The organism is Acinetobacter sp. YH12094 (assembly GCF_013419295.1).
Classification (GTDB): domain Bacteria; phylum Pseudomonadota; class Gammaproteobacteria; order Pseudomonadales; family Moraxellaceae; genus Acinetobacter; species Acinetobacter amyesii.
Map to the genome: position 1 here is coordinate 115,344 of NZ_VPAK01000004.1, position 57,671 is coordinate 173,014.

Here is a 57,671-nt window from a genome sequence, read left to right on the forward strand (position 1 = left end):
AATCTTGACCATTTGCCAAAGCAGGATCATCTTTCAACGCTTTCTGTTTGGCTTTCTCTTCTTCTTTGCTGATGGTTAAATTGATCAGCTGAGAGACCAACATTTTATTCCAATGCGCACGCTGCTCTTCTGTCGATTTAAAGAATGGCGCTTTTTCACGATCAGTTTCGATGTAGTTATTCGGTTGATTTAAATTCTGTGGCTTTTTCAGCTCTTCCAACATATAGGTGTAGAACTGTTTTAAGCGCTCACGATATTGCGCATGAATCGCATACGGCCCTGTTAAATTGCCCGCTTTGAGATTTGCACCAAAAGTTGAACCATAACGTTTTTTATAATTTTCAATATCCGATGCCAAGAACAACGTATGTTCAGCGTCTAAACTATCAATATAAAAATCTAAAATACGGTTAGATGTATTGGCATCTAAACGCTGATTTAAATAGTGTTGACGGTCTACCAATGTTGCAAGCTGACGTGAGACCAAGGCTTGTTCTTGAGTGGGTTGAATAGCACCCGCGCTCACTGCTTCTGTATTATTGGCAGCAATTGCGTCATTCACCACATGAGTGAAAAAGAATCCACCTGTCGCAATCGCAACGGCACAAGCTAATGTTTGAAGTTTCATAAATAATTTGTACTTCCTTGGTATTAAGACCAATATTACCGTGTTGGTTTTCGACCTGAATTGAATAGATTCAAAATCTTAAACAACTTAATATGTTTATGTCGTGTAGTTTTATCATATTCTCTGCTGACAAAGTGTAGCAAATCATTGCAGAATTCAGGTATTGTTTTTCCTTAAAAATTCCAACACGGACACCGAATATGATTGGCGCATTAATGCTCGACATTGCTGGCACAGAACTCACCCAAGAAGATATTGAACTATTACAGGCACCACAAGTTGGCGGCATGATTTTATTTGGTCGTAACATTGAATCTCCTGAACAAGTTCGTGCCCTGACCGACCATATGCGTCAAATTCGTCCTGATATTTTAATTGCCGTCGATCAGGAAGGTGGTCGTGTACAACGCTTAAAACAAGGCTTCACACTCCTACCAGCTATGGGTAAGTTTGGAGAACTTTACTTAACTGAACCTGAAAAAGCTGTTGAACTGGCTGAACAATGTGGCTGGTTGATGGCAGCTGAAGTCCTTGCGGTCGGCATCGATTTTAGTTTTGCACCAGTGCTGGACCTAAATGATGTCAGTGATGTGATTGGTGACCGTGGTTTTGCCAAAAATATGCAAGACATCATTCCACTGGCAAGTGCTTTCTTAAAAGGTATGAAACGTGCGGGGATGGCATCTACAGGTAAGCATTTCCCAGGCCACGGTTCAGTGAAAGCAGACTCACACGTCGCTGCTGCTATTGACCATCGTAGTTATGAAGAGATCTACCAAAAAGACATGCAAAGCTTTATTCAACTGCAACCACAGCTTGATGCCTTAATGCCTGCGCATGTGATTTATGAAAATATTGATCCTAATCCTGCTGGATTTTCACCGTATTGGATTCAGAAAGTCTTACGTCAAGAGCTCCAATTTGATGGCGTTTTATTCTCCGATGATTTAAGCATGCAAGCCGCTTGTGTCGCTGGCGGCGCAGATGCTCGTATCCAAGCAGCATTAAATGCAGGTTGTGATATGGGCCTTGTATGTAATAACCGTGAATCTGCATGCATTGCGCTGGATGGCATTCAAAACTTGGCTCTCCCAAATCAAGAACGCCTAGAACGTATGCGCGGTAAAATCCCACAAATTGAGATTGGACAAAGCATTGAACTCGGGGCGGACTGGCAAAACGTGCGTAACCGTATTGTGGATTTTAAAAATCAATATTGCTAATCCAAGACTTTCAAAATTCTAGAAAATGGAGCACGACAAGGTGCTCCTTTTTGATTTATGATGAAGACAAAATAAGTGCTTCGGCGCTATACAAAAATTGCCAATAAAAACAACATTAGGTCAGGACGACATGACACAAAGTTTATCGGAACATCAACACATTTCCTTTACAGCACATTACACCGGCTATATTTGGTACAGCATGGGGATTTCACATCCCGTTTTTGCCACACGTAAAGGCAAATTTTTAGCACGTTTAGTCCATCCTTTAGAAAGCTGGGCAGAAAAGAATGTGGGCGGTAGCATGCGTTCGACGCTTAAACAGCGCCATACCATGATTGATCAGCATTTAGATCAACTCATTGCCCAACACCCTCAGCTACAAGTCCTTGAAATTGCCTGTGGCCTCTCCCCGCGCGGTTGGAATTTTCGCACCAAGCATCCTGAAATTGACTATCGTGAACTCGACTTGCCGGATATGGCAAAAATCAAAACACAAGCACTCAAACAAATTGACCCGCATGCCCCTGAGGTCTTAACTGGTGACATTTTCACTCAAGATTTTGAACGTATTTTTCAGAGTTTTGACCCTGAACGTCCTTTGGTGGTGATTAGCGAAGGTCTGATTAATTATTTTGATCAAACCCTACTGAATAAGTTATTGCAAGGGATCACCGAATATGGCGCCTCGTTTCAGGAATTGCATTATCTGACCGACATCTATCCAGAACCCGTCAAGAACCGTTTAGCACGCTTTATTTGGGCCAGTAGTAAATTACTCAAAGTTATGTCACGCAGCGCTTTTACTTTTCATTTTCAATCCCCTGCTGAATTACAGCAGTTTTTCACCCATACAGGATTTGAAGAAGTAAAAGTCGTTCAGCCGGCCTTATACTTTCCGCAACATCATCAAGAACAAGTGATCCCTTTTCACGATGCAGATCAGCATTGTGGGGATTTGGTTTGGATGGTCCATGCCAAAACAAAAAAACAGCGCTAAAGCGCTGTTTTTTCAATTTTTCATGTTTTAACTAACGGCTTCTAATAACAACACATCTTCTTTTTGGCGTTGTACAAAGCGCAATAAGCGTTCTGCCAACTCAAAACTACCATGCTTAAACAAAGCGCGAACCTGTGTATCCACAACGTCAAAGATGAGACATTCAATTTTAAACTCACCTTCTTCGTCTTCTAGATGTAATGCCAAATCCCGTGGATATGCGTGCATGCAGTCCAACATTTCAGCCTGTACATTCAACAACACCCCAAAATAATTTAAATCTATAATTTGAGTGTCAACCACAAGGTCTGAATGGCGATGAGATAAATGCGTGAATGGCTGTTGTACACTCACCCGCGCTTCGCCACGGCGTTCGATATTTTGCATTTGCTCTCGGCTCATTGGAATGATCCCGTCCAACTGCTGAATAGACTCACCGCGTAGATAAGTTGCAAACAAATTCATAGTTTCCTTACGACGCTGCAACTGAGGTAAATGATCCGCATTGGCAATCATGGCAAATTGCATATTCGGACATTGCAAGGCAAAACCTGCATTTTCATGTGGCAAAGTAAAACTGTCGTACTGCCCGCATGACACCAATACATCACACTGTGGAATCGGCACGTCTTGCAAACGCAGCAAACGATTACAGTTAATGTCATAACGCTCTTGTTCGGTATTGGTGAATTCAGCCATTTGTCTAAAGAACAAACGCTTCGCTGTCGGTGACATCCGCGTCACATCCAGTTTGGCATGATTAACCAAATACAAAATCACCGCTTGACCAAATTCATCCATGCGCTGTTCTTTCATCAAATGCAAGGATTCTTCAAGCAACATGCGCCAGCTCTTGCGCGTTTTTTGCATTACGCCCATCAATATCATGCGGTCAATCAATTCAGGACGTTGATCCGCCAGTCCTGCAGCCACCACTGAACCTAGTGACATCCCCATCACGGATACTTTTTCTAGCCCGACGATATCCAACCAAACGCCTAACATCTGTGCCAGATCACCCAACTCTAAAGTCCCTGCCGACACCGAAGTATCGACATTGGTAATTTGCTGATTTGAGCCCATAGAGGGTAAATCAATTAAAATAATAGGTCCTGCCGCAAATAGTTGTTCGACACAATATTTGTAGGAATTAAAGTTTTGAAATGCCCCACCAATAATAACAATCGGGGTGCGATGAATGGTTTCAGGTTGTGCAATGGCCATATATTCGACCTTCCAGCCATCAATCCATGTCGTTCTGGCAGGCTGTTTAAAGCTTTGCTTGTCATATAGATCGAAAAAACTGTAATGCGTACTTTCCTGTACGGTGGGATCCATTTGGATAATGGAATTCATATTCCTTTCCTCCATTCCTGCCTTATTTTTATTGTCAGGAATTCATTTAGAGACTCTGCTCGACTTAGCGTCCTGCTCTTTAATCGTTATTTGTACGACTTCAATGTCGCTATTGTTTCATTCTATACAGAGGTTCATTTTACAAGCAACTGATATCCCCGCCGCTTATCTACTTTTGCTCTAAAAACAATTTCAAAATGTTAATACTGGTCAGTAAGTGCAATCGAATGTGCACTTAAGTGCTTCATTGTTCAGTCACAGGCTGTTAATATCGAGTTGAAATTTCTAAGTGATCAAACCGCTATGCAAGAGTCTATTGAACAATACATGCAAACGGTAGGACAGCAAGCACGCACAGCATCACGTGTGCTCGCAGGGGCTTCTACCCAGACTAAAAATAATGCCTTATCAGCAATTTATACTGCTTTACAAAACAGTAAAACTGCAATTTTGGCAGCTAACCAAGTGGATATGACCAAAGCGCATAACAACAACTTGGATAGTGCTCTACTTGATCGCTTAGAACTTACCCCCACACGCTTTAAAGGCATGCTTCAAGGTCTAAAAGATGTAATCGCACTCACTGACCCGATTGGTGAAATTACCGATATGGCCTTTCGTCCGACAGGTATTCAGCTGGGCAAAATGCGCGTGCCGCTAGGTGTTGTCGGCATGATTTATGAATCTCGCCCGAATGTAACGCTTGAAGCCGCATCTTTAGCGCTTAAATCAGGTAACGCGATTATTTTACGTGGTGGTTCTGAAGCGTTGGAATCTAACCAAGCAATTGCAGCAGCGATTCAACATGGCTTAAGTGCCGCAGGTGTGCCTGAACATGCCGTCCAAGTGCTTAATACCCCAGACCGTGCTGCGGTTGGTCAATTAATTACTATGCCTGAATATGTCGATGTGATCGTACCTCGTGGTGGCAAAGGCTTAATTGAACGTATCACCAATGAAGCACGTGTGCCTGTTATCAAACATCTTGATGGTAACTGCCATGTTTTTGTGGAAGCTCAGGCTGATTTGCAAAAAGCATTACCTATTGCGCTTAATGCCAAAACTCACCGTTATGGCGTATGTAATGCCATGGAAACCTTACTTGTCGATGAAAATGTCGCTGAAGAGTTTTTACCACGCATTGCTGAACTCTATGCGGAGAAAAAAGTTGAACTGCGTGGCTGTGCTGAAACGCAGCGCATTTTGGGTGAATCGATTGTTCCTGCAACTGAGGAAGATTGGTACACCGAATACTTAGGCCCGATTTTGGCGGTGAAAGTCGTTACAGGCTTAGATGAAGCGATTGAGCACATCAACAAATATGGTTCACACCATACCGACTCAATCATTACCGAAAACTTCAGTTTGGCTCGTCAGTTCTTGGCGCGTGTAGATTCGAGTTCAGTGATGATCAATGCCTCAACTCGCTTTGCGGATGGTTTTGAATATGGTCTTGGTGCTGAGATCGGTATTTCAACCGATAAAATCCATGCACGCGGACCAGTCGGTCTAGAAGGTCTGACTTCTCAAAAATGGATTGTATTTGGTGATGGTCAAATTCGCCAATAACACCCAATAAGACAACGAAAGCTGTGCTTTTATGATTAAAGGCACAGCTTTTTTTATGGCGATTTAAAAAATTAGACCCAGGGTTCACATATTGAAATATAAGCCTGCAAACACACAGGATATAGAATCGAAAACAGATTTTTTGACAATTAAATACTTAAGAAGAATGAGAAAAGTTAAATTTACCTGCTTTTTTGCAACAATTTGAGGATTACAGCGCAGCGAACGCATGTTATGTTCTATGTATATCCCTTAAATCGTATAAATTTTGAGGACTATTTTATTAATAAATGAAAACTATGAACTGATAAATTTTAATTATTATTGTGCTCAGGGTCGATAGTGCTTAAGTCTAATCTCCTAAAGTCTATCTAGGACGATAAAAAAACCCATGATAAAACATCATCACAGATCTAAATTGTATCAATCAATACAACTGCAATCAGATCAATATTATGGATAAGTATTTCAATTAGAATTCGGGTATTTAAACGTGTCTACATCAGTATTAGTAATTAACTGCGGATCTTCTTCTATCAAATATGCGTTAGTTTCTGAGCGCCGTGAAGATCGTATTTTTGGTCTAGCCGAGAACCTAGGTTCTGCTGATGCACGTATTAAAGGGGTCACTACAGGTGGTGATGCGCTTGAGCTGTCTATTCCACATGCTGACCATGAAAAAGCCCTTGAAACTATTTTAGAGCGTTTGGCTCACCATAATCCTCAAGCGATTGGTCACCGTGTTGTTCACGGCGGTACATTAACCAAAGCTGAGCTATTAACACCAGAAATTATTGAACGTATTCGTGAAGCTACACCGCTTGCTCCATTGCATAACCCGGCTCACTTGGTAGGGATCGAAGCAACCATGCGCTTGTTCCCTGAACTTCCGCAAGTAGCCGTATTTGATACAGCATTCCACCAAACCATGCCGTCTCATGCATACCGTTATGCATTACCAAAATTCTTGTACACACAACATAACGTACGTCGTTATGGATTCCATGGTACTAGCCATGCCTACGTATCTGAGCGTGGCTCAATGTTGGCAGGCAGCTTTAAACAAGGTGGCTGGTTAACTGCTCACTTAGGCAATGGTAGCTCGACTTGTGCGATTTGGAATGGTCAATCTGTAGATACGTCAATGGGTCTGACTCCACTTGAAGGTGTGGTCATGGGCACACGTAGTGGTGATGTTGACCCAAGTATTCACAGCTTCCTTGCGAGCAACTTAGGTTGGGATATCTACAAAATCGATAAGATGCTGAACAGCCAATCAGGCCTACTCGGTTTGTCTGATCTTTCAAATGACATGCGTACGTTGATCGAAGCATCGGAACAAGGCAACGAAGATGCCGCACTTGCCATTGAAGTTTTCTGCTACCGTTTAGCTAAATCTTTAGCAGGTTTAAGCTGTGGTCTGCCACGTATTGATGGTCTATTCTTTACCGGTGGTATTGGTGAAAATTCTGCCTACATTCGTGAAAAAACGGTTTCATACTTACCGCACTTTGGTTTCAACCTGAGTAAAGAATTAAATGACAACTTAAAACGCGGTACTGAAGGTCGTATTGACCACGGTACTGGCCCACAAATTTGGGTTGTTCCAACCGATGAAGAAGGCCGTATTGCCAAAGAAACTGAGCATGTTGTAGACGAGGTGACAGCGTCGGCTACAAAAAAGTCTGATGCTGAAGCTGCGATTGCATAAGCAATCGCATCAGCCCCTTCGCCTTCAATATTAATTTTTAGCTTTAATTTAGACACCGTATGAAAACAATTTTACTCGTGCCAACTGGGGAAGGTGTAGGTTTAACATCTGCATGCTTAGGTTTAATTTATGCTTTGGAATGCCAAGGGGTCAAAGCAGGTTTTCTGAAACCATTTTCACAGGAAAATGTCGCAGATACTGTAGACCGTACAACGGCTCTTTATCGTCATTTATTTAATAATGAAACGGTAGAACCCATTCATCATGCCACCATCGTGAAACAACTGAGTCATGATGAAAGTGATGAATTGCTCGAAGAAGCAGTTCGTTTGCACCGTGAAATTGCAAAAAAGCATGATCTGATTATTGTTGAAGGCTTGGTTCCAAACAGCCGAGATAACTTTGCCTCAGAACTGAACGCGACATTAGCAAAAGCTCTTGATGCTAAAGTAATTATTGTCAGCACAGCAGATATTCAAAATGCCACGAAAACGGCTGAGAAAATTGACAGTTCTCTACGCCAATTCGGTGGTGCAGCATCTGAACGTACTGCGGGCGTTTTGTTTATGCGCACACGTGGTTTGCCAGAAGAATCTGCGCAAATTCCTGTCACGCTTGATCCAAATCTGCGTTTAATCAGTGATACCAATAAATTTGTACTCGAATTACAACAAAGTAATCCGCAAATGGGTTCTACACAGCTACCTGTCATTGGCCTCGTTCCATTTAGTAATACGCTCAGCGTACCGCGCATGTCTGACTTGGCGACGCATATCCAAGCAGAATGGATCAACCAAGGCGATGCTGCTCATCGCCGCGTACTGCATAGCAGCTTAGTTGCATCTAATATTGAACATGAACTTCACAAATTTGTGGCAGGCGAACTGATTATCAGCGCCTCTGACCGTATTGATGTGTTGTTGGCTTCTAGCCTTGCAAGTAGCAATGGTATTCCACTTGCCGGTTTGGTTTTGACTGAACATCATCAACCGAACCCACAAGTTTTAGATTTCTGCCAAACCGCGATTAAGCAAGGCTTACCGATTTTACATACGCCTTTAAGCACGTTTGAAACGGCACAACAACTTTCAAATTTAGGCAATGAAATTCCTGTCGATGACGTCGAACGTGCAGAGCAAGTGACCCGCTTTGTTTCAAGCCACATCAATGCTGAGTGGATTACTGAAGTATTAAATGGTTCGTATCAACCCCGTTTGTCCCCTTCTGCATTCCGTCATGAATTGGTACAAAAATCGATTGCTGCGAAAAAACGAATTGTTCTACCTGAAGGTGATGAACCACGCACCATTCAGGCGGCTGCCATTTGTCAATCACGTGGCATTGCACACTGTATTTTATTGGCAAAACCTGAAGCCGTGATTGAAGTTGCAAAAGCACGTAATATCGAACTTCCACATGATTTGGAAATTATTGATCCAGATCTGATTCGTGAAAACTATGTGCCTAAAATGGTTGAGCTGCGTAAAGGCAAACTCAATGATCTACAAGCACGCGAACAGCTACAAGATACTGTTGTTTTAGGCACCATGATGCTTGCACTCGATCAGGTGGATGGCTTAGTCTCAGGCGCAGTACATACTACGGCAAATACTGTACGTCCTGCATTCCAATTGATTAAGACCGCACCTGAATATTCATTGGTTTCATCTGTGTTCTTTATGCTGTTACCAGATGAAGTTTATGTATATGGTGATTGTGCAATTAATCCAGATCCAAATGCAGAACAGCTTGCAGAGATTGCGATTCAATCTGCAGATTCAGCGAAAGCTTTTGGTATTGACCCACGTATCGCAATGATTTCGTATTCAACAGGTACTTCTGGTGCAGGTGCAGATGTCGAGAAAGTGGCTGAAGCAACACGTATTGCCAAAGAACGCCGCCCAGACTTACTTATTGATGGCCCGCTTCAATACGATGCTGCATCGGTGGAAAGTGTGGGACGCTCTAAAGCACCTGACTCGAAAGTGGCTGGTCGTGCCAATGTGTTTATCTTCCCTGATTTAAATACAGGTAATACAACCTATAAAGCAGTTCAACGTTCTGCAAATGTAGTCAGTGTTGGCCCAATGCTGCAAGGTTTAAACAAGCCTGTAAATGACTTGTCACGTGGGGCTTTGGTCGATGACATCGTATTTACCATTGCATTAACGGCAATCCAATCCGAACAGCAAGAAGCTTAATTTTAGTTTCGAGTTCTAAACCACCCTTTCGAAAGATTGGGTGGTTTTTTTATTCATTCCGATTTTCCCGCATTTCAATCTTATTTATATTGCGATAATTTTCATCTTATTAATTCTTGTCATCTTAGAGTCAATATTATTGCTTATGGTATGAGCGCTTTTTTAATTATTCAAAACTTAGCTATATCATGACAAACTTAAAATTTTATACTCCATGTGCCATCTCTACATTAATATGGGTTTGCTTAAGCGCACACTCCATGGCCGCAGATTCATATCTAACACCTGACTCAGCTCCAAATAGTCTTGAAATATTATCTACTCCTCCACAAGCCTATAGTGGAGATTTTATTCGTGATCAAAGTATTTTTAAACAATCTCAATATTTGAAAAATACGGCTCGCTGGCAGCAAGCACAAATTGATGCTGATGTTTCAGATGCACACTTAGGGCGACCTTTTTCACCTGCATTTGGCGTAGAAATTAATGAGAAAAATACACCTATTTTATTTGAAATTTTAAGAAAGATTAAACTTGATAGTAGATACTCTACTCAAACTGCAAAAAAGAAATATAGCCGTGAACGTCCATATGGCTATTTTAATGTCAGCACTTGTACTCCTGAAGAAGAAAATGAAAAAAATCAATATGTTTCCTATCCTTCTGGACATACAACTATCGGTTGGACATATGCATTAGTCTTAGCAGAGTTACGTCCTGAGCGTCAAAGTCAAATTCTTAAACGTGGCATTGAATTTGGGCAAAGCCGAGTCGTGTGCAATATGCATTGGCAAAGTGATGTCGATGCTGGCCGTATTATGGGAGCAGCGCAATTTTCACGCCTACAGGCAGATCCACAATTTAAAGCCGATATGATCAAAGCCAAAACTGAAATTAACCATCTCATTTCTGCCACACACAAAAAATCTGATTAAAAAAATCAGCATCTTGTCCCATTGCATGGATAGTAGATCACATGCATGGACAGTGGTTTTTAATAGATGTGCATGTCCAATATAAAAATAAAGCGCTTAGAACCATCTAAGCGCTTTATTTGATTTAGCAGGAGTAGTGACCCCTTTTTATTTTGATTTAATCTGCTTCAGTTCTGGCTTGCCATAAGCCACTTCAAAACTTGCAACGGTCGTCATTTTTCCACCTGGTTTTTCAACAAAGTCTAGAACCTTCAAGTCTGTACGCATATAGTCTTTAAAAAAGTCTAAAGTCTGATAACCGCGTTGATCATTGATAAATTTGATGTGTGGATTTAACTTCAGCACATCTTCCTGCCCTGGACGGATTGGTTGACCATTGCCGGTAGAGGTTATCGATGTAGTTAAAAATTCGGTTGCAATCGATGGACTCTTAAAATCATTCAAATCACTTGGAATATTCGCTGCAAAATATTGATGCAAATCTCCTGATAAAATTACTGTATTACCATGAGGTGCATTTTTTTTGATAGATTCAATCAAGCGCTCGCGTGCGTATGGATAGCCATTCCACGTATCTTTCCCAAAATAAGCTTTGCCTGATTTGTTATAACGTACCCAAGGCATAACCTGAATTTGCTGTGCCAAGACATTCCAACGCTTATCATGGCGCATTTGCTTCGCCAACCATTGCTCTTGTGCTTTACCAAGAACCTGCTCATTTCGGCTATTCTCAGTACGGCAGTAATCTATTTTATCAAACCCATCTTCTAACTGAGCTTTGGTGCATAAAATTGGAGAACGGTACTGGCGTGTATCCAAAATATTCATCCGTAGCATTTTGCCATAATCTAAAGTGCGGTAAGCAAGGATATCTGGGCCGTTCGGCTTCTGTTTTAAACGCACAGGCATATATTCATACCATGATTGAAACGCTGCTGCGCGACGCAGTAAAAATATGTCTTTCTTCTCACCTTTTTCTTCAATATCTGCAGCCCAGTTGTTATCCACTTCATGATCATCAAAAGTCATCGCAAAAGGTGCAGATGCATGTGCAGCTTGTAAATCGGGATCCGCACGGTACTGTGCATAACGAATACGATATTGCAGTAAAGTTTGAATTTCAGGACCAATATGTTGACGTGCAGGAATTGAAACTCTTAGATCTCCAATTGCACGTCCCCCGCCTTTACCCTCTGGCCCTTCATAAATGTAATCACCATAGTGAAAGACAATATCGATATCTTTTTCTTGGCTCAAATAATCATAAGCGGTGTAATAGCCAGTCTCATAATGCTGACATCCCACTACAGCGACTCGAACTCGCTCTGGCATTTGGTGCGCGGCAGGTGCTGATTTTGCCGTGCCTACTGGGCTTTCATAACCAGCCAATCTAAATCGATAATAATAGCGTGTCATCGGTGCTAAACCACTTATCTCTACATGTACTGTGTGATGTAAGTCAGGATGTGCCTGCGCCTTCCCAGTTTGCACAATTTTCTTAAATTCAATATCTGTAGCAATATCCCAATCCACTTCAACAGCTTCCTTAGGCATCCCACCATCCACAGAAAGTGGATATGGTGCAACACGTGTCCAAATCACAAAGCCATCTGGCCAAGGTTCACCTGAGGCAACACCTAATTGAAACGGACTAATCGGAAATTTGGCATTTGCCCACGTGCTTACTGGACTCAGTCCAGAAAATAACGCTAAAGACCCGACTCCCATCAAACCCTTTAAGAATTGACGACGATTCGAATTAATATGATTCATTTTTATTTCTCTATAAACTTATTAATAAATTAATCTGATCAGTTTTGGATTAGAAAATTGGCATGGTGTAGGTCAAGTAGATACGGCTTTGTTCCTGCTTTGTTCCTGTACTTTTTTTGAATTTTCCGTATTGAGCGGTAAAACCTAAATTTTTGAATTTGCCTTCCGGCACTTTATAACGCAAGGTATAGTCAATTTCAGACTCAGTTGCACAACCACATTTACCAAAGTCACGACCTTGGACTTTCAGGAACGATACATTTAAGCCTTTTAAGTATTGATTATTGAAGTCATATCGATAGCCATACCATGTGGACTTTTCGCCTGCATTAGTAAAGTTCTGCAACAGACGATTTGTTGGCAAATAAATGAACGTACCATCCGCACCATTATCTAAACTGCCCTGATTCATATGCAGAAAATCGCCATCATCACCAATTTTTTGCGCGCCAAATTGCAGCTGATGATTTTTAAATTTGTATTTGAAGTCTACACTGGCTGTCTGATTATCTACTTTGGCACCATAGCCTTTTTCACCACGCTCATTAGCTCCAGTCGCTTGAGTATCAAATAAACGTAAGTCCGTATTAAAACTCTGGTTTTCACTGAATGGAAATTTGTGTTTCACGCCGATAAATTGCTGTACATAAAAATCATCCAGCTCACCGGCATAGTACTGTAGCGTTAAATTTTTATTGGGCTTCCAGTCCGCACCGCCAAACATAAACCCATCACTGGTTTCGGTTGCGCCTTTAATAGAAAGCTTTGACGCATCTCGTGATGCACGTGGAATTGCTTTAGTGACGTAACCACCCGTTAAAGTCAATCCCTTTACATCTTTAGAAGTGACTTGACCACCTAAATAGGCAGATTCGAGCAAGCGAGCAAAGCTTCGACTTAAAATGGGTAAATTAGGGCGTAACTCCCCGACTTTTACATCAGTTTTCTGATAGCGCGCTTTTAAAGTGGGATATGCACGTGTCCAATAATTTGTTGGACTACCATCACCCTCTAAAGGAAACATCAACGAATTTTTGGCTTTATCTTTACTGCCGTCTAAACGTATACCTGCTGCCGCAGTAGCATCTAAACCAAAACCGACTTGACCTTCGGTAAAGCCAGATTGATAACTCAATTCAATACCTTGTCCCCAAACTGTCGAATCTTTATCGTTAGGCTCTTGATCTTGATCAAAATAATAATTTTTAAAATCTATTTCTGCCTTACTATCTTTAATAAATTCTGCTTGTGCTGCCTGCATTGTCAGCATGGGGGTGAAAACCATACAGCAGATGAGTGCTTTGTAATTCAACGTCTAACCTCTTTGGTCCTTGAGAAATACTGCAATAACCTAAAGACTCTGTATGACAATACACTTGCAATCCCATGACAATTACATGAAAAATAAAACAAATGTTTAATATAAATATTTGATAATATAAAATTAGAGTTATTTTTTTTAAGCACTTATATACGAAAAAAGTTGACCATTAAAAGAACTGCAAGCACTCCATTTTTTGACTGCTAAGCTCTAAGCCTGATTTTAAAGAAGATTGCTCAAGAACTTTTATAAAACCTTGTTTAGAATAAAATTGAGTAGCTCGTAAATTACTTAATTCAACACGAAGTACAATTTTTGTATAACCTTGGTTTGCTGCATATTTTGTAGACTAGATATTAAAAGATCAGCAACACCCTTTGCTCGATAATTCTCATGTACCCACATTGCAACCACATTAAATTCATGCTGTTCATCAATAATACCTCCAGCCATGCCTACAGCTCTCATTCCGTCAAATGCCAATAGAAACTGGCATGGTCTTTTTTGCGCAACTCTATCACGCTATTCAGAATCACTATGAGTTTTAGTTTTTTCAAAAGTTGCTGTAAATGCATCGGGACTGTCTTGTAATGCTTCTAGCCGTACATTTTTCAGTATCTCCCAATCTGATTCAACAGTTGGTCGTACAGTAACAGAGCTCATTTTTATTTTATCTCTCAAGTGATTACTTCAAAATTTAGCGTTTATAATTAAAGTTTAGTAAAAATTGAAAGCTCTAGCGATCAACGATGATTATCACTCTGAGGCAAACTAATGCCAAGACTAAAAATTAGCTATTACTCATGATTAGATTTGAAGATTTGAAGATTTGAAGATTTGAAGATTTGAAGATTTGAAGATTTGAAGATTTGAAGATTTGAAGAAGAATATTATTTTTATAAAATTTAAAGCAAAAAAAAGAAGATAAAGCTTTAGGCTTGATCTTCTTGTTGACCGTAGAACCAAGTTGCTGCGATAAACAGAGAAAAACCAATAACTGACAACACTGGAGTAACCATATATTTCACACTCTAACTTTGATGACGTCATTATGTAAAAGTTTTATGACAGTTATATGACAAATATGAAATATTCAAAAATAATAAATATTATTTATTTTTCAGCAATTTAACAATCAATATAAATTTTAAGCTCTAGTTTTGTGACAAATATTTCATGAAATATGACAGTTAAAACGTCATTTTCAGGCCATTTATGACAGCGAAACATGGTGCTGTTTAAGCCTATTAAACTTTCGGCCAAAGATTAAGCGAAATACCCACACAACTGTGTTTTTGTCTTATAATTTAGCCCGCTAGCTATCAGCCCGCTCAAGAGATATTTGTATGACAACTATTATCAAGCAAGATGACTTGATCACATCGGTAAAAGATGCGCTTCAGTTCATTTCTTACTATCACCCACAGGACTTCATCCAAGCGATGAGCCGTGCGTATGACCGTGAAGAAAACAAAGCCGCAAAAGACGCGATTGCACAAATTTTAATTAACTCTCGTATGTGTGCAGAAGGCCATCGTCCTATCTGTCAAGATACGGGTATTGTGAACGTATTTCTTGAAGTGGGCTTAGACGTTAAATTTGATTTAACCATGAGCCTAGACGATGCAATCAACGAAGGTGTACGTCAAGGTTATCTTGAAAACTCAAACATTCTTCGTGCATCAGTATTAGCTGATCCTGCTTTTGGTCGTAAAAATACCAAAGACAACACCCCTGCTGTAATTCACTACAAACTCGTTCCGGGTAATAAAGTTGATATTACTGTTGCTGCTAAAGGTGGTGGTTCAGAAAACAAATCTAAACTTGCAATGCTTAACCCTTCTGACTCTATCGTGGATTGGGTACTTAAAACTGTTCCAACAATGGGTGCAGGTTGGTGTCCTCCTGGTATGCTCGGTATCGGTATTGGTGGTACTGCTGAAAAAGCCATGATGCTTGCAAAAGAAGCATTGATGGAAGAAATCAACATGGACGAATTACTTCGTCGTGGCCCACAAAACCAAATCGAAGAACTTCGTATCGAAATCTTCGAAAAAGTAAATGCTTTAGGTATTGGTGCTCAAGGTCTTGGCGGTTTAACGACTGTTCTTGATATCAAAATCAAAGACTACCCATGTCACGCTGCGGGTAAACCAGTAGGTATGATTCCAAACTGTGCTGCAACTCGTCATGCGCATTTCCAATTAGACGGTTCAGGTGTAGCGCATATTCAAGCGCCTAGCCTTGAAGACTATCCTGCAGTAACTTGGGATTCATCAACGTCTAAACGTGTTGACTTAGATAACATCACTCAAGAAGAAATGAACTCTTGGCAACCAGGTGACACACTACTTCTTAACGGTACAATCTATACAGGTCGTGACGCTGCGCACAAACGTATGGTTGACATGTTAAACAAAGGTGAAGAACTTCCAGTTGATCTAAAAGGTAAATTTATTTACTACGTTGGCCCTGTTGATCCAGTCGGTGACGAAGTCGTTGGTCCTGCTGGCCCAACAACTGCAACACGTATGGATAAGTTCACACGTCAAGTGCTTGAAGCAACTGGCATGTTCGGTATGATTGGTAAAGCTGATCGTGGTCCTGCTGCTGTTGAAGCAATCAAAGACAACAAAGCAACTTACCTCATGGCTGTCGGTGGTGCTGCGTACTTAGTATCGAAAGCGATTCGTGAAGCTGAAGTGGTTGCTTTCGCTGACTTAGGTATGGAAGCGATCTACAAATTTGTTGTAAAAGACATGCCTGTATCTGTAGCTGTTGACGTAAATGGTACTTCTGTTCACGCAACTGCACCAAAAATCTGGCAAGCAAAAATTGGTAAAATCCCAGTAGTTGATGCTGCTGCGAACTGATTTCGCCACATTCAAGATCTAAAAAAGCACCCCATCGGGTGCTTTTTTTAATGTCAATATTTAGGCTGTTTGTCGAATGACATTCGCTATTTAATATTTTCACACACTCAAAAACACGAGCTAATTACATTACCAAGTTAATGGATTCCACAGTTTAAAAGGCTTGGTCAACTGCACATCTTCCGCAGGATCATAATGAGGTGCTTTCAACTTCTGCGCACTTTTCCGCACTTTTCCAGTGTTTTGATCTTCTGCCACAAAGTTAAAACTGTTGGATTTCAACTCTGTAAATGCGATTTCATTTCGACCAATTTTTTCAGGCATGAGCAGCAATGGCCCTGAAACCGTTCTTTTACTGGATAAATTCTCTTCATCATATTTAATGAAGTAAGTTTGACCTGCTTCAACATCAAAGTCTAAATATTTAGGTTTTTGAAAATGATTCACCCCCAAAGGGCGACTCGATGATAAGCGGTAATTCCCCGCAGGTAACTCCACCCAGTAATAATGATTATTCAATAAACTTGGAATACGCTCACTGTTCAGAAATAAGCTGCTGGCCACAATTTCTTGACGATTCCATTTACTGTCTGGACGATATAAATACACAATCGCTGCTTGATCATGCTGAGCTTTCACTTCTTGAAAATTTCGGCCTTGTTTCTGATTGACCCAACCACCAATGGTAAACATACCCAATCGATATTGCTCAATATGACCCGGTGTACTTTCAGGATCCACGGGCTTTAATGTTGAAGCCAATGACGTTTGCTCAACGGCTGATTTTCCATGACAACCCAGCAGCGCTACACTGCTTAAAAGTAGAATTGCAACTCCACGCATGATTATCCCTCACTGCGTCTTTTTTTTATTTTTACACTTTTGTTTTCAGTTTTTTACATTCAGGCATCCACGCCATCCTGCTGAGATTAACATTCTGCTTTTATTTTTGGAAATAAAAAACGTGTGCAAATCTTGGATTTACACACGTTTCAGACGAATAGCGCTTAAGCAGATTTAGAGTTCACAACTTTTAAATCTGACTTCGGTGCAGCTTCTTCAGTTTTCTTTGGTTGACGTTCTGATTTAAATTCAGGTTCCGCTTCACCATTAATCACCGCTTCATTGACGACAACCGTACCCACATCTGAACGACTTGGTAGGTCATACATCGTTTCAAGCAATGAATTTTCTAAAATCGAACGTAGACCACGTGCACCCGTATTACGGTCAAGGGCTTTTTTAGCCACGGCACGCAATGCTGAGTCTTCAAATACGAGGTCAACATTTTCCATTTCAAATAAATATTGGTACTGACGTGTCAATGCATTTTTTGGTTCTGTCAGAATCTGCATCAATGCTTCTTCGTCGAGTTCTTCCAAGGTTGCAATGACTGGCAAACGACCAATAAATTCAGGAATCAGACCGAATTTAACCAAATCTGTCGCTTCAACTTGGCGGAATAAGTCAGATAATTTTTTAGTTTCATCTTTCTTACGCACTTCAGCTGTAAAGCCAATACCTCCTTTTTCCTGACGCTGCTGTACGATTTTCTCTAGACCAGAGAATGCGCCACCACAGATAAACAGGATATTTGAAGTATCAATTTGAATAAATTCTTGCTGCGGATGCTTACGACCACCTTGAGGCGGAATCGACGCAACAGTACCTTCAATCATTTTCAATAACGCTTGCTGAACACCCTCACCCGATACATCACGAGTAATCGATGGGTTTTCAGACTTGCGGGTAATTTTGTCGATTTCATCGATATAGATAATGCCTTTTTGTGCTTTTTCTACATCGTAATCGGCTTTTTGAAGGAGTTTTTGAACAATGTTCTCAACGTCTTCACCCACATAACCAGCTTCAGTTAAAGTCGTTGCATCTGCCATCGCAAATGGCACATCTAAAAGACGCGCAAGTGTCTGAGCAAGCAGTGTTTTACCTGAACCTGTTGGTCCAACCAACATAATATTACTTTTCGAAATCTCTACTCCGTCTTCTGGTTTTTTACCACTGGTGCCAACTTTTAGGCGTTTATAGTGGTTGTATACCGCAACAGAGAGGGTCTTTTTCGCAACATCTTGCCCAATCACATATTGGTCAAGCGCAGCACGGATTTCATGCGGTTTTGGTAAAGGACGAGTTGCCCAGTCATTTGATTCAACTTGCTGACTGGTCTGAACTAGGTCAAGACATACGTCCACACACTCATTACAGATGTACGCGTCCTCACCTGCAATCAGTTTCCCGACTTCAGACTGCGTTTTACCGCAAAATGAACAATGCTTTTGTCCTTGAGGATGTTCGGACATATTCACTCCAATAATTAATTCTTTAAAACTTATGGGCGTTTAGATAAAACTTCGTCCACAAGACCGTATTCTTTCGCAGCTTGCGCTGTCATAAAATTGTCACGGTCAGTATCTCGAGCAACAGTTTCGTAGTCTTGACCACTATGCTCTGCCATTAAACGATTTAAACGTTCTTTGATGAATAGAATTTCACGTGCATGAATTTCAATATCAGATGCCTGACCTCGGAAACCACCGAGTGGTTGGTGAATCATGACACGGGCATTTTCAAGACAGTAACGTTTGCCTTTAGCACCGGCGTTAAGCAGGAATGCACCCATCGATGCTGCTTGCCCCATGCAGTAAGTCACAACATCAGGTTTAATAAATTGCATGGTATCGTAAATCGCCATACCTGCAGTAACCGAACCGCCTGGTGAGTTGATATATAAATGAATATCTTTATCTGGGTTTTCTGCTTCTAAGAACAACATTTGGGCAACAATCAAATTTGCCATGTTGTCTTCAACTTCACCGGTTAAAAAAATCACACGTTCACGCAAAAGGCGTGAATAAATATCAAAAGAACGCTCGCCACGAGATGACTGTTCTACCACCATTGGCACTAGTGCGTTTTCAATTGTTGGAACATACATACGTTATTTATTCCTAAATTTTTCTGACTCAACCCATAATTCACAATATGAGGGATATTTGTCGAAATTGCAAAAGATTCCCAATTAAATAACAGATATTTTTTTCATAAGCATTGTGAAATCAGGACAACTTATTTGGGGGCAAATTTCGATAAAAAAAGGCGCTTAATGCGCCTTTTTTTGAAAGCTAGAAATTAGCCTTGTTGACGAGCTTGTTGCTCTTTCAATAAGTCTTCATAGCTCACAGTTGTATCAGTTACTTTAGCAGAAGCTAAGATGTGATCTACAACTTGGTCTTCTAGAATAACAGCTTCGATTTGAGAACGTTGCTGTTTATCGTTGTTGAAGTATTCAATTACTTCTTTAGGATCTTCATAAGAAGAAGCCATGTCTTCGATGTAAGCATCAACACGTGCAGCATCAACTTCAATTTTAGCATCAGCTAATACTTTGCTGACTAATACGCCAAGTTTAACTGATTTTTCAGCTTGCTCTTTGAATAGGTCATCTGGAAGCATGCTTGAATCAAACGCTTTAGCGCCTTGAGCACCAAACTGTTGAGTGAATTGTTGGATCATTTGTTGACGTTGACGGTCAATTTCTTGAGCAACCATTGCTTCTGGAAGTTCTACTTCGTTTGCAGCTACAAGCGCATCAAAAGTTGCACCTTTCACTTGGTTACGAAGACCGTTTTTCACTTCACGTTCCATGTTTTTACGCACGTCAGCTTTCAGTTTTTCAACGCCTTCTTCTTCAGTTAGACCGAAGATTTTTAAGAATTCAGCATCAACTTCTGGAAGTTTTTGTTTTTCAACAAGCTTAACAGTGATTTTGAATTGAGCAGCTTTACCAGCAAGGTTTTCAGCTTGGTAGTCTTCAGGGAAAGTTACATCGATAACTTTCTCTTCGCCTTTCTTCATACCAACGATACCGTCTTCGAAGCCAGGGATCATACGACCAGAACCAAGAACGAGTTTAAAGTCTTCAGCAGCGCCGCCTTCAAACTTCTCGCCATCAACAGTACCTTCAAAGTCGAAAGTTACTTGCATGTCTTTTTTAGCCATGCCTTTAGTTTCAACCCATGAAGCGCGTTGTTTTTGAAGATTTTCAATCATCTTCTCAACGTCTTTGTCGTCAACTGAAGTTGTTTTACGTTCAACTTCTAGACCTTCGAACTTAACTTCAACTTCTGGATAAACTTCTACAGTTGCTTCATAAACTAAAGCATCATCTTTCATTTCAGTTTTTTCAATGTTTGGCATACCAACAGCATTGATTTTTTCTTGTTGGATCGCTTCGAATACTGTGTCACGAATGATGTCGTTTACAACTTCTTGATAGATACCAGCACCGTATTCACGACGAACAACGTTTACAGGTACTTTACCTGGACGGAAGCCGTTGATCTTCACAGTTTTGGCAGTGCGTTTCAAGCGAGCTTCAAACTGCTCGTTAATACGGCTCGTCGGTACAGATACATTTAAACGACGGGCAACGCCCGAAACCGCTTCAGAAGTTACTTGCATGGCTTCCTCGATAATTTGTTAGTTAAAACAGTTTTAAAAAAAAGTGCCACATTATATGACAACAATTAAAGATATACAAAAATGGATTATAACACTATAAATTCAGGCATGGATGCCCTTCTTATTTTTAGAATTTTTCAGCTTAATTCGAAGAAATATTGATTATTTTTTAATTCACTATTGAAAATGAGAAACTTTCTCACTATTATTCTTAATGATATTTTTTTAATTTATTTTCATATATTTATCTTGTCCATATTTGGTATTCTTTTATGAGTAAATTTAATCTCAACCCACTTTCCGCTGCTTTATTTGGGGCAATTGTAACCACCACGAGTTTCGCACATGCTGAAACGACTGAATCTCAAGCTCAACAGATGGAAACCATTGTTGTTTCTGCAGCTGGTTATGAACAAAAAGTAACAGATGCTCCGGCATCAATTACGGTATTAACTAAAGAAGATTTCAAAACAAAACGCATTACATCTCTTGCTGATGCGTTAAGTGATGTAGAGGGTGTTGATATTAGCCCTACAGCGGGAAAAACGGGTGGATTAGATATTAGTATCCGCGGTTTACCCTCTGAATATACGCTAGTTTTGATTGATGGTCGTCGTCAAAATAGTACTGGTGACATTACTCCAAATGGTTTTGGAGAAACGAAGAATAATTTTATCCCTCCACTTTCTGCAATTGAGCGTATTGAAATCATTCGTGGCCCTGCCTCTACGCTTTATGGTTCAGATGCGATGGGTGGTGTCGTTAATATTATTACCAAAAAAGTATCACATGAATGGACAGGTTCAATTAGTTTAGAAGGCTCTATTCTTCCAAAAAGTTCAGACTTCGGTAATCAACGCAGTGTCGACCTTTACACTACAGGACCAATCGTACAAGATCTGCTAGGTTTGCAAATTCGTGCCAAGCATTGGGAGCGTGATGAATCAAATGTTACACGTGACATTGACCAATCTGCTCTAGGTACCGGAAATAATCCATCTGAAGGCAAACTTGATACATTGGGTGCTCGCTTAACTTTAACCCCAACAGAGAATCATGATTTATCTCTCGATGTAGAATCACACCGTCAATCGTATAAAAACCCTAAAAACTCTACCGGCTTCCAATTGGGTACAGTCGGTCCAGCGGGTGGTTATGATGACGAAATGGAGTTTAATCGAGACAAGTATGTTGTTGCCCATCAATGGCGTACAAATATTGGTGATTTAGACAGTAGTTTGACTCGAAATGAAAGTGAAACTGTCGGCCGCCTTATCCCATCTCGTATGCAAAACGGTGATTTAACCACAAAAACTCCACGAACAATTGAGAGTAAAGATACGATTTTTGATACAAAATTATCGGTCAATGCAATTGAGAACCATCGTTTAACGCTTGGGGGACAATGGTGGGATGCCAGTGTTTCAGATGGATTACGTGCTGCAAAACCTGAAGTAAGTTTTACACAGATTGGTTTATTTGCTGAAGATACCTGGAATGTGTTACCAAACTTAGCACTGACACTTGGTTTACGTTATGACGACCACGACACATTTGGTGATTTCATTACCCCACGTGCTTATGCAGTATGGAATGTTAATGATACATGGACGGTTAAAGGTGGATACTCTGAAGGTTATAAAGCACCACGCTTAGAACAGCTAACAAATGGTGTTGTGAATTTAGGTCGTCAAGGGGCTCAACCTATTTTTGGTAATCAAAATCTAAAACCTGAAACAAGTGATAATTTTGAACTTGGCGTATATTTCACACCGAACAATAATTTAAATATTAACTTAACTGGCTTTTTAAGCACGGTTCAAGACAAAATTGTGAGCGGTGCAATTACAGATACATCTGTAAATACGGGTGGAAAACCAGGAGAGTGTTTAGTCAACCAAGCCTGTGCTGACTATTTGACTGGCCTCGGAACACCTTGGCAGTGGCTGAACCAATCAAGTGATCGTGCATTTACAGTTACTCGTCCAGACAATGTCGATGAAGTCGAAATTTATGGTACAGAGTTAGGTATTAACTGGGGCTTTGCCGAAGATTGGAAATTAAACTTTAATTACACTTGGACAGAAACAGAAGTAACTAAAGGCAAAGACAAAGGTAAAAAGTTACAAGACACGCCTGAACATATGTTCAATGCTACTTTAAAGTGGAATGTGGCAGACAATGCAGACTTATGGCTTCGTGGTGAATATCGTACTGAGCGCTCTCGTTTCAAAACCACAAATTTAACGGGTGATGATTTGACCGTTTATAATGCCCTAGGTGACTACGAAGCTTATGGCTTAGTGCATTTAGGTACAAATTATGCAGTTAATGATAAATGGGATGTTGGCGTAGCTCTTTATAATATCTTTGACAAAGACTTTAATAAGTATGAAGTTATAAATGGTAGTGCATATAATATTTACAGCAACACCCAAGAAGGTCGCCGTGTGCAATTAAGTACAACCTTTAAATTCTAAATAACACTTTATAAAAAAAACCTGCTTCGGCAGGTTTTTTTACATCAACAATTTACGATTTATTCTTATTTAATTCACAATCATGTCTATATTTATAATCTCAATTAAACATAAAAAAACAATACATTTTATCAATATTTAATAAAAACATAGTCTTAATCAATACTTGTTATATCATTACATTAAATAGGGCTATCACGATACGATTATTTATCGTCATTTACAATTACATAAAGATGTAAGAACAAATAAGAATCATTATTATTCGCATACAAATTCACTACTCCGAATCGGGTTCGAAATGGCCTTCATTAAAACACGTAAGAAAATTGTTTCTACAGCGATTGCTTCATCACTTTCAATCATTGCAGGCAATGTAATGGCTGAAGAAAAAGCAGTCCAACTTGAGACGATTAATCAAACTGTAAACAAAGAGAACTATAAAGTAGAAAAAGCGTCATCAGATAAGTTTACGCAATCTCAACTAAATACGACTCAGACCATGGCTATTATCCCTGAGAAAGTATTAAAAGAACAAAATGCAACGACCCTAACAGAAGCACTTCGAAACGTTCCTGGTGTCGGCACATTCTCCCTAGGTGAAAACGGACGAATGAATACTGGTGATGCTGTTACCATGCGTGGATTTGATACAGCAAATAGTATCTTCATCGATGGAGTACGTGACTTGGGTAACGTTACTCGAGACATGTTTAATTACGAACAAATTGAAGTATTTAAAGGCCCTGCTGGTACAGATAATGGTCGTACAGCTGCCTCAGGTTCAATTAATTTATCAACAAAAGAAGCAAAACTTCAAGACGCTAACAATGCAACTCTTGGTTTCGGCTCAGATGAATATTATCGAGCAACTGCAGATATTAATAAAGCAATAAACGATACAACAGCCATCCGTTTTAATGCCATGGGTGAAAACTCAGACGGTATTGGTCGTGACGGTGTTGAAAATGAAAAATGGGCTGCTGCACTTTCAGCAGGCTTTGGTTTAGGCACAGATCTTCACTTTTTCTTAGACTATCTACATATTGAACAAGACAATGTCTTGGATGGTGGTATCCCAACTGTAGGTTTACCAGGGTTTGATGCAAATAAAAGTACGAATGCAAGTATTAAAAGTCTTGCGCCATATCTAAATAGCCATAAAGTTGATACTTCAAATTATTATGGTGCACCTGAAGATTTTGATGATGTCACTGCGGACATGGCAACTGCTCGTTTAGAGTATGATTTATCAGAAAATACGAAAATCAAAAATACTTCTCGTTGGGGCAAAACAGAGCATCAATATTTAACAACCTTTTCAGGTAATGCCTTCACTACAACGTCAACTGACCTGAATGATCCTACTGCGATGCGCGTTTCAGGCAGTGCAAATAATAGTGATACTGAAAATGAAATTATAACTAACCAAACTAGCTTGGTTACAAGTTTCAATACAGGTCGCTTAAAACATGATGTCAGTACAGGGGTTGAATTTACACGTGAAGAAATGAAAACACGTGGTTGGACTGCTACGGTTACCGGTACAAGTTCATTGTATAACCCACAAGGCACTGTACATACCGCTTTAGTCAGAAATACTAATGGTAATGGTGATTCTGAAGCTCAAATGGATACCTACTCTATTTTTGCCTTCGATACTATTGAAATTTCACCACAATTTTCTGTGAATGGTGGCGTTCGTCTAGATCGTTATAAACTTGATGCCGATACATTTGTGAATACGGCTGCTTCAGGTCAACCGGCAAATTATGTTGCACAAAGCTTTAAAGATGACGGCAACCTATTCAACTGGAAAGTTGGGGCACTATATAAACCAACTGAAAACGGTAGCTTGTATGCTAACTACGCCATCCAACAACAAGCACCGGGTACTATTACAGGTGGTGACGGTATTGGTAATGCCAATGCATTTGCCCCATCTGGTTCAGCGAGCAGCAATAACAACTTAGATCTTGATCCTCAAGAAATTGAAACCATTGAAGTTGGTGCTAAATGGGAATTTTTTGACAACCGTTTACTCTTAACAGGTGCACTTTTCCAAACTGAACTCACAAATGAGTTGGAAAAAGATGGTGAAGAATACTACCAAACTGGTGAAAAATCAGTTAAAGGTGTTGAACTTGGCGTGATTGGTAACTTAAATGACAATTGGCAAGTTATTGCTGGTTATACACATCAAAAAACAGACATTAAAAATGTAACCCAAGCTGCGAGTAACCAGCAAGTTTCAGCAGATGGTTCAAGTAATATGCCATTTACGCCTTCTGATGCATTCACATTGTGGACGACCTACAATATGGATAAATGGAGCATTGGTAGCGGCGCGCGTTACAATGGTGAAATGACTAAAAACAAAGATGGCAATCAGGTCGGTCCTGCTGTCATCCCTGACTACTGGGTATTTGACTCAATGGTTAGTTACCAAGCAACACCAAATGTAGGGATTCAATTCAACATCAACAATTTATTTGATGAAGACTACATTAACAGCATCAACCGTGGTGGATTACGTTACATCGCAGGTGCTGAACGTAACTATCGCTTAACATTTAATTTTAAGTTCTAAATTAAATATTCTAAAAAAAGCCTTAATCTTGTATTAAGGCTTTTTTTATTTATGCTTATCTTGTGTAGATTTGATTAAAATTAGATTAAGGTTAAATTATGCTTCTTCATGCCCCTCATGTCCTTTCAAAGCAACACGTTCAAAGCCTAAGACAAGCGATGAACCAAGATAATCAATGGGTTTCAGGAAAGAGTTCGGCCGGAGCACAAGCTCAAAATATCAAAAAAAATTTACAAATCAATTCAAATAGCGAATTATATCAGCAGTTAAGTCAGCAAGTATTACAGCAAATTAGACAAAGTCTGCTCATTCAATCTTTTGCATTACCTAAAGAAATTTTACCTCCGCTATTCAATTGCTACCAAGATACAGGCCACTACGGCAATCATGTTGACAGTGCAATCCATTACTATCATGAAAAAAATATAACTGTTCGTACTGATGTTTCAATGACCATTTTTTTATCAGAGCCCGATGAATATGAAGGTGGTGAACTGATCATTGAGGATACTTATGGTGAACACGAAGTAAAGTTAGATGCTGGAGATGCAATTGTTTATCCCGCGACTAGTCTACATCGTGTTGAACCTGTGACTTCAGGTTCCCGTATTGCAGCATGCACTTGGGTACAAAGTATGGTCAAAGATGATTGGCAGAGAAGTATGCTCTTTAATTTAGATCAGACGATTATGCAATTACGGCAAAATTTAGGTGATAGCAAAGAAATTTTACAACTGACGAATCACTACCATAATCTTTTACGTCAATGGGCAGTTCTATGAGACAACATTCACCATTGCAACCACTGACACAAATACCAGCTCATTTACAAACCATAGCTGATTATGAAAAAGAAGCTGAACTACACCTCTCGCACATGGTGTGGCAATACTTACAAGGTGGTTCCATGGATGAACACAGTGTCCGTGGCAATTTGTCTCAGTTTGAACAGATACAACTGCTACCACGTATGCTGAAAGATCTGACCCAAGGTCATACGCAAATCGAGATATTAGGACAGCGCTTTCCGCATCCTATTTTTGTAGCGCCCATTGGTCATCAACAACAATTTCATCCTGATGCTGAAGCTGCAACAGCCCTCGCTGCCGAAGTCCTTGGCAGCAATATGATCCTCAGTACGTTTACCAATACAGATATGCGTGAGTTAAAGCAGGACAATCCATTCAAATGGTTCCAATTGTATTGGCAAGGTGAGCGCGAAAAGTCATTATCAATGGTCAAGATGGCAGAAGCACATGGTTTTAAAGCGATTGTGGTGACCGTTGATTCTCCACATTCAGGAATTCGCGATAGAGAGAGACATGCGTTTTTTGAACTTCCTAAGCATGAACCGCAGCCTCATCATTTTGTTTCACAACCTAAAACCAATCAAAGTGAACATCCATTATTTCAAGGTCTGATGAAAATCGCACCAACATGGGCGGATATCCTTTGGCTCAGTCAAAACACCTCATTACCGATTATTTTAAAGGGCATTGTCAGTCCACATGATGCTGAACTTGCCCTGCAACACGGTGTACAAGGCATTATTGTGTCGAATCATGGTGGGCGCGTACTGGACGGTTGCATTTCCCCTCTCACCGCCTTAGAACTGATTAAAAAAGTTGTGCCTACGGATTTTCCAGTTTTATATGATGGTGGTATTCGTCGTGGTTCAGATGTGTTTAAAGCGATAGCCTTGGGTGCATCTGCCGTATTAGTCGGCCGTCCCTGCATTTATGGTTTAGCGACTGCGGGCGCTTTAGGTGTTGCCCATGTACTCAAAATACTGAAAGAAGAATTTGAGATTACGATGGCATTGATGGGAACAGCCACCGTCGATGAGATTAATAAAGATTATATTTTTCAAAAAAGCTAATTTTATAGAAAAATATTTTCCAGTAATGGCATTTTGACGCAAAAATAGGAAATTATTTCCGAAATATATGGACTAATATTTAGTTATACATTTACGAGCTTACGGTAAAGCTAAGTCATGTGAATCTTTACAGATTTATTTCGACTTTCGACTAAAGACTCCGAAATTAAACTTGTAAATTGTTAGAATAGACACAATCTATATAAGTAGTACCTTGCCGTTTATCCACGACATTTATCCACGGTGCTATAAGGAGTTTTCACATGATGTTGGCAGATCCAAGCAAAAAATACCGTCGCATGTACCAACGTGTAGACTTACCAGACCGTCAATGGCCAAATAACGAAATCAATAAAGCGCCGATCTGGATGAGTACCGACCTTCGTGACGGTAACCAAGCGATCTTCGAGCCAATGAACATTGAACAAAAGTTCAAAATGTTCCAAATGCTTGTGAAAATTGGTTTCAAACACATTGAAATCGGCTTCCCTTCTGCATCACAAATCGACTTTGATTTCACCCGTTTGTTGATCCAAGGCGGCCATATTCCTGATGATGTGTACATCGAAGTTTTGGTTCAAGCACGTGATCATTTGATTCAACGTACATTTGAATCATTACAAGGTGCGAAACGTGCCATCGTGCATATCTACAACTCAAACTCTCCAACTTTCCGCAATAAAGTGTTGAATGTTGATGTTGCTGGTGCAAAACAATTAGCAATTAACGCCGCAATGAAAGTCAAAGAATACGCTGCAAAACAGCCTGAAACTGAATTTGTATTCCAATACAGTCCAGAGTGTTTTACTGCAACAGAATTAGAAGTTGCTAAAGATGTTTGTGATGCGGTCACTGAAATTTGGGAAGCATCTCCAGAGAACAAAGTGATTTTAAACTTGCCTGCAACGGTTGAAGTTTCAGGTCCGAACGTCTATGCCGACCAAGTGGAATGGATGCACCGTAATATTCAACGCCGTGACGGTGTGATTATTTCTGTGCACTGTCATAACGACCGTGGCTGTGGTATTGCCGCTTCTGAGTTGGCGATTATGGCTGGTGCTGACCGTGTCGAAGGTTGTGTGTTTGGTAATGGTGAACGTACAGGTAACGTGGACGTTGCAGCGATTGCATTGAACATGTATACCCAAGGTGTTGCGCCAAACTTAGATTTCTCAAACATTAACGAAATCATTTCAATCATTGAAGAATGCACAGGCTTGCCGGTACACCCTCGTCATCCGTATGCTGGTGATTTGGTCTTCACCGCGTTCTCTGGTTCACACCAAGATGCCATTAAAAAAGGTTTCGAGTTCCAAAAGAACGAAGAAATGTGGGATATGCCTTATTTGCCAATCGACCCGAAAGACTTGGGCCGCGACTATGATGCCGTGATTCGTGTCAACTCACAGTCTGGTAAAGGCGGTATTGCGTACTTGTTAGAATCAAATTACAACGTGGTTTTGCCTCGCCGTATTCAAATTGAATTCTCACAAATCGTACAGCAAAAAACAGATGAAGACGGTACCGAAATTTCTGCGCAAGCAATCTGGTCTTTATTTAAGGACACTTATGTGGCGGCCAAAGACACGCATTATGCGGCGAAAAACTACCGCTTACATGATGAAAATGGCAAACAAGTCATTGAGCTTGATGTCGAAGTGAACGGTGAGATCCAGCAATTGCGCGGTGAAGGCAACGGCCCAATCTCTGCTATCTTAAATGCCTTGCAGTTGCCGATTGATGTCTTGAACTATGAAGAACGTAGCATCAGTTCAGGCGCGCATGCCAAAGCCTTGGCGTTGATTGAGCTTCAAGTGAAAGGCACAGGCAAGTCTGCATTCGGCGCAGGTGTACATGACAACATCGTGACTGCATCCATCGAAGCGATTATTGCCAGCACTAACCGTTTAATTGAACAAGGTGTTTTAAGTACTGAACAAGTGATTGCTGCTGCAGTCTAATTCAATGCTATAAATATCAAATAGCAATAAAATGACTTTAGAAGGATACCCTCAAGTGGTATCCTTTTATTATTCATACTAAAGATTTAAGGCGAATTATTCCTGTGTCTTTTCCAGCTGACTCAGTGGGCTTAGTTACCCCACAAAAGTTTATTTTTGAAGAGCCGTTAGAGCTCGAATGCGATCGCATACTCCCACGTTTTGAGCTCATGGTTGAAACTTATGGCGAACTGAATGCGGACAAATCCAATGCCATTTTGATTTGTCATGCTCTGTCAGGCCATCACCATGCAGCAGGTTATCATCATGAAGATGACCGTAAGCCGGGTTGGTGGGACGCATGTATTGGACCAGGCAAAGCTATTGATACGTCAAAATTCTTTGTCGTAGCACTAAATAATATCGGCGGCTGTAGCGGTTCTACTGGACCGACCTCTCCAAATCCTGAAAATGACAATCGCCCTTATGGTCCTGATTTCCCATTAGTGACTGTCCGTGACTGGGTCAAAACCCAAGCCATGTTATCTGATCGTTTAGAGATTCAGCAGTGGTATGCGGTGATTGGCGGTTCTTTAGGGGGCATGCAAGCTCTACAATGGTCTGTGGACTATCCAGATCGTTTACAAAAGTGCGTGATTATTGCCAGTACACCAAAACTGTCTGCGCAAAACATTGCCTTTAACGAAGTGGCACGTCAGTCGATTTTGTCTGACCCAGATTTCCATGATGGTCGCTATTTAGAAAATGACAGTTATCCTAAGCGTGGTTTGATCTTGGCCCGTATGGTGGGTCATATCACTTACCTCTCTGAAGAAGCCATGAAACAAAAATTTGGCCGTGACTTAAAGTCAGGTAAATTTATGTATGGCTTTGACGTCGAATTCCAAGTCGAAAGTTATTTGCGTTATCAAGGTGAGCAATTTAGCCGTAACTTTGATGCCAATACCTATTTGATCATGACCAAGGCTTTAGATTATTTCGATCCATCACGTGAATATGAGCAATCATTAAAAACCGCGATGTCTAAAACCAAGTGTCAATTTTTAGTTGTTTCGTTTACAACGGACTGGCGTTTTGCCCCTGCTCGTTCGCAAGAAATTGTAGATGCATTAATTAGCAATCATAAGCCTGTGAGCTATGTGGATATTGATGCTGAACAAGGCCATGACTCTTTCTTGTTCCCGATTCCGTTATATGTGAAAAGCTTACGTGCATTCCTAGGCGGTGTAAAACACCTGCAAGAAACACCGAAGGAGACCAACTAATGCGTATTGATCATCAACTGGCTGAACGTTGGATTAAACCAGATTCAAGCGTACTCGATTTAGGGTGTGGTGACGGTGAACTGCTTGCACATATGAGCAAAAAGCACAATATTCGTGCATATGGCTTAGAAATTGATCAAGAAAAGATTGCAATTGCAATCAGTCGCGGGTTAAATATCATCCAACAGGACTTGAACTTAGGTTTAAGTCGCTTTGCCGACCAGTCTTTTGACTATGTGGTTATGGCACAAGCCTTGCAAGCTGTAGATGCACCAGACGTTCTCTTAAGAGACATGGTGCGTGTGGGGAAACAGGCTATTATTACCTTTCCAAACTTTGCACATTGGAAGACTCGTTCTTTCCTTGCATTAAAAGGAATGATGCCCGTTTCAGACGCGTTACCCTATATGTGGTATAACACGCCCAATATTCATTTATGTACTTTCCGTGATTTTGAAGCGCTGTGTGCTGAAAATAACATCCGGATTATTAACCGACTTGCCGTGAATGGGGATCAACAAGACAGTTTACTCAGTAAACGTCTCCCAAATCTATTTGGTGAAGTCGCAATTTATCGAGTGAGCGCTCTATGAAAAAATTATTATTAAGCACGACGCTACTGATTGGACTTTTTAGCATACAAGCCCATGCGGATTATGTTGCTCCATCATCTTCAGTTTCTAGCCAAGCTGCTCAATATTCAATTATGGATATTCACAGCTTAAGTAAAGCTGCTAAAGCAGGTCAGCCCGGTGCTCAGTTTTACTTAGGCACTAAATATCAACAAGGTAAAGACGTTGCCAAAGATGAACGTCAAGCTTTTGCATGGTATAAGGCTGCTGCTGATCAAGGTTTATCTGCAGCACAGCTTAATGTAGGTCGTATGCTTGCAGATGGCATTGGGACTAAAAAAGATGAAGCGCTTGCTCGTCAATATTTCGAAAAAGCAGCCAGCCGTGGTGATAACCGCGCAAGCTTTAACTTAGCCATGATGGAAGAGCAAAAGAAAAACTACATGGGTGCATACCAATGGTATGAGCTTTCTACCCGTGATGGCATGCTCGACAACAAAGTGATTAGCTTGTCTGAAGGTAAGAAAACTGCTTTGGCAGCCAACTTAAGCCAAGACCAAATTCGTCAAGCACGTGACCGTGCAGACAAATGGATTCAAGCACAATAAGTTTTTGAATCTTAAAAAGCACCTTCGGGTGCTTTTTTATTGCCTGTCAACCACAGCATCTTGTTAAAATAGCCTCAAATCTTGTTTTATGGTGAATATTCACATGGCTTCAACTGATTGGTTATCTCAAGGCACTTTGGTGCTTGCAAGTAATAACAAAGGTAAAATTGCAGAATTTGAAAAAATGTTTGCGGAACTGAATTTGCCTGTTGAAGTAATTCCTCAAGGTCAATTAAACATTGAAGATGCCATCGAAGACGGTCTAAGCTTTGTTGAAAATGCCATTATCAAAGCGCGTCATGCGTCGAAAATTTCAGGCAAGCCAGCCATTGCAGATGATTCTGGCATTTGCGTACCTGTGCTTGGTGGCGCACCGGGGATTTACTCTGCGCGCTATGCAGGTGAACATGGCAATGATGCCGCTAACAATGCCAAGTTGCTTGCTGACCTCAAACCACTCCGTAAAGAGGGTGAAGCCATCGAAGGGATGTTTGTATGTGTCTTGGCTTTGGTCCAACATGCAGAAGACCCACTCCCACAAATTTTCCAAGGGATTTGGCGCGGTGAAGTGATGGAAGCAGCACGCGGTGAAAATGGCTTTGGCTATGACCCACTGTTTTGGCTGCCTGAACTAAACGTTTCTAGTGCTGAATTATCAAAAGAAGAAAAAAATAAAATCAGCCATCGTGGTCAGGCGATGAAATTATTTAAAGCAAGTTTGAAATAATTTGAATTGGAGTTAATCTTAATGCCAAAGATTAACTCCAATCCCTGAATAAAAATAGAATAATTATGGCACTTCAACCGATACAGATCATATGCAACGCTTGCCATCACACTTCAACTGAAATCCCAACACGCTCATTTCTTGGTTTTCAAAAAATAAGCTGCCCTCATTGCCATGCGCAACTAACCTACCCGCTCACCTCAGGCTTTCGTACCACTTACGTTATTTTTGCAGTGGTGATCGTGCTGTCGATCATGCTTAATCTGTCGCAAGGTCAGGTTGGATTTCCAGGCCTGATAGGTATCGCAATGATATACGCCCTCATGCGTGATTGGCAGATTCGAAAACAGCTCAAGTAGTCGCCCTTTGCGGGCATCTATAATTCACTTTTCATTTTAAAGCGAAAAAAGATGCAAAATTAACCCATATATACTAACGACGATGCAGCTCATAATCGTGCCTGAAGCAATATAACGTGCCGAAGTGCCTGTTCCTTGATAATGCGTTTCTAAAGCCACAATATTGGCTGCAGGGGGTAAGCAGAACAGCATGAACATCACCCCAATATATTTCTCGATCTGGGGAATCGGAAGAAAGGCATAACTCAAACTACAGATCACCGCGCCAACGGTGAGTTTCATCGCATAAATACGACTACTGTTCATCAGATCACGCCACTGTACCTTAGTCTGGCGCAGCCACATGCCTAAGACACACATCCCTGTGAAACTCATTCCAATTTTTGCAGCCTGATACAGCCAATCTAAGATCTGATGTTCTTCTAAATGCTGCAGTCCAACTATTCGACAGACACCTGCAATCATCAAGGCAAATACAGGCGGTGACATCGCCACTTTTTGAATCACGCTCGACCATGGGAGTTGGGCTGAACTGACGGCTGTCACGGCCCACATATTGCCAAAGATAGAGCCACCGACATACAGAGCCACCATCGCTGCACTAATTTCAGGACCGAACAGTGCTAATGCAAAAGGAAAACCCAGCCAAGCCAAGTTCAAATAACTGACACACAAGGCACGTAAACTATCTTTTAACAGCCAGCGAAATAAATAAAACATCAGCACGGCAACACTAAAGCTAAAGAGCATGAGCGCTAAACTGCCTGCTTGATAGAACACCATGTTGTAGATGATTACAGCTGGAATAAAACAGCGTGCAAGTAAGCTAGAGAAAATCGATTTGAGCGATGCCGTTCCTGATAATGATGCCAATCCGAGGCCACTTAAAAAACCCAATATCGGAAGAAGAAACGCCACTACACCACCCTCACTGCTCAATCCATGCATAGTAACACTGAACATAAGCTTCGCGGCTGTCTTTAAACTGCAACATCTTGGTCACTTCACTGTCATCTACAACTGCTGAAATGTTGTGCAGACCAACAAGAGGATAACAAGATGGCTGGACTATCGATTTGGCATGTACTGATTTTTGCAATTGTGGTGATTTTACTCTTTGGTACATCAAAACTAAAAAACTTGGGCAAAGATGTCGGCGGCGCGGTCAAAGATTTCAAAAAATCGATGCGTGATGAAGACGCAGCAAATACACAGCTTAATGAGCCTCGCACGCTAGAGCATGAAGCTCAAAATAAAACCAATTCCTCAGTTCAAAGCTAAGGAGTTGTCATAATGCTTAATATTGGTATTAGCGAATTACTGGTGTTCAGCATTATTGCGCTGATCGTACTTGGCCCAGAAAAACTGCCTGAAGGTATCCGCTTTGCAGGTAAATGGTACGGGAAAGTTAAACGACTGATCAGTAACGTGCAAACAGATATTGACCGTGAACTTCGCATGTCCGAACTTCGTGAAGAAATGCAAAAAGAAATGCAACGTATTCAACAGCTCGAAGCGCGTATGCAGGCGCAGATGAATGAATTGCAACAAACGCAACATCCCATAGAACAGACTGCGCAAAAACAACAAGAAGCAGTCCTACCTGACAATAAAAATTTATCCCCACGTTATCAATACATCGAACGTGATCAGAGCACGATCTTTGCCATGGTTACACCCCAAATGAAAATAAAGCACGAAATTAAAACAGATCAATCTGCTGCATTAAGCTCGACCGAAGCATTAGCAGAATATCAGGTGGCCGTATGACAGATCTTTCACTGAATAATTCACAGAACACTGTGCCTGATTTGGAAGAAATGCCGATCACCAAACATTTGGTGATTTTGCGTCGGCATTTGATCAAAATTACAGGGCTCATTTTGATTCTGTTCTTTTGTTTATTGCCCTTTGCCAATCAAAGCTATCAATTGATGTCAGAGCCTCTGCGTGCGCAGTTGCCGATGACCTCATCCATGATCGCAACGGATGTGACCGCCACCTTTATGGCGCCGTTCAAGTTGAATTTCTTTGTCGCGCTTATGCTCGCGATGCCTTTCGTGATTTATCAACTTTGGGCCTTCATCAAACCTGCACTGTATGAAAAAGAGCGGCATTTGGCGATGCCCTTATTATTCGGCAGTATCGTCCTCTTCTATGTCGGAATTGCATTTGCCTATTGGGTTGCTCTGCCCTCCATCCTACATTTTTTTATGAGTGTTTCCCCTGAAACAGTCGCCCCGATGACGGATATCAATAGTTATTTAAGTTTCTGCTTAAAGCTTTTTTTGGTGTTTGGGCTGACCTTTGAAATTCCCATCATCACGCTAATTTTGATTTTGATCGGGGTGGTGTCTACTCAAACCTTGGTGGAAAAGCGTCGTTTTATTATCGTCGGCTGTTTTTTTGTCGCCATGTTTGCCACGCCACCCGATGCGCTTTCGATGATCATGCTGGCCATTCCCATGTGGATGCTCTTTGAGCTGGGTTTGTTCTTTGGCAAGCTGATTGAAAAACGACGTGCATCTGCACCTTAAACAAACTTATTTTTCGACAATTTTGGTGAGTTTTACACCTAAGAGGCTGAGATAGCCTCTTTTTTTTATGCACCCATTTAATGTTTTGCAATTTACATGCAGCGAAATCTAAACGCCTATTTCATCAGTTTGCAACATTAGCTTCAAAGCATTGTCATATTTTATCGATAGTTTTATGTGATCAACTTTTACCCAGCACACCTTTGCCAGGATTTAAATTCATGACAAACATGCCATATAACGAAGATCAAGAACTTGATAACAACACTTCGGATAACCTTCATTTTCGTGACATTTTAGAACAACGCATCAGCCGTCGTAGCTTGATTACCAAGACTGCGAGTGGTGCAGTCGCACTTGCATTGGCATCTTCATTAACGGGGTGTAATGATGACAATGACTCAGATTCAAATAGCAATACCAAACCACCTGTCACTGATCCAAATCAAAAACCGACCAAGTTCAATTTCACACCAGTAAAAAAGAATTTAGACGATATTGTGACTGTTCCTGAAGGCTATCAAGCGCATGTGCTGTATGCGATGGGTGACTCGATTAACCCTGCATACCCAGCGTGGGATGATAACAATGTCCCTTCTGGCCCGAGCTTCCAATTCCGCTCTGGTGACTGCCATGACGGTATGAGCTTCTTTGGTTTAAATACCACCTCTGGACGTTATGATGCCAAGCAGTCTGACCAAGGTTTGTTGGTGATGAACCATGAATACATCAATCCAACCTTCTTACACCCACAAGGCCCAACCAAAGTGGATGGTCGTCGCCCTGAAGATGAAGTCATCCGTGAAGTCAATGCACACGGTGTTTCTGTCATTCAAATTGAAAAAGACAGCAAAACTCAAGCCGTTAAACTGGTACAAAATTCTCCATTTAACCGTCGTATTACCGCATCGACCGTAATGGACTTTAAAGGCCCTGTTGCAGGCTCAAGCTTAGTCAGTACGAAGTTTTCAGCCAATGGTCAACAAACCCGTGGTACACACAACAACTGTGGTAATGGTTATACCCCTTGGGGCACTTACCTGACGACAGAAGAAAACTTCATTGGTTACTTCGCTCGTGCGAAAGCAGATGATGCCAAACGTAGTCCTGCTGAAATTGTGGCACTCAACCGTTATGGCCTAAAAGCGGGTGCAAACTCACGCTATGGTTGGGAAACGGCGATTGGAAGTAATGAGTCACAAGATTTATATGACCGTTGGTCAGCGAATGTTACCGGTACTCAGGCAGCAGAAGATTATCGTAATGGTCCAAACACCTTTGGTTGGATTGTCGAAATCGACCCATTTGACCGTCGTGAAAACCCCGTAAAACGTACAGCACTGGGTCGCTTTGCACATGAAGACTGCCGTGCAAGTCGCTTACGTGAAGATGACAACCTTGCGTTTTACATGGGCGATGACTCGCGCGGTGAATACATCTATAAATTTGTATCCGACCAAAAATGGAATAAAAAAGATGTCAACGGTGGCTATGCCGCGGGCGACAAATACATGAACAACGGTAAGTTATACGTCGCCAAATTTAACAATGACGGCAAAGGTCAATGGATTGAATTGAGCTATAACGTCAATGGTTTAAACCAAAGCAACAGCGTGTATCCGTTTAGCTCACAAGCAGATGTTCTGACCTTCGCACGTCTTGCCGCAGATGCTGTCGGTGCTACCAAAATGGACCGCCCTGAATGGGTCGCTGTGCATCCAGACAATGGTGAAGTCTATGTGACCCTCACCAATAACTCGAACCGTGGTACGACGCATGCACTAGATGCTGCCAACCCACGTAACTACACCGACCCTGAAGGTGGTAAAGGCAACGTCAACGGTCATATTATCCGTTTCCGTGAAGACGGTGATACAACCACAGCGCTCAGCTTTACTTGGGATATTTACCTGTTTGGTGCTGAAGCAAAAATGGCGAGCAACATTAACTTATCTGGTCTAAATGACAATAATGACTTGTCTTCACCCGATGGGATGTGGTTCGACCCACGTGGTGTGTTATGGATTCAAACCGATGACGGTGCTTATACCGATACCACCAACTGTATGATGCTTGCTGCGCTTCCGGGTCAAGTCGGTGATGGTACAAAAGCCACGACATCATCGGGTCAAGAAACCATTGTGGGTGCAAAACTGAATGATGAAAACTTACGTCGCTTCCTGACTGGACCTAAAGAATGTGAAATCACAGGTGTGACGATGACACCTGACTACAAAGCGATTTTTATCAATGTGCAACATCCCGGTGAAGATTCAGCATCCTATTCTGAACCGACCAGCCACTGGCCTGCATCACAAACCAATGCAGCAGCGACTTCACGTCCTCGCTCAGCGACCGTAGTCATCACCCGTAAAGATGGTGGGGTGATTGCTGGCGAAGCGGTAGAACAAGCTCAGCCAACGCAAAAAACCGCATAAAACACCTCTAAAAAATAAGCCGACGAATCGTCGGCTTTTTTTTATGGCTTTAAATGCACTTCTATCTGGGTGATCTGTCCTTGTTGCTCACCCTGCTGCTGTTTTTCCTGCCAATGCCACTGTGAATCCCGCATACACAATAAATTTGAACAGCGGGTGCCATACACCGGACTTTGAATAAAGGTTGAAGACAGCAAATGTTCCATTTCCGCCTGAATCCCAGTATTGGGTAACAATGATGGAATGATTTTACGTTCATCTTCCAAAATATCCCACGCAGCAGCGTCTATATCCGCCTGTGGTTGCTGGCTTTGTAGCATCGGTAAAAATTCTTGCGTGAAACGTTTGCGTAAATGTCGGGTCTTTTCCCAATGTTCAGTCATTAAACCATTGGATGTGACATACACCCCTTTGGCTAAGACTTGTGGCGCTTCACCGCGATTACTCATATAAACGGCTTGAGTGGCATCGCCAACGAATAAATTAAAGCCAGCATAATTACATTGGATTTGTTCCAGTGCTTGCGCAAACCGAATGGGCGTTTGCTCAGATTCTAAAAATTGCTGAATCAAAGCGCCACGTGAAGTGGGATATGCAGTCTGATCACGACCATCACGAAAATTGGTCACAATCGCCCAACGCCCTTGAGCGGTTATCCCCATCCATGTTCCACCAGACTGTAAGTCCTGCCCTGCAATAATCGGACTATCTACCCATTGCTTTAGGCCTGCCGTCGGTCGATGATAAAACTCATCACGATTCGAAATCAGGCAGAGTGGCATGTCATCCAAGACCTGCCAAGCAAAAGCCACAATGCACATATTCAACTCTCAATATCTTTACACATTGAATGTACAACATTTTTCAGCACATTCAGCTAAAATCTGTGCAAAACATAATGACAAGGAACAGCAATGCTGACATATCCAAATATCGACCCTGTGGCGATATCACTGGGGCCACTACAAGTTCACTGGTATGGTCTGATGTATTTATTGGCCTTTTTATTTGCATGGGGCTTGGCAACCTACCGTGCAAAACAACGTGACGGCTGGAACGCAGAAATGGTCTCTGACCTGATTTTCTACGGTGCATTGGGTGTCGTGATTGGTGGACGCTTTGGCTATGTCTTCTTTTATGGTTTCGATCAGTTCCTTGCCAACCCACTATGGCTGTTCCAAGTTTGGACAGGTGGCATGAGCTTCCATGGCGGTTTCCTTGGGGTCATGATTGCCATGTTACTGTGGTGCAAAAAATATAAAATGACCTGGTTTCAAACCCTCGACTTTATTGCACCCTGCGTTCCAACAGGCTTGATGTTTGGTCGTATTGGGAACTTTATTGGTGGCGAACTGTATGGCCGTGCAGTGACTGACCCTAATTTTGCTTTCGGTATGATTTTCCCGACCGATCCACTCCAATTGGTGCGCCATCCGTCGCAGCTCTATCAAGCACTCTGTGAAGGTTTAATTCTGTTTATCGTGCTGTGGTGGTTTAGTTCAAAACCTCGTCCACGTTATGCCGTTTCAGCCTTGTTCCTCATCGGATATGGTATCGCACGCTTCACCGTTGAATTCTTCCGTGAGCCGGACAATGGTCAACTATTCATTGGATGGATGAGTAAAGGTCAGTTCCTGACAGTTCCGATGATTCTGATTGGACTATGGATGATGTGGTATGCCTACCAGAAAAAAATCTATGACTGGGGTCCACAAAAAAATCATTAATATTTTCTAAATGTCTTTAAGCAAGCGAGGTTTAAGCCTCGCTTTTTTATGCGCTGAAATTTATTCCTTCATACGCATTTACTGCACATGAAGTGACTGAATTAGACAACCGATCTGTGCTAAAGTTTATTCAGCTTATTTTTAAACTATCGATCCATGCTTGAATTTTGGTTTAACCCCAGCGTTTCTGTAATTAAAAAAATCCTGTTTTTTATTGCGATGGCCGTACTGACCGGTGTTTTGTATTGGATGGAACCCTTAACACTTCAAGCCATTCTAATGTTCATGGGTACAGGCGTGATTTTCCTGATTTGTCGTTATTGTAAGATTCATTTTGCAGCAAAAAACCCAACTGGTTTACTCTATCGTTTATTGACCTGGATACCGATTGCACTGCTGTTGGCTTTGGTTTTTATCAACATGAATAAGGGTGAAATTTTGATTCCGGGTGCTCAAGGCATTGGCTTTATGGCTTTGGCGATCTGCCTGCTCTCCCCGATTTCACTGCTGAATAAAAACGAGAACACTTCGCCCGAAGGTAAAGTTTAAATGCTGACGTTTTGGTACTCTGAGCGCTGTAACCGACAAATCAAGCTCTTCATTTGTATCAGTACCTGTGTGCTTATTTTTCTATGCGCTGAACAAAAACAACTAGATCCCCGCTTTGCGGGCTTCAGTTTAGCCATTGGTATGATGATTGATCTGCTTTATAAGTTAAGACAAGACAAACTAAAAACACTGTCTCCTTCATTAAAATGCGGTTTGGCTAGTTTGCCCATTTTATGTTTAGTGTGCTTAATTTATTTTCTACCCAATGAGCAACGCTGGATTTTAGCGCTGCAATGTGTGGGCTTTGCTGCAATTGGATTATTTATCGTCTCGATCTACAGTCAGCGTGCAAAAAGGTTTGAAGACTAACCTTTTTGCAGCCATGGGCTGTTAATCCGCTAAGCGGTAATAGCTGTATTTCACATTTGGAGTTCGATAGACCGCATAACCCGCTTGACGATAATCAGACACCCAATCCTTACCTGAATATGCTGCGATATGACCATAACGGCTACTTTGATTGCGGTCGATAATATAGATATCGCCTTTCTTAGGTCGATCAAACGCTAAATTAATTTTTTGATAACCAATTTTTTGTAATGTGCTGCCCCAATCTGCTGCGGCAACGGGGTGACCGTTAAAACGTGCCCCTGCGGACTCAAGTGCTAAACGAACACTGCGGGCACATTTCTGAGTACTTCTTTGGCGGGTAATGCCTTGTAAAAATCCAGTCAAACGATCGATATCGATACGCTGACCATTTCGGGATACCACATTTTTAGTCGCTGCTTTTTGAGTGGTATTGGACTTGCCCGTATTTTTACTCGCCTGAGAACGAATTATGATATTTGCCTGAACTGGAGCATGCACTTCACTCAAGTTTACATTGTGATCATAAGCCATTCTTTAACCCACACTCCCGCCTATATTTAGGCATTCAAAAATTTTAACGAAGGTGATAGTACCGCGTAAATCATGTTTTTTCATGTAAAAAATGTAAGATTTCTTAAACAAATCTTCACATTTAAATACGACCGTCTATTTTTAATTCAAATAGATTTATTTTTTATATCAAACTCTTAATCAAAAATAGTTATTCAAAATCACCTCTTCATAATGAGAAAAATCACGTGTATTTTTTAATCAAACTTATCTGTATTTTTTTTCAACGCTGCGAATGTAACATCGCTTGGTATGTAAACAATAGAGCTTAAGTCTTCTAAACTCATGCTTGATTTAACAGAAATATTGTCTCCTTAACACTTCATGTAATTGTTATTAATAGACGTCTTCAACTCAGACAATTCAGCGCTTGTTGCCTGCAAAATTTTCTCATCACCCAATAAACACCGTATGATTTTGTTTTTTTAAACCTGACCATATTCAAGCGCCCATCGCAGTTCCTTCCTCACGCAAAACAAGCTAATATGTGCCACAAGAAATTTAGCAAATTATGAGAGAGACATGCGCCAGTATTTAGACCTTTTACAACACATTCTCGACAACGGCGGCGACAAGAGCGACCGTACGGGTACGGGAACACGTTCTGTATTTGGTCATCAAATGCGCTTCGATCTTTCTCAAGGTTTCCCTTTACTCACCACCAAGAAAGTTCATTTCCGCTCTATCGTGATTGAACTGTTGTGGTTCCTTAAAGGCGATACCAATGTTCAATATTTGCAAGACAATAAAGTCTCGATTTGGGATGAATGGTCTACAGCAGAACAAACTGCTCGTTTTGGTCGTCCTGCCGGTGAATTAGGTCCTGTTTATGGTCATCAATGGCGTAATTTCGGTGCAACCAAAAAAGCCGATGGCCTATATGAACAAGATGGTTTTGACCAAATTAAATGGTTGGTCAATGAAATCAAAACCAATCCTAACTCTCGTCGTCTAATCGTGTCTGGTTGGAACCCAAATGAGGCAGGTAATGTTGCATTGCCACCATGCCATACCTTGTTTCAATTTTTTGTCCAAAACGGAAAATTATCCTGCCAATTATATCAACGTAGTGCTGACGTTTTTTTGGGTGTGCCGTTTAACATTGCCAGCTATGCCCTGTTAACACACATGATTGCGCAAGTTTGTGGTCTTGGTGTGGGCGACTTCGTTTGGACCGGTGGGGATACACATTTGTATGCCAACCATTTCGAACAAGCGCAGTTGCAACTGACACGTGAACCAATGGGTCTGTGCCAATTAAAACTCAATCCTGAAATCACCGATCTTTTCGATTTTAAATTTGAAGATATTGAAATCGTAGGTTATGAATCACATCCTGCGATTAAAGCCCCTGTTGCGGTTTAATTTTTAGAAATCCCAAGTGAAAAGCAAAATCCCGCTTTACCTCAAGCGGGATTTTGCATTCTAATAGACGGCAAATATTTCGGCTATTTGAGTTCAAACTATGGCATTTCAAAATTTAGAAATCGTGCACGTTGTCGCTATGGATCAGCAGCGCTGCATTGGTAAAGGGAATGATTTGCCGTGGCATATTTCTGCAGATTTACAACACTTTAAAACCATCACCCAAGGTGGTGTGGTGGTTATGGGACGCAAAACCTTAGAGTCTATGGGACGTACCCTACCGAAGCGTGTCAATTGGGTCATTACACGAGATAGCAATTGGTCATTTGAAGGCACCAAAGTCGCATATAGTATCGACGAGGCGTTAACGCAAGCTGTTGCTGATGTCGCGAGTTCAGAAAAACCAACGAGTTTGTTTATTATTGGTGGTGGTGAAATTTTTAAGCAAACCATCGGCATCGCAGACCGTTTAGAACTCACGCATGTTGAACTCGATGTTCAAGGTGATGCGCATTATCCTGAAATTCCTGCGGACTTTCAAAAAGTGGCATCAGAAAAACATATCGACGACAAAACTGGGATTGCTTTTGAGTTCGCAACTTACCGAAAATAAAGAAAAATCTTAAACTAAAAAAAAATATGCAACAGAGTGACCAACAAGCAATGTTCAAAAAAATAGAGCGAAGTATTCTTCATGCTCTATTTAGTGTGTTTGTCCTCTGTTCTTCGATTTGGCTCTGTGCCGCCCTGTGGATACAGCAACCGGCAGGCTGGTTAGGCAGCCGCATTATCATTGGGATCTGGATTGCTTTCGCCCTGAGCATTTTAGGCATCTATATTACCCAACACTTTTTTAGCCGGCGTAAAGATGTCTTGATTTATATTGTGGGCTTTATCTGTGGTCTATTTTGGTATTTTGGCATGGAAGCACGCCAAGATCGTGAATGGAATCCTGAAGTAGCAGAAATTCTACATTATGAAAAGCAAGGCAATCTCGTCACCTTGCATAATGTGCGTAATTTCGACTGGCATGCCGATGGCAGCTATACCCCGCGTTGGGAAACCCGCCAATATGACCTAAGTCAAATCAATGGCGTCAACATCATTACCTCGTATTGGATGGGGCCGCAAATCGCCCATACCTTGGTCAGTTTTGATTTTGCTGACCGACCACCGCTGACGTTTTCGATTGAAATTCGCAAAGAGAAAAACGAAGAATTCTCTGCGATTGGTGGTTTTTTCCGTAAATATGAACTGAGCCTTATTGCATCAGATGAAAAAGATATCATCTATACCCGCAGCAATACACGCGGAGAACAGGTCTATTTCTTCCCCGTAAACATGCCAAAATCTGAAATGCAGGCGCTGTTTATTGAATATTTACATAAAGCCGATGAACTGCAGACTCAACCTAAATGGTACAACACGCTCACCAGTAATTGTACAACACTGGTTTTTGACATGATTCAAGCTGTTTCCAAACATCAACTTCCAACCGATTACCGCTTATTTGCATCCGGTTATTTGCCGAATTATTTATATGACCTCCATGCCATAGACCAAAATTGGGATATGAAAACATGGTATCAAAAAGCCCATGTTAACCCTCGTGTCTCTCAAATCAAGCAACTGAGCAGTGAACAATATTCGAAGTTAATCCGACAAGGTTTGCCGCATTCACAGTCCAATCCAAGCGCCAATCAATTGTAATTCTTAAATATTGATACAAATATGGCTAGCTTATCTGTGCGATATTTGCTTAGATAGTTGAAATGCTTCCACGGGGAAATTCCGATGCTAAAACAAATATTTGTTGCTGCAACTTTGGTTTCAACTTTAGTGGTGACAGGCTGTGAAAGCATGCCTGCACAAGACAACACCATAACTGAAAATTTAAACCTATTACAAAACCGTACTTGGATTGCCACTCAGATTGGCAACACTCCAATCAAAACAGCACCCAATGCGCATAATATTCCAAGCATTCAATTCGATGCGGCTTCAAAACGTGTCTCAGGTGCAGACGGCTGTAATCGTATAATGGGTGGCTATAATGCTGGCAAAGACACCATAACCTTTGGCCCGATTGCTGCGACACAAATGGCTTGTCTCAATAACAATGGGCTAGAGCGACAGTACCATGCAGCACTCGAAAAGGTAACGCATTATCAAGTTTTTGGAAAAACCTTGAAATTGCTAGACCGTCACGGCAATTTATTAATTCAATATGAAAGCGCTGTTCAACCGCGTTAAATCGTTAAAAAAGTCTGCTTCGGCAGACTTTTTTATTCACTGTTCAGTCATGCCAGAGACATTTAATGCACATAAACTTGTGATTAGTATACAGACGTACATTGCAGTTTTTAGCTATAACCCCATATTAAACATCAGGGAACAAGATAGGATTTCACTATGCAACAAGCGGTATTTGGTGGTGGGTGCTTTTGGTGTGTAGAAGCAGTTTTTCTACAACTAAAGGGCGTGCAAACAGTCGTCAGTGGTTATGCAGGGGGAGTTACTCAGCATCCGAGCTATGAGCAAATCTGTGAGGGAAGTACCCAACATGCAGAAGTCATTCAGATCAATTTTGATGACAGCCAAATCAGTTTTAGCCAATTGCTGGATGTATTTTTCGCAACCCACGATCCAACCACGCTGAACCGTCAAGGCAACGATGTCGGCACACAGTATCGCTCAGTGATTTTCTATCAGGACGAATCACAAAAGCAGCTTGCTCAACAACGTATTGAAGAATTAAAAGCTGAAGGCGTCAATATCGTGACTGAACTGAGTCCAATGCCAACCTTCTACCCTGCCGAAGAATATCATCAAAACTTCTTTGCACGTAACCCAAACCAAGGTTATTGTAATTTTTCAATACCACCTAAACTCATGAAATTACGTAGCAAATTTCAAGACCTACTCAAATCTGAGTGATCTAATTAAACGGCATCTATTTTCAAAATAGAGACATAAAAAAAGCGACATTTCAGTCGCTTTTTTTAGTTATCTTTGCTCAGTGCTTAGTTATCACTGGCAAAGGCGATATCGCTGAGTCCGGCTCCACTCGCACGCGACATCACTTGTGCAACTGTGTCATAACGTGATTCTTTATCGGCTTTTAATACCAATGCAGGCTTACGTTCTTGCTGACCAGCTGTATTTAGACGACTTTCTAAATCTTCGAGCGTGACAATATCACCATTCCAAGCGATATCACCCGCTGAGTTAATGCTGATGGTTACGCTTTCAGTTGGCAGATCAATCACTTCTGCAGTCGTTTGTGGCAAGGTTAATGGAATTGATGGGTTGGCAACAGTCGCAGTCACCAAGAAGATGATCATCAATACCAACATAATATCGATGAGCGGAATGAGGTTCATCTCATTCATGCCAGCATCGTTGTCTTCACCCAATTGAAAAGCCATTAAGCTTGACCTCCAGCTAAACTTTGCTGTGCAGTTTTCACGTCTTCTTTCTTCGCTGCAGATTCTTGTTGCAACATAGTATCAATCAATAAACCATGCGCTTGATCTTGCAATTCATTCGACAGTGTACGGTTAAAACGAACACAAATGTTATAAGCCAATACCGCAGGAATCGCCACAGCCAAACCAAGACCGGTCATGATCAAAGCTTCACCGACTGGAGTTGCCACTTGCGCTAAACCCGCTTGACCGCTTTTACCCACTGCTACAAGGGCATGGAAAATACCCCATACTGTACCGAACAAACCTACGAACGGTGCAATTGAAGCAATCGTACCCAATACAGATACGCCTTTTTCAGCATTAGCTTTTTCTACCGAAATTTGACGTAGTAATGCTTGTTCAGCCACAGCCTTACGTTGTTCAAAAGCCAAAGGAGCAAATTTCGCTTTCAGTTTGCTTAGTGCATCTGCAAGGTGGTTATACGCCACTTGTTTGAGCTGACGTGTGCCCATAATACGAAGAACGAAGATCGTCCAAGTCGCAATCGACATTGCAAGTAACACGAAATACAGTGTTTTGCTGACTGCATCTGCATGTTGCCAATAAACTGAAAAGTTCATATTCGAACTCCTAATGGGTTAGCCGGAATCTTAATTAAGTTTAAAGTTGAATGGTTGATCAACTCGCGTCGGAGTTGCCACACCATTATCAATATATTTGGATAAACGTGCACGCTTCACTGCATCAGTCACTTTACGGTTTACAGCAGCGCCACAAGTCGAGTTTTTAATCGTTGCTGATTCGACTTTACCTTCAGCACTTGCAGCAATCGCAACTACAACTGTACACGACGCTTTTAATTCACCACCTTCAAATTGAACATTCGGTTTCTTAATCCAACTGACACCATTACCAATGCTCACAGTTTTAGGTGTCGGTGGCGCAGGTGGTGCTGGAGGCGCAGGTGGTGGTGCAACAGGTGCCGGAGGTGTTGGTTCAACACGAACGACTTTCGTTTCAGAAACCACAGTTGAAACAACAGGTGTTGGTGGTACGTTTTTGACCGCTTCAACAGTTGGTTTCGGCGCATCTTTCTTTTTCACCTGTTCCACTTTTTCCACTTTCTTCGGTGGAGGTGGTAAAGGCTTATCTACAATTTTAACTTCTTTTGGCTTTGGTGGCTCTTTCTTCGGTTCTGGTTTTGGCTTCGGAGGTTCTGGTTTTTTCTCTTCAACAATCTTCACAAAGCGAACTTTAATCGGATCTTTTTCGATCGGTTTAAGTTCTGGTGCTTTCATATTGCTGACCGCCCATAATACTCCCATATGCCCTACCACAACAGCGAGAAGCGCAGTAATGATTTTCTTTTTCATCGGGTTAGGTGATTGCATCATTGGAGCGGGAGATTGACTCATTAAACTCAGTTACCTTGAAGAAGCGATTGCATTTATTTTGTCAAAAATACAATCATGCTCATCGGTTAGCACAATTAAAGTACGGCAATAATAAATGAGAAGTGTTTTCATTTGCAACTATTAATTCGTCAGTTTTAATGACTTTTTTTAATCATAATATAAAAAAGGCATACCTAAAGTATGCCCTTTTATTCAAAAATTTATCTCGTTTTATTGAAATACAACAGTTTTATTACCATCGACAATAATACGATCTTCAAGATGCCATTTGACTGCACGTGCGAGCACATTACGTTCTACGTCCTGACCTAACTCACGCAATTGTTCAACAGTAAAGTCGTGGCTTACACGCTCTACGTCTTGCTCAATAATCGGCCCTTGGTCAAGATCAGCAGTCACATAGTGCGCTGTCGCACCAATCAACTTCACACCTTTTTCATGCGCTTGTTTATATGGGTTCGCACCAACAAAGGCTGGGAGGAATGAATGGTGAATGTTGATCACTTTCATTTCCCATTTTTGAACAAATTCTTCGTCTAAAATTTGCATATAACGAGCAAGAACCAATAAATCATTGCCTTGCATCAACTGATCAATTTGCTCATAAGCTTCACGTTTGTTTTCTTTATTCACAGGAACAACTTCAAACGGAATACCGAAATTTTCTACAGATTCACGTAAAGCATCGTGGTTAGACACGACTTTGGTGATTTCACATGGCAAACCACCACGTGCATGACGCCACAACAGCTCAAGCAAAGCATGGTCAACTTTTGACACCAAGATACCGACTTTCTTCACATCACTGACTAAAGCTAAACGCCAGTGCATGTTGTAACGCTCAGCAACATTGCTTGCAAATGTTTGAGTTAGACTTTCTTTACGGCTTTGTAAATTGTCCAATTCGAACTCAACACGCATGAAGTATCGCCCCCCTTGAGCTTCAGTCGCGTATTGATCAAGTGCGGTAATATTTGCTCCCTGATGATACAAAAAGCTCGAAACAGCTTGCACAATCCCTGGTTTATCTTCACAGGTAATGAGTAAGCGTGCTGTGTTAGCGGTCGACATATTCATGTTGGTTTATATCACTAATCAGTTAAATTGAAAAAAGAGCCGAGTATTCTAACGCTTTTTGAAGCCAGACTAAATAGTCTTATTCTGTAACCTGATGCTTTACGTTTGAAAGACTTGCAAACAAGTCCGACGGCCCTAAAGTTTCGAGCAATCGCTCATAGGTTTCACGGCTTTCACCACGTAGATATGCGCCTTCTAAGAACACCATTTGTCGCAGTGCTTGCCACACCCACTTTTCTTCTAAAGTGTTGGAGTCGGTAATATGGCCCGACATATAAAGGAAGTTGGTCCAGTTGGTCAGCACGATCCACAAGTTAATGGTTAAGGCCTCAATTTCAGAATCGGTCATCTGCATTAAGCCTGCGTCAACAAAGGCACGATAAATTTTCTGCCCTTGTTGCATAACTTGACCGGCAAAACGTGGATACATTTTGCGGAAATCTTCATTATTTTCGACCAAGTGATAAACATCACGATGTAAAAAGCGATAAGCCCATAATTGGCTACTTAATACTTGGAAATAGCGAATTTTATCATTGGCATCTAATTGACGATCATCAGGAAGCGCTAACATTTCCAGCGTTTCTTGCTGATATTGCTCCATTAATTCCTTAATAATTTCACTTTTATTTCGGAAATGGTAATACAAGTTACCTGGGCTCATTCCCAGTTCAGCAGCAATATGATTGGTTGTCACTGAACGCTCGCCACGCTCATTAAACAACTGCAAACTCAGCTGCAAAATACGTTCTTTCGTTTTTAAGGTTTTGGTGTGAGACATCCTAAAACAACCATTTATTTCAAAGCATTAGAACACTAACACATAAAGTAACTTGACTATTTAGAGTATTTGCTCTAAAAATTAATTAATCGCTAATTTGGATATGGTCGTGCGACATGAATAGTCAAACAAAAACAACTTCAATGACACCACATTCTTTTGATCACCAGCATCTCAACAATATGTTGGAACAGCAGAAACAAGCATATTTACGTTACCCATTGCCTACAGCGAAGGAACGTATAGACCGTTTGGCTCGGCTTAAGCGTATCTTAGTTAAGTATCAAGATCAATTTGCTGATGCAATTAATCAAGACTATGGTAACCGTTCTATTGGTGAAACCAAGATTGGTGAGTTGCTCACATGTCTTGAACACATCAAATATTATAGCAAGCATTTGACAGACTGGATGAAACCATCCAAACGCCATGTCGGAATTATTCACCAACCTGCAAAAGCATGGGTGCAATATCAACCACTTGGTGTCGTCGGCATTATTACGCCATGGAACTACCCACTGCTTCTTTCTATAGGCCCACTGATTTGTGCTTTGGCTGCGGGCAACCATGCCATGATCAAAATTTCGAGTGCCTCTGCGGCATTCGGTGATGTGCTCGAAAAAGCTCTCGCAGAAGCATTTCCTCAAGAATTGGTCGCAGTCGTCAATGGTGGTGGCCCAATTTCAGATGCGTTTAGTCACCTTGCCTTCGATAAAATGATTTTCACGGGCTCAACCAATGTCGGTAAAACCGTCATGGCTGCTGCGTCTGAAAACTTAGTTCCTGTGATTTTAGAATTAGGCGGAAAGTCACCTGTATTGGTTCATCCGTCTATTGACCTTGCGGATGTTGCACAGCGTCTTGCGGTTGGTAAACTTTGGAATGCAGGTCAAACTTGTGTTGCACCTGATTATGTGTTCTTACCTCGTGGTAAAACTGCTGAATTTTTAGATCACTATAAAGTGTGCGTTGAAGCTATGTACCCAAGTATTGCTCATAATCAGGACTACACCTCGATTATTAATGACAAGCAGTACAAGCGCCTACAAGGTTATTTAGAAGATGCACGTGATCAAGGCGCACAAATCATCAGTTTTAACCCACAAAATGAAGATGTGGACGCTGTACGTAAAATTGCACCGACTGTTTTAACGGGTGTCACTCCAGACATGCAAATTATGCAGCATGAAATCTTCGGTCCGATCCTTCCGATCATGGAATATGATCAAATTGACGAGGTTATTGCTTTTATTAATAGCCGTCCTCGTCCACTTGCTTTATACTATTTCGACTTTGATCAGGCACGTGCCGACTATGTCGCGACACGTACCCATTCAGGACATTTCGGACAAAACACGGTATTAACCCATGTGGCTCAAGATGACCTGCCTTTTGGCGGTGTGGGGGCTTCGGGTATGGGGAAATATCATGGTCCAGAAGGTTTCTTCAGTTTGTCGCATGAACGCTCGGTGATGTCGAATCCAAAACTCTATAGTTTGAAATTCATTCTTCCACCGTTCAATAAGCCGATCCACAAACTGATTTCGAAGACACTTCTTCGATAAACGATCAAGGCATGAACGATCACACTAGGTGATCGTTCGTTTTATGCAAAATCGCTTGTCTTTTAAGCGCATTTTTGATATAAAACGCCCCTTGAATGAATTCAATGTTTTTTTTGACTGGCCATACAGATTTGCTGTTGGCTAAATCAATGGAGTTACACCATGTCTAAGGTTTGCCAAGTTACCGGCAAGCGTCCAGTCGTTGGTAACAACGTCTCACACGCCAACAACAAAACTAAACGCCGGTTCGAGCCGAACCTGCATCACCACCGTTTTTGGTTAGAAAGCGAAAAACGTTTCGTACGTCTTCGTCTAACTACTAAAGGTATGCGTATTATCGACAAATTGGGCATCGAAAAGGTTGTTGCTGACCTACGTGCTCAAGGTCAAAAGATCTAAGGAGCTACGAACATGCGTGATAAAATTCGCCTAGTTTCTTCTGCTGGTACAGGTTATTTCTACACTACCACTAAGAACAAACGTACTATGCCGGAAAAAATGGAAATCAAAAAATTTGATCCAAAAATCCGTCAACACGTAATTTTCAAAGAAGCTAAAATCAAATAATTTTAGTTTTTTGAAAAAAAACGACCTGCTTAGGTCGTTTTTTTTTGCATTTTTTTTATTCGAATTGCTAAACTTTCAAAATGCTTTTGGCACTTTTTGTGCTTGTCTTTTTTACCCTTAACTTAGGCTTAAGGAGTTTTTAGTGCCTCATGATGTAGAACTCATAATATTACTTGCTGTTGGCTTTGGTTTTGCCTTAATTTTTGGCTATATAGCTGCGCGCCTGCGACTTCCTCCCCTCATCGGCTATCTGATTGCCGGTATTATTATTAGCCCAAATACGCCTGGAGTAGTTGGTGACATCCATCTCGCTAACCAGTTGGCCGAACTCGGTGTCATGTTCCTGATGTTTGGCGTGGGTATGCACTTTTCACTCAATGATTTGATGCAAGTCCGTCGTATTGCTTTGCCCGGTGCCATTTTACAAATTGCAGTGGCGACCTTACTGGGTATGGGAATTTCCATGCTTTGGGGCTGGAGCATGGGCTCAGCCTTAGTGTTTGGCTTAAGTTTGTCGTGTGCAAGTACGGTGGTTCTCCTCAAGGCTCTCGGTGACCGAGGCTTACTTAACTCCGTGAATGGTAAAATTGCTGTAGGCTGGCTCTTGGTTGAAGATCTGGTCATGGTCTTGGTTCTGGTCTTACTCCCTGCCACAGCAGTATTGCTTGGTGGACAGCCACTCACAGAAAGTAGTGCAGATGAAAATATCTGGCTCACCCTTGGTATTACCTTACTCAAAGTGGCAGGCTTTATTGCCTTTATGCTAATCATTGGTAAACGCTTAGTGCCAATGATTATGCAAGTGGTTGCACGCTTAGGCTCACGTGAATTATTCACGCTTACCGTGGTTGCAGCAGCTGTGTCTATTGCCTTTGGTGCCTACAAGGTATTTGGTGTATCCATGGCACTGGGCGCATTTTTTGCTGGGATGGTAGTCAAAGAATCGGACTTTAGTCACCGTGCAGAAGAAGAAACCCTTCCGCTTCGTGAAATTTTTTCGATTCTGTTTTTCGTTTCCGTCGGCATGCTGTTTGATCCACGGATCTTGATTGAACAACCGCTTCATGTCTTAGCTGTGGTCGGTATTATCATGATTGGTAAGACCATCGCTGCAATGGCGTTGGTGTTGTTCTTCCGTTACCCCATCAATACCGCATTAACCGTTGGGGCGAGTTTGGCGCAGATTGGTGAGTTCTCATTTATTTTGGCGACTTTAGGTGTATCTCTAAATCTCCTTTCAATGGAAGGTCAAAATCTGATACTGGCAGGCGCTTTAATCTCGATTACGCTGAATTCATTTATATTTTCTGCAATCGAGCCTATGCAGCGACTCATCCGTGAGCGCTCGAATTTGGCCCGTTTACTGGAACGTAGTAGTGACCCATTGGCCATGTTGCCGGATGAGGTCTCACAGGATTATCTGCGTGATCAGGTGGTGCTGATTGGTCATGGTGAAGTCGGTCGTCGTATTACCCGCGAATTAATGAATGAAAACATTAAAGTGGTTATTGCTGAAGAAAACCGTGAAATCGTGGAAAACTTGCGGGAAAAAGGCATCGCTGCGGTATCTGGTGTAGCAACAGAACCTGGGGTTTTAATTCAAGCCCATATTCAACACGCACGCCTTTTGGTCATTTCACCTATGGATATTTTAGATATTCATAAAATTGTCGATATTGCCAAAATGCTGAATCCTTCTATCCAAGTATTGGTGTGTGCGGAAAGTAAAGAAGAAGCTGAAGTCATTCGTCGTGACAATATCGGTGAGGTTTATTATGCCAAAGAGGAAATGGCGAAAAATATGAGCAATCATATTTTAAATCAAATCCAAATTGCCCATCACCAAACTCCGACACACTAAACTAAGTTCCTAATTAAGTTCTTATGGGCAATACCCAAAAGGCGATGCATTAAAGCATCGCCTTTTTTTAAACTGATATAATTCAGTAATATTAAAATCACAAATAATTGAATTTAAAAAACATATTGATAAAATAAGCATCAAACGAAGCATCATTTTTAAAAACTTCAAACAAGAAACGAGAAAAACATGTACATCCTCTATTTAGGCCTTGCCATTATTTTGATTGGCGGTCTGGGCTTTCTCATCGCTGCATTTAAAACCAGTATTTTATGGGGACTGGGCTGTCTATTGTTTTATCCCATTTCCATCGTCTTTCTGATTCTGTATTGGCAAGATGCCAAAAATCCTTTTTTCTTACAGCTCATCGGGGTCTTTATTGTATTTTTAGGTTCGATACTGATCTCACCTACTGAACTGGGCACAGTCTAAGTGCCATTTTGGATATAAAAAAACGCACCAAAAGGTGCGTTTTCATTATCATGATCCGCAAAGTCAGCAGCTATATGATTAGCTCATATATTTTGGCTTTTCATCAACCACTTCGGCATGCCATTCATCCACTTGTTTTTCTAACAGACCAAACAATGCAGCCTGAATCATTTGCTGAGCGATCACACTCATTTGATCGCCCAAAATATTGCGTAATTCTTCATTGAATTGGATAGTCACCAAAGGCTCTTTTTCTGAGCCTGCATTACGCAATGCCAACTCACCACCTTCCAATTGAACCAGCTCTAAAATTGCTTCCTGGTTCCCAAAGAGTTCTTTCAACTGTTCTATAGACATATATCCCTCCATGCGCAACATGGTGATAAAGGCATCTGCACTTTGTATTACTTAGATAATCTTATATCGGGTTAAATAAATTTATTTCAAGTAGCAATAGTCCGATTAGAACTCCACCATCTCGTTACGAAATCCATCAATTAATTGAGTTAGATCACGATGCCATTCACGCAAAATAGCGGTATCTGGCAACCATGCTTGCGGTGTTTGGGTAACTTTAATAATTAAATTTGAAGATGTTTCATCTTCTGGCTCTGGTGCAGACGGTTCAGGTGCATATTGACACATACGATGTGCGCGTTTCAGCTCTGCAATAAAGCCCTGCTTTGCCAATTGCTGCATAACAGTCACTTCAGGTGATACCTGACCTTTTTCAGCCATCAGCGTTTCAATCGACTTTAACGTGGGCGCAGGATCATTTAAACGATAGTAACGCACCAACTCTTGTAAAAACGCAAGTACTGCACCATGCAAATGAAAAACTGCTGCTTCGCGATAAGCCTGAGCTTGTTGAACATGATCAGTCTGCTCGGCTTGCTGACATGCAAGACGGCTAAAATATAACTTTTGATTGGTACGATCAGCATGAAAGCGAGCAACACGAGACATGAACAATTCCCTAAATTTTGGCGTTTTTCTACATGAATAAGCTTAAACGGATTTTTAGGAAAATCACAATAAATATTATGGATGATCGAATTCAATGAAATAAATGTCACGCTTGGCGGGAACAGGCATATCCCAATCAATCATCCTGATATTTTCCAGACGCCAAGCCCAGTACCCTGCTGCCCAATAGGTCGCCTGCGCTTGCTCTACCTCTGTTTCAGTCCATGCATGAACGTCATATACATCGACCATCGCCACTGCACGTCCAATATCTTCATCTCCGCTTTCATGTAAGTAGCGTTGTGATTTTCCACGATCACTAAATCTTTTAAAGGCAAATGTTCGGGCTGCCATGAGCGGACTTCAAGCGTTTTAAGCCCGCACGCAATGTTCGAACCAGATGGCGCAACAATCGACAAAGCCGAGTAGCATTTTTTCATAGATCACCGATAAAAAAAGGAGCGTTACGCTCCTTTTTAAATTTATGCTTTAGGCTTATCTTCAGCCACTTTTACGCGAATACCTGCACCTTTGACTTTCAAAGTATTCAGGCCTTTAATCGCTTTTACAGCTTCACGACCATTTGGCATTTCGATAAAACCAAACCCTTTCGATTTACCTGTGCTTGCATCCATAACAACAACAGCAGACTCTACTGTGCCAAATGGTTTAAACAATTCAACCAATTCTGCTTCAGTAACTGAACGCTCTAAGTTACGTACTAAAATTTTCATTCAATCTTCCAAATAGACAGCATCATCAAAAAGCATTTGTCTATTTTGCTTTTTAACTTGCGTGTAAATCACGTCAAAAATCTATTTTAATCGAGATCGATACCAAAATCTAAATTAATCGATTTTCTTTCGATTAACGCACTTTTTACGGTTTGCTGACGGGTTTTATAATGTGTTTCCAAACTACATAGGTTTCGAGTTAAATCATTCATAAAGTAACTTTCTACTTTACGCCCTTGCTCATCGACAGTTTCACGCGCCCAGTGGTTTAAGTTTTGCTTAGTCAAAATCAATTCATTTTGCGCACGTGTCAGCGCCACATATAACACGCGACGTTCTTCTTCCACTTCATCGAAATTACCTTGGGCACGTGCATGTGGATATTGCCCTGGTGTGACATTCGCCACATAACAGACTTTTTGCTCCGTTCCTTTTGCCGAATGAATGGTAATTAACGTCACGACATCACTGTCAGATTGGCGTTCAATTTCAGAAATGGACACTGGATCGAGCACATACTCTTCAAGAAATTCACTGAGCTGTGTATGCTTTGATGCCAATTGTTTCACCAGATCAAAATCACCGACACGGCGGTTCCAATCTTTTTTATAGTTTTCTTCCAGCTGCTCAGAAATCGCTTGAACAGCCAAGCTTACACATTCTTTGACCTGATCTTTCAACACCGACATTTGCTTCATCATCAGAATCGCTTGGTTAGGTACTTTGCCAAACTTTTCCAACTTGGTTGCAATGGCTTGCATTTCTGGCTCAAGTAAAATCTGCTGCGATAACTTACTCGCACCGACATCACCCACACCATTCCATAAGGTTAAAAAGCGCATCCACGCGATATCATCTAAAGGATTGGCCACTACACGCAATACACTGAGTAAGTCTTTTACATGGGCTGTTTCAAGTAATTTCATGCCGCCAATAAAGCGATACGGCACGTTTGCGGCAATACAGGCCGCTTCAATATGACGAGCAGCAAAGCTTGAACGCACAAGCACCATATGATCCGACCATTTGCTGCCTTCGAGGTAATGACGCTCTTTAATATCAATGGCAATCCATTTGGCTTCATCAAACTCATTCGGGAAAATATGCATTTTCGGCTTAATCCCTTCACCACGATAGGCATCTAGGCGTTTGTCATATTTAATTTCACTTTCATCCAACAACCAATTCGACAGATCTAAAATTTCTTGGGTTGAACGATAATTTTTTTCAAGTTTAAAAATCTGTGCGTCGGGTACCCGCTCTTTAAAATGATGAATATTTTCAAAGTCTGCACCACGGAAACCATAAATGGACTGTGCGTCATCGCCGACACAGAACAAACTGACACGTTCCTTTAATGGCTCAAGTAACGCCCATTGCAACGGATTGGTATCCTGCATTTCATCAACCAACATATGGCGACAAATCGAAGCAACATAATCGACCAGTCCATCTGATTCCGCCAAGGCTTTCGCCACAATCGCCAAGATATCGTCATAATCGAGAAAACTACGCGCACGTTTACGAGCTTCGTATTCTTTCATGATATCCGCGATTTGATCTTTTAAAGCAAAGTACTCAGGCATTTGCTTTTCCATGGCAATGCTAAGTTTTTGGCGCGTATTCCGCGCAAAGGAATACAGATCACAGAGTTCTTTCGGCTTGGGCAAGTGATTGGGGTTTTTCTTATCATCACGGCCACGAATCAGGCGGAACATCATGAGCTGATCATCACGATCAATAATCGAAAACTGTTCTAGACCAAAAGCTTTTG

General features: G+C 41.3%; 56 protein-coding genes and 2 pseudogenes (2 of these 58 cut by a window edge). 34 read left to right on the plus strand and 24 right to left on the minus strand.

Translation table 11 applies throughout. The features are described from left to right. Positions 1-628: the start of a carboxy terminal-processing peptidase gene (locus FTU34_RS05095; protein WP_180034908.1), read on the minus strand. 1,583 nt of this gene lie to the left of the window's left edge; only the first 628 of its 2,211 coding nucleotides appear in the window; it begins with the start codon at positions 626-628; the stop codon falls past the left edge of the window. Between the two features lie 200 nt (positions 629-828). Between FTU34_RS05095 and nagZ the strand changes: the two genes are divergently transcribed. Both nagZ and FTU34_RS05105 read left to right on the plus strand, forming a co-directional pair. Next, on the plus strand, positions 829-1,851 hold the full coding sequence (gene nagZ / locus FTU34_RS05100) for a beta-N-acetylhexosaminidase (RefSeq protein ID WP_180034909.1): 1,023 nt from the start codon (positions 829-831) through the stop codon (positions 1,849-1,851). A 130-nt stretch (positions 1,852-1,981) separates the two neighbouring features. After that, positions 1,982-2,851 carry a class I SAM-dependent methyltransferase gene (locus tag FTU34_RS05105; RefSeq protein ID WP_180034910.1) on the plus strand — a complete coding sequence of 290 codons (870 nt, stop codon included), beginning with the start codon at positions 1,982-1,984 and terminating at the stop codon, positions 2,849-2,851. Positions 2,852-2,878: 27 nt separating this feature from the next. Here FTU34_RS05105 and FTU34_RS05110 read toward each other — a convergent pair whose 3' ends face one another. Further along, positions 2,879-4,207 (minus strand): alpha/beta fold hydrolase, encoded by a 1,329-nt coding sequence (locus tag FTU34_RS05110; RefSeq protein WP_180034911.1) that lies wholly within the window; start codon positions 4,205-4,207, stop codon positions 2,879-2,881. Positions 4,208-4,510: 303 nt separating this feature from the next. On the opposite strand from FTU34_RS05110, the gene FTU34_RS05115 reads away from it, so the two are divergent. The 4 genes from FTU34_RS05115 to FTU34_RS05130 all read left to right on the plus strand — a co-directional run bounded on the left by FTU34_RS05115 (position 4,511) and on the right by FTU34_RS05130 (position 10,623). Further along, complete coding sequence (locus FTU34_RS05115) at positions 4,511-5,776, plus strand: glutamate-5-semialdehyde dehydrogenase (RefSeq protein WP_180034912.1); 1,266 nt, start codon at positions 4,511-4,513, stop codon at positions 5,774-5,776. A 493-nt stretch (positions 5,777-6,269) separates the two neighbouring features. After that, complete coding sequence (locus tag FTU34_RS05120) at positions 6,270-7,487, plus strand: acetate/propionate family kinase (RefSeq protein WP_111884043.1); 1,218 nt, start codon at positions 6,270-6,272, stop codon at positions 7,485-7,487. A gap of 59 nt (positions 7,488-7,546) precedes the next feature. After that, a complete protein-coding gene (gene pta / locus FTU34_RS05125; RefSeq protein ID WP_180034913.1) occupies positions 7,547-9,688 on the plus strand; it encodes a phosphate acetyltransferase in 2,142 nt (713 codons plus the stop codon). Positions 9,689-9,948: 260 nt separating this feature from the next. Beyond that, positions 9,949-10,623, plus strand: coding sequence for a phosphatase PAP2 family protein (locus tag FTU34_RS05130; protein WP_180034914.1), 675 nt, complete (start codon positions 9,949-9,951; stop codon positions 10,621-10,623). Between the two features lie 147 nt (positions 10,624-10,770). On the opposite strand, the gene FTU34_RS05135 is transcribed toward FTU34_RS05130, so the two are convergent. The 5 genes and pseudogenes from FTU34_RS05135 to FTU34_RS05150 all read right to left on the minus strand — a co-directional run bounded on the left by FTU34_RS05135 (position 10,771) and on the right by FTU34_RS05150 (position 14,380). Beyond that, entirely contained in the window at positions 10,771-12,396 is a 1,626-nt protein-coding gene (locus FTU34_RS05135; protein WP_180034915.1) for an alkaline phosphatase, read from the minus strand. A 49-nt stretch (positions 12,397-12,445) separates the two neighbouring features. Further along, positions 12,446-13,666 carry an OprD family outer membrane porin gene (locus FTU34_RS05140; protein ID WP_180034916.1) on the minus strand — a complete coding sequence of 407 codons (1,221 nt, stop codon included), beginning with the start codon at positions 13,664-13,666 and terminating at the stop codon, positions 12,446-12,448. Positions 13,667-13,886: 220 nt separating this feature from the next. After that, positions 13,887-14,030 (minus strand): hypothetical protein, encoded by a 144-nt coding sequence (locus FTU34_RS18105; RefSeq protein ID WP_373686479.1) that lies wholly within the window; start codon positions 14,028-14,030, stop codon positions 13,887-13,889. Then, positions 14,009-14,206, minus strand: a pseudogene (locus tag FTU34_RS05145) (GNAT family N-acetyltransferase); the annotation flags it as partial. The gene FTU34_RS18105 and the pseudogene FTU34_RS05145, both read right to left, overlap by 22 nt. Before the next feature lie 33 nt (positions 14,207-14,239). Beyond that, positions 14,240-14,380 (minus strand): hypothetical protein, encoded by a 141-nt coding sequence (locus FTU34_RS05150; protein ID WP_180034918.1) that lies wholly within the window; start codon positions 14,378-14,380, stop codon positions 14,240-14,242. A gap of 683 nt (positions 14,381-15,063) precedes the next feature. Between FTU34_RS05150 and FTU34_RS05155 the strand changes: the two genes are divergently transcribed. Continuing rightward, positions 15,064-16,590, plus strand: a complete 1,527-nt coding sequence (locus FTU34_RS05155; RefSeq protein ID WP_078189659.1) for a fumarate hydratase — start codon at positions 15,064-15,066, stop codon at positions 16,588-16,590. 129 nt (positions 16,591-16,719) lie between these two features. Here FTU34_RS05155 and FTU34_RS05160 read toward each other — a convergent pair whose 3' ends face one another. The 4 genes from FTU34_RS05160 to tig all read right to left on the minus strand — a co-directional run bounded on the left by FTU34_RS05160 (position 16,720) and on the right by tig (position 21,069). Further along, positions 16,720-17,433, minus strand: a complete 714-nt coding sequence (locus tag FTU34_RS05160) for a DUF2846 domain-containing protein (protein WP_180034919.1) — start codon at positions 17,431-17,433, stop codon at positions 16,720-16,722. Positions 17,434-17,597: 164 nt separating this feature from the next. After that, positions 17,598-18,908 (minus strand): ATP-dependent protease ATP-binding subunit ClpX, encoded by a 1,311-nt coding sequence (gene clpX, locus FTU34_RS05165; protein WP_078189661.1) that lies wholly within the window; start codon positions 18,906-18,908, stop codon positions 17,598-17,600. A gap of 29 nt (positions 18,909-18,937) precedes the next feature. Next, positions 18,938-19,543 carry an ATP-dependent Clp endopeptidase proteolytic subunit ClpP gene (clpP, locus tag FTU34_RS05170; RefSeq protein ID WP_078192707.1) on the minus strand — a complete coding sequence of 202 codons (606 nt, stop codon included), beginning with the start codon at positions 19,541-19,543 and terminating at the stop codon, positions 18,938-18,940. A gap of 194 nt (positions 19,544-19,737) precedes the next feature. Continuing rightward, entirely contained in the window at positions 19,738-21,069 is a 1,332-nt protein-coding gene (tig, locus tag FTU34_RS05175) for a trigger factor (protein WP_180034920.1), read from the minus strand. Between the two features lie 272 nt (positions 21,070-21,341). Here tig and FTU34_RS05180 point away from each other — a divergent pair, with 272 nt between their 5' ends. From FTU34_RS05180 to FTU34_RS05225, 10 genes are all read left to right on the plus strand, one after another. Then, on the plus strand, positions 21,342-23,549 hold the full coding sequence (locus FTU34_RS05180) for a TonB-dependent receptor domain-containing protein (RefSeq protein ID WP_180034921.1): 2,208 nt from the start codon (positions 21,342-21,344) through the stop codon (positions 23,547-23,549). A gap of 301 nt (positions 23,550-23,850) precedes the next feature. Then, positions 23,851-26,139 (plus strand): catecholate siderophore receptor Fiu, encoded by a 2,289-nt coding sequence (locus FTU34_RS05185; protein ID WP_180034922.1) that lies wholly within the window; start codon positions 23,851-23,853, stop codon positions 26,137-26,139. Positions 26,140-26,237: 98 nt separating this feature from the next. Continuing rightward, the gene (locus FTU34_RS05190; protein WP_180034923.1) at positions 26,238-26,921 is read left to right on the plus strand and encodes a Fe2+-dependent dioxygenase; all 684 of its coding nucleotides are present in this window, start codon (positions 26,238-26,240) and stop codon (positions 26,919-26,921) included. Next, a complete protein-coding gene (locus FTU34_RS05195; RefSeq protein WP_180034924.1) occupies positions 26,918-28,018 on the plus strand; it encodes an alpha-hydroxy acid oxidase in 1,101 nt (366 codons plus the stop codon). Before FTU34_RS05190 ends, FTU34_RS05195 begins: the two co-directional genes overlap by 4 nt. A 263-nt stretch (positions 28,019-28,281) precedes the next feature. Beyond that, positions 28,282-29,979 (plus strand): 2-isopropylmalate synthase, encoded by a 1,698-nt coding sequence (gene leuA, locus FTU34_RS05200; protein ID WP_180034925.1) that lies wholly within the window; start codon positions 28,282-28,284, stop codon positions 29,977-29,979. Positions 29,980-30,083: 104 nt separating this feature from the next. Continuing rightward, positions 30,084-31,244 carry a homoserine O-acetyltransferase gene (locus FTU34_RS05205; protein WP_078192713.1) on the plus strand — a complete coding sequence of 387 codons (1,161 nt, stop codon included), beginning with the start codon at positions 30,084-30,086 and terminating at the stop codon, positions 31,242-31,244. Beyond that, entirely contained in the window at positions 31,244-31,837 is a 594-nt protein-coding gene (metW, locus tag FTU34_RS05210; RefSeq protein WP_180034926.1) for a methionine biosynthesis protein MetW, read from the plus strand. Before FTU34_RS05205 ends, metW begins: the two co-directional genes overlap by 1 nt. Continuing rightward, positions 31,834-32,424: a tetratricopeptide repeat protein gene (locus FTU34_RS05215; protein WP_078189669.1), complete on the plus strand. Its 591-nt coding sequence runs from the start codon at positions 31,834-31,836 to the stop codon at positions 32,422-32,424. The genes metW and FTU34_RS05215 overlap by 4 nt, the downstream gene beginning before the upstream one ends. Positions 32,425-32,527: 103 nt before the next feature. Beyond that, entirely contained in the window at positions 32,528-33,151 is a 624-nt protein-coding gene (gene rdgB, locus FTU34_RS05220; protein WP_078192870.1) for an RdgB/HAM1 family non-canonical purine NTP pyrophosphatase, read from the plus strand. Positions 33,152-33,216: 65 nt separating this feature from the next. After that, positions 33,217-33,510, plus strand: coding sequence for a hypothetical protein (locus FTU34_RS05225; protein WP_180034927.1), 294 nt, complete (start codon positions 33,217-33,219; stop codon positions 33,508-33,510). A 36-nt stretch (positions 33,511-33,546) separates the two neighbouring features. Here FTU34_RS05225 and FTU34_RS05230 read toward each other — a convergent pair whose 3' ends face one another. Continuing rightward, positions 33,547-34,428: a permease gene (locus tag FTU34_RS05230; protein ID WP_180035028.1), complete on the minus strand. Its 882-nt coding sequence runs from the start codon at positions 34,426-34,428 to the stop codon at positions 33,547-33,549. A gap of 141 nt (positions 34,429-34,569) precedes the next feature. Here FTU34_RS05230 and tatA point away from each other — a divergent pair, with 141 nt between their 5' ends. From tatA to FTU34_RS05250, 4 genes are all read left to right on the plus strand, one after another. Beyond that, the gene (tatA, locus tag FTU34_RS05235; protein WP_078189673.1) at positions 34,570-34,791 is read left to right on the plus strand and encodes a Sec-independent protein translocase subunit TatA; all 222 of its coding nucleotides are present in this window, start codon (positions 34,570-34,572) and stop codon (positions 34,789-34,791) included. A 12-nt stretch (positions 34,792-34,803) separates the two neighbouring features. Next, positions 34,804-35,280, plus strand: coding sequence for a Sec-independent protein translocase protein TatB (tatB, locus tag FTU34_RS05240; protein WP_180034928.1), 477 nt, complete (start codon positions 34,804-34,806; stop codon positions 35,278-35,280). Then, the gene (tatC, locus tag FTU34_RS05245) at positions 35,277-36,047 is read left to right on the plus strand and encodes a twin-arginine translocase subunit TatC (RefSeq protein ID WP_180034929.1); all 771 of its coding nucleotides are present in this window, start codon (positions 35,277-35,279) and stop codon (positions 36,045-36,047) included. The genes tatB and tatC overlap by 4 nt, the downstream gene beginning before the upstream one ends. Positions 36,048-36,268: 221 nt before the next feature. Next, positions 36,269-38,485 carry a PhoX family phosphatase gene (locus FTU34_RS05250; RefSeq protein ID WP_180034930.1) on the plus strand — a complete coding sequence of 739 codons (2,217 nt, stop codon included), beginning with the start codon at positions 36,269-36,271 and terminating at the stop codon, positions 38,483-38,485. A 41-nt stretch (positions 38,486-38,526) separates the two neighbouring features. Here FTU34_RS05250 and FTU34_RS05255 read toward each other — a convergent pair whose 3' ends face one another. Beyond that, positions 38,527-39,306, minus strand: a complete 780-nt coding sequence (locus tag FTU34_RS05255; protein WP_180034931.1) for an NRDE family protein — start codon at positions 39,304-39,306, stop codon at positions 38,527-38,529. 93 nt (positions 39,307-39,399) lie between these two features. Between FTU34_RS05255 and lgt the strand changes: the two genes are divergently transcribed. The 3 genes from lgt (at position 39,400) to FTU34_RS05270 (ending at position 41,130) form a co-directional block, all read left to right on the plus strand. Further along, positions 39,400-40,212: a prolipoprotein diacylglyceryl transferase gene (lgt, locus tag FTU34_RS05260; RefSeq protein WP_078189677.1), complete on the plus strand. Its 813-nt coding sequence runs from the start codon at positions 39,400-39,402 to the stop codon at positions 40,210-40,212. A 156-nt stretch (positions 40,213-40,368) separates the two neighbouring features. Further along, positions 40,369-40,761 (plus strand): hypothetical protein, encoded by a 393-nt coding sequence (locus FTU34_RS05265; RefSeq protein WP_180034932.1) that lies wholly within the window; start codon positions 40,369-40,371, stop codon positions 40,759-40,761. Continuing rightward, complete coding sequence (locus FTU34_RS05270; protein ID WP_180034933.1) at positions 40,762-41,130, plus strand: hypothetical protein; 369 nt, start codon at positions 40,762-40,764, stop codon at positions 41,128-41,130. It abuts the gene before it with no gap. A gap of 21 nt (positions 41,131-41,151) precedes the next feature. On the opposite strand, the gene FTU34_RS05275 is transcribed toward FTU34_RS05270, so the two are convergent. After that, positions 41,152-41,664, minus strand: a complete 513-nt coding sequence (locus FTU34_RS05275; protein ID WP_168377881.1) for a peptidoglycan amidohydrolase family protein — start codon at positions 41,662-41,664, stop codon at positions 41,152-41,154. Positions 41,665-42,225: 561 nt separating this feature from the next. Here FTU34_RS05275 and thyA point away from each other — a divergent pair. The 5 genes from thyA to msrA all read left to right on the plus strand — a co-directional run bounded on the left by thyA (position 42,226) and on the right by msrA (position 46,005). Then, complete coding sequence (thyA, locus tag FTU34_RS05280) at positions 42,226-43,068, plus strand: thymidylate synthase (protein WP_111884060.1); 843 nt, start codon at positions 42,226-42,228, stop codon at positions 43,066-43,068. 100 nt (positions 43,069-43,168) lie between these two features. Then, positions 43,169-43,681, plus strand: a complete 513-nt coding sequence (locus tag FTU34_RS05285; RefSeq protein ID WP_180034934.1) for a dihydrofolate reductase — start codon at positions 43,169-43,171, stop codon at positions 43,679-43,681. A gap of 26 nt (positions 43,682-43,707) precedes the next feature. After that, complete coding sequence (locus FTU34_RS05290; protein ID WP_180034935.1) at positions 43,708-44,778, plus strand: DUF4105 domain-containing protein; 1,071 nt, start codon at positions 43,708-43,710, stop codon at positions 44,776-44,778. An 84-nt stretch (positions 44,779-44,862) separates the two neighbouring features. Then, positions 44,863-45,321: an META domain-containing protein gene (locus tag FTU34_RS05295; RefSeq protein WP_111884063.1), complete on the plus strand. Its 459-nt coding sequence runs from the start codon at positions 44,863-44,865 to the stop codon at positions 45,319-45,321. 159 nt (positions 45,322-45,480) lie between these two features. Then, a complete protein-coding gene (msrA, locus tag FTU34_RS05300; protein ID WP_180034936.1) occupies positions 45,481-46,005 on the plus strand; it encodes a peptide-methionine (S)-S-oxide reductase MsrA in 525 nt (174 codons plus the stop codon). An 86-nt stretch (positions 46,006-46,091) separates the two neighbouring features. Here the strand turns inward: msrA and FTU34_RS05305 are convergent, their stop codons facing one another. The 5 genes from FTU34_RS05305 to FTU34_RS05325 form a co-directional block, all read right to left on the minus strand. Continuing rightward, positions 46,092-46,496: a biopolymer transporter ExbD gene (locus FTU34_RS05305; RefSeq protein WP_078192724.1), complete on the minus strand. Its 405-nt coding sequence runs from the start codon at positions 46,494-46,496 to the stop codon at positions 46,092-46,094. Next, positions 46,496-47,119, minus strand: coding sequence for a MotA/TolQ/ExbB proton channel family protein (locus FTU34_RS05310; RefSeq protein WP_078192725.1), 624 nt, complete (start codon positions 47,117-47,119; stop codon positions 46,496-46,498). The genes FTU34_RS05305 and FTU34_RS05310 overlap by 1 nt, the downstream gene beginning before the upstream one ends. A 30-nt stretch (positions 47,120-47,149) precedes the next feature. Next, a complete protein-coding gene (locus FTU34_RS05315) occupies positions 47,150-47,914 on the minus strand; it encodes a TonB family protein (RefSeq protein ID WP_180034937.1) in 765 nt (254 codons plus the stop codon). A 210-nt stretch (positions 47,915-48,124) separates the two neighbouring features. Further along, positions 48,125-48,991, minus strand: coding sequence for a formyltetrahydrofolate deformylase (gene purU / locus FTU34_RS05320; RefSeq protein WP_078192727.1), 867 nt, complete (start codon positions 48,989-48,991; stop codon positions 48,125-48,127). A 79-nt stretch (positions 48,992-49,070) separates the two neighbouring features. After that, positions 49,071-49,772 carry a TetR/AcrR family transcriptional regulator gene (locus tag FTU34_RS05325; protein WP_180034938.1) on the minus strand — a complete coding sequence of 234 codons (702 nt, stop codon included), beginning with the start codon at positions 49,770-49,772 and terminating at the stop codon, positions 49,071-49,073. A gap of 116 nt (positions 49,773-49,888) precedes the next feature. Between FTU34_RS05325 and FTU34_RS05330 the strand changes: the two genes are divergently transcribed. The 5 genes from FTU34_RS05330 to FTU34_RS05350 all read left to right on the plus strand — a co-directional run bounded on the left by FTU34_RS05330 (position 49,889) and on the right by FTU34_RS05350 (position 54,197). Beyond that, complete coding sequence (locus FTU34_RS05330) at positions 49,889-51,337, plus strand: coniferyl aldehyde dehydrogenase (protein WP_180034939.1); 1,449 nt, start codon at positions 49,889-49,891, stop codon at positions 51,335-51,337. Between the two features lie 162 nt (positions 51,338-51,499). Further along, positions 51,500-51,736 (plus strand): 50S ribosomal protein L28, encoded by a 237-nt coding sequence (gene rpmB, locus FTU34_RS05335; protein ID WP_000048256.1) that lies wholly within the window; start codon positions 51,500-51,502, stop codon positions 51,734-51,736. A gap of 12 nt (positions 51,737-51,748) precedes the next feature. Further along, positions 51,749-51,904, plus strand: coding sequence for a 50S ribosomal protein L33 (gene rpmG / locus FTU34_RS05340; protein WP_001205031.1), 156 nt, complete (start codon positions 51,749-51,751; stop codon positions 51,902-51,904). 142 nt (positions 51,905-52,046) lie between these two features. Continuing rightward, positions 52,047-53,765 (plus strand): cation:proton antiporter, encoded by a 1,719-nt coding sequence (locus tag FTU34_RS05345; protein ID WP_180024451.1) that lies wholly within the window; start codon positions 52,047-52,049, stop codon positions 53,763-53,765. A 189-nt stretch (positions 53,766-53,954) separates the two neighbouring features. Then, positions 53,955-54,197, plus strand: a complete 243-nt coding sequence (locus FTU34_RS05350; protein WP_078192731.1) for a hypothetical protein — start codon at positions 53,955-53,957, stop codon at positions 54,195-54,197. Between the two features lie 78 nt (positions 54,198-54,275). Here FTU34_RS05350 and FTU34_RS05355 read toward each other — a convergent pair whose 3' ends face one another. The 5 genes and pseudogenes from FTU34_RS05355 to FTU34_RS05375 all read right to left on the minus strand — a co-directional run. After that, the gene (locus FTU34_RS05355; RefSeq protein WP_078192732.1) at positions 54,276-54,554 is read right to left on the minus strand and encodes a hypothetical protein; all 279 of its coding nucleotides are present in this window, start codon (positions 54,552-54,554) and stop codon (positions 54,276-54,278) included. Between the two features lie 105 nt (positions 54,555-54,659). Further along, on the minus strand, positions 54,660-55,163 hold the full coding sequence (locus FTU34_RS05360; RefSeq protein WP_180010190.1) for a DUF6586 family protein: 504 nt from the start codon (positions 55,161-55,163) through the stop codon (positions 54,660-54,662). A 75-nt stretch (positions 55,164-55,238) separates the two neighbouring features. After that, positions 55,239-55,603, minus strand: a pseudogene (locus tag FTU34_RS05365) (ASCH domain-containing protein). 42 nt (positions 55,604-55,645) lie between these two features. After that, positions 55,646-55,897 carry an RNA-binding protein gene (locus tag FTU34_RS05370; RefSeq protein WP_180034940.1) on the minus strand — a complete coding sequence of 84 codons (252 nt, stop codon included), beginning with the start codon at positions 55,895-55,897 and terminating at the stop codon, positions 55,646-55,648. An 86-nt stretch (positions 55,898-55,983) separates the two neighbouring features. Next, positions 55,984-57,671: the 3' portion of an ATP-dependent helicase gene (locus tag FTU34_RS05375; RefSeq protein ID WP_180034941.1), read on the minus strand. Its footprint extends 301 nt past the window's final position; only the last 1,688 of its 1,989 coding nucleotides appear in the window; the start codon falls outside the window, past its right edge; it ends in the stop codon at positions 55,984-55,986.

Bases quoted from the DNA above. Each gene is read 5' to 3' on its own strand.
- FTU34_RS05110 (WP_180034911.1), bottom strand. From the start codon at position 4,207: ATGAATTCCATTATCCAAATGGATCCCACCGTACAGGAAAGTACGCAT.
- nagZ (WP_180034909.1), top strand. From the start codon at position 829: ATGATTGGCGCATTAATGCTCGACATTGCTGGCACAGAACTCACCCAA.
- purU (WP_078192727.1), bottom strand. From the start codon at position 48,991: ATGAATATGTCGACCGCTAACACAGCACGCTTACTCATTACCTGTGAA.
- FTU34_RS05150 (WP_180034918.1), bottom strand. From the start codon at position 14,380: ATGAGCTCTGTTACTGTACGACCAACTGTTGAATCAGATTGGGAGATA.
- FTU34_RS05115 (WP_180034912.1), top strand. From the start codon at position 4,511: ATGCAAGAGTCTATTGAACAATACATGCAAACGGTAGGACAGCAAGCA.
- FTU34_RS05255 (WP_180034931.1), bottom strand. From the start codon at position 39,306: ATGTGCATTGTGGCTTTTGCTTGGCAGGTCTTGGATGACATGCCACTC.
- FTU34_RS05325 (WP_180034938.1), bottom strand. From the start codon at position 49,772: ATGTCTCACACCAAAACCTTAAAAACGAAAGAACGTATTTTGCAGCTG.
- FTU34_RS05185 (WP_180034922.1), top strand. From the start codon at position 23,851: ATGGCCTTCATTAAAACACGTAAGAAAATTGTTTCTACAGCGATTGCT.
- rdgB (WP_078192870.1), top strand. From the start codon at position 32,528: ATGGCTTCAACTGATTGGTTATCTCAAGGCACTTTGGTGCTTGCAAGT.
- FTU34_RS05130 (WP_180034914.1), top strand. From the start codon at position 9,949: ATGGCCGCAGATTCATATCTAACACCTGACTCAGCTCCAAATAGTCTT.
- rpmG (WP_001205031.1), top strand. From the start codon at position 51,749: ATGCGTGATAAAATTCGCCTAGTTTCTTCTGCTGGTACAGGTTATTTC.
- clpX (WP_078189661.1), bottom strand. From the start codon at position 18,908: ATGTCCGAACATCCTCAAGGACAAAAGCATTGTTCATTTTGCGGTAAA.
- FTU34_RS05160 (WP_180034919.1), bottom strand. From the start codon at position 17,433: ATGCGTGGAGTTGCAATTCTACTTTTAAGCAGTGTAGCGCTGCTGGGT.
- lgt (WP_078189677.1), top strand. From the start codon at position 39,400: ATGCTGACATATCCAAATATCGACCCTGTGGCGATATCACTGGGGCCA.
- FTU34_RS05315 (WP_180034937.1), bottom strand. From the start codon at position 47,914: ATGAGTCAATCTCCCGCTCCAATGATGCAATCACCTAACCCGATGAAA.
- FTU34_RS05355 (WP_078192732.1), bottom strand. From the start codon at position 54,554: ATGTCTATAGAACAGTTGAAAGAACTCTTTGGGAACCAGGAAGCAATT.
- tig (WP_180034920.1), bottom strand. From the start codon at position 21,069: ATGCAAGTAACTTCTGAAGCGGTTTCGGGCGTTGCCCGTCGTTTAAAT.
- thyA (WP_111884060.1), top strand. From the start codon at position 42,226: ATGCGCCAGTATTTAGACCTTTTACAACACATTCTCGACAACGGCGGC.
- tatA (WP_078189673.1), top strand. From the start codon at position 34,570: ATGGCTGGACTATCGATTTGGCATGTACTGATTTTTGCAATTGTGGTG.
- pta (WP_180034913.1), top strand. From the start codon at position 7,547: ATGAAAACAATTTTACTCGTGCCAACTGGGGAAGGTGTAGGTTTAACA.
- FTU34_RS05350 (WP_078192731.1), top strand. From the start codon at position 53,955: ATGTACATCCTCTATTTAGGCCTTGCCATTATTTTGATTGGCGGTCTG.
- msrA (WP_180034936.1), top strand. From the start codon at position 45,481: ATGCAACAAGCGGTATTTGGTGGTGGGTGCTTTTGGTGTGTAGAAGCA.
- rpmB (WP_000048256.1), top strand. From the start codon at position 51,500: ATGTCTAAGGTTTGCCAAGTTACCGGCAAGCGTCCAGTCGTTGGTAAC.
- tatB (WP_180034928.1), top strand. From the start codon at position 34,804: ATGCTTAATATTGGTATTAGCGAATTACTGGTGTTCAGCATTATTGCG.
- FTU34_RS05135 (WP_180034915.1), bottom strand. From the start codon at position 12,396: ATGAATCATATTAATTCGAATCGTCGTCAATTCTTAAAGGGTTTGATG.
- FTU34_RS05180 (WP_180034921.1), top strand. From the start codon at position 21,342: ATGAGTAAATTTAATCTCAACCCACTTTCCGCTGCTTTATTTGGGGCA.
- leuA (WP_180034925.1), top strand. From the start codon at position 28,282: ATGATGTTGGCAGATCCAAGCAAAAAATACCGTCGCATGTACCAACGT.
- FTU34_RS05250 (WP_180034930.1), top strand. From the start codon at position 36,269: ATGACAAACATGCCATATAACGAAGATCAAGAACTTGATAACAACACT.
- FTU34_RS05155 (WP_078189659.1), top strand. From the start codon at position 15,064: ATGACAACTATTATCAAGCAAGATGACTTGATCACATCGGTAAAAGAT.
- FTU34_RS05265 (WP_180034932.1), top strand. From the start codon at position 40,369: ATGCTTGAATTTTGGTTTAACCCCAGCGTTTCTGTAATTAAAAAAATC.
- metW (WP_180034926.1), top strand. From the start codon at position 31,244: ATGCGTATTGATCATCAACTGGCTGAACGTTGGATTAAACCAGATTCA.
- FTU34_RS05270 (WP_180034933.1), top strand. From the start codon at position 40,762: ATGCTGACGTTTTGGTACTCTGAGCGCTGTAACCGACAAATCAAGCTC.
- FTU34_RS05290 (WP_180034935.1), top strand. From the start codon at position 43,708: ATGCAACAGAGTGACCAACAAGCAATGTTCAAAAAAATAGAGCGAAGT.
- FTU34_RS05190 (WP_180034923.1), top strand. From the start codon at position 26,238: ATGCTTCTTCATGCCCCTCATGTCCTTTCAAAGCAACACGTTCAAAGC.
- FTU34_RS05225 (WP_180034927.1), top strand. From the start codon at position 33,217: ATGGCACTTCAACCGATACAGATCATATGCAACGCTTGCCATCACACT.
- FTU34_RS05215 (WP_078189669.1), top strand. From the start codon at position 31,834: ATGAAAAAATTATTATTAAGCACGACGCTACTGATTGGACTTTTTAGC.
- clpP (WP_078192707.1), bottom strand. From the start codon at position 19,543: ATGTATGTTCCAACAATTGAAAACGCACTAGTGCCAATGGTGGTAGAA.
- FTU34_RS05330 (WP_180034939.1), top strand. From the start codon at position 49,889: ATGAATAGTCAAACAAAAACAACTTCAATGACACCACATTCTTTTGAT.
- FTU34_RS05305 (WP_078192724.1), bottom strand. From the start codon at position 46,496: ATGGCTTTTCAATTGGGTGAAGACAACGATGCTGGCATGAATGAGATG.
- FTU34_RS05285 (WP_180034934.1), top strand. From the start codon at position 43,169: ATGGCATTTCAAAATTTAGAAATCGTGCACGTTGTCGCTATGGATCAG.
- FTU34_RS05370 (WP_180034940.1), bottom strand. From the start codon at position 55,897: ATGAAAATTTTAGTACGTAACTTAGAGCGTTCAGTTACTGAAGCAGAA.
- FTU34_RS05195 (WP_180034924.1), top strand. From the start codon at position 26,918: ATGAGACAACATTCACCATTGCAACCACTGACACAAATACCAGCTCAT.
- FTU34_RS05140 (WP_180034916.1), bottom strand. From the start codon at position 13,666: ATGCTGACAATGCAGGCAGCACAAGCAGAATTTATTAAAGATAGTAAG.
- tatC (WP_180034929.1), top strand. From the start codon at position 35,277: ATGACAGATCTTTCACTGAATAATTCACAGAACACTGTGCCTGATTTG.
- FTU34_RS05360 (WP_180010190.1), bottom strand. From the start codon at position 55,163: ATGTCTCGTGTTGCTCGCTTTCATGCTGATCGTACCAATCAAAAGTTA.
- FTU34_RS05310 (WP_078192725.1), bottom strand. From the start codon at position 47,119: ATGAACTTTTCAGTTTATTGGCAACATGCAGATGCAGTCAGCAAAACA.
- FTU34_RS05275 (WP_168377881.1), bottom strand. From the start codon at position 41,664: ATGGCTTATGATCACAATGTAAACTTGAGTGAAGTGCATGCTCCAGTT.
- FTU34_RS05295 (WP_111884063.1), top strand. From the start codon at position 44,863: ATGCTAAAACAAATATTTGTTGCTGCAACTTTGGTTTCAACTTTAGTG.
- FTU34_RS05105 (WP_180034910.1), top strand. From the start codon at position 1,982: ATGACACAAAGTTTATCGGAACATCAACACATTTCCTTTACAGCACAT.